At 68.3% G+C, this 55,244-nt stretch carries 57 protein-coding genes and 1 pseudogene (1 of these 58 cut by a window edge); 30 read left to right on the top strand and 28 right to left on the bottom strand.

Annotated elements, in window-relative coordinates; genetic code table 11:
* The 4 genes and pseudogenes from SSPN_RS0139670 to SSPN_RS0139655 form a co-directional block, all read right to left on the bottom strand.
* On the bottom strand, window positions 1–297 hold the 5' portion of the coding sequence (locus SSPN_RS0139670; RefSeq protein WP_029536189.1) for a hypothetical protein. The gene continues 21 nt to the left of window position 1, outside the view; only the first 297 of its 318 coding nucleotides appear in the window; it begins with the start codon at window positions 295–297; its stop codon lies off the left edge, out of view.
* A gap of 252 nt (window positions 298–549) precedes the next feature.
* Window positions 550–849: a MoaD/ThiS family protein gene (locus SSPN_RS0139665; protein WP_010315932.1), complete on the bottom strand. Its 300-nt coding sequence runs from the start codon at window positions 847–849 to the stop codon at window positions 550–552.
* A complete protein-coding gene (locus tag SSPN_RS0139660; RefSeq protein WP_010315930.1) occupies window positions 846–1,961 on the bottom strand; it encodes a WD40/YVTN/BNR-like repeat-containing protein in 1,116 nt (371 codons plus the stop codon). Before SSPN_RS0139660 ends, SSPN_RS0139665 begins: the two co-directional genes overlap by 4 nt.
* A 179-nt stretch (window positions 1,962–2,140) precedes the next feature.
* Window positions 2,141–2,605, bottom strand: a pseudogene (locus SSPN_RS0139655) (adenosine deaminase); the annotation flags it as partial.
* Between SSPN_RS0139655 and SSPN_RS57375 the strand changes: the two are divergent.
* Genes SSPN_RS57375 through SSPN_RS0139640 form a run of 3 tightly spaced genes read left to right on the top strand, consistent with a single transcriptional unit; the run spans window position 2,596 to window position 4,206 of the window.
* Window positions 2,596–2,733: a hypothetical protein gene (locus tag SSPN_RS57375; RefSeq protein ID WP_010315926.1), complete on the top strand. Its 138-nt coding sequence runs from the start codon at window positions 2,596–2,598 to the stop codon at window positions 2,731–2,733. The pseudogene SSPN_RS0139655 and the gene SSPN_RS57375 sit on opposite strands and share 10 nt — an antisense overlap.
* 1 nt (window position 2,734) lies before the next feature.
* Window positions 2,735–3,475, top strand: a complete 741-nt coding sequence (locus SSPN_RS49800; RefSeq protein WP_010315923.1) for a PfkB family carbohydrate kinase — start codon at window positions 2,735–2,737, stop codon at window positions 3,473–3,475.
* 26 nt (window positions 3,476–3,501) lie between these two features.
* Window positions 3,502–4,206 (top strand): HAD family acid phosphatase, encoded by a 705-nt coding sequence (locus tag SSPN_RS0139640; RefSeq protein WP_010315921.1) that lies wholly within the window; start codon window positions 3,502–3,504, stop codon window positions 4,204–4,206.
* A 76-nt stretch (window positions 4,207–4,282) separates the two neighbouring features.
* Here the strand turns inward: SSPN_RS0139640 and SSPN_RS0139635 are convergent, their stop codons facing one another.
* From SSPN_RS0139635 to SSPN_RS0139620, 4 genes are all read right to left on the bottom strand, one after another.
* The gene (locus tag SSPN_RS0139635) at window positions 4,283–4,675 is read right to left on the bottom strand and encodes an ABC transporter (RefSeq protein WP_010315919.1); all 393 of its coding nucleotides are present in this window, start codon (window positions 4,673–4,675) and stop codon (window positions 4,283–4,285) included.
* 376 nt (window positions 4,676–5,051) lie between these two features.
* Entirely contained in the window at window positions 5,052–5,408 is a 357-nt protein-coding gene (locus tag SSPN_RS0139630; protein ID WP_010315918.1) for a hypothetical protein, read from the bottom strand.
* 66 nt (window positions 5,409–5,474) lie between these two features.
* The gene (locus SSPN_RS0139625) at window positions 5,475–5,711 is read right to left on the bottom strand and encodes a DUF397 domain-containing protein (protein ID WP_029536187.1); all 237 of its coding nucleotides are present in this window, start codon (window positions 5,709–5,711) and stop codon (window positions 5,475–5,477) included.
* Between the two features lie 244 nt (window positions 5,712–5,955).
* Entirely contained in the window at window positions 5,956–6,822 is an 867-nt protein-coding gene (locus SSPN_RS0139620; protein WP_010315913.1) for a helix-turn-helix domain-containing protein, read from the bottom strand.
* A gap of 200 nt (window positions 6,823–7,022) precedes the next feature.
* On the opposite strand from SSPN_RS0139620, the gene SSPN_RS0139615 reads away from it, so the two are divergent.
* From SSPN_RS0139615 to SSPN_RS0139605, 3 genes are all read left to right on the top strand, one after another.
* Complete coding sequence (locus SSPN_RS0139615; RefSeq protein ID WP_010315910.1) at window positions 7,023–7,841, top strand: SAM-dependent methyltransferase; 819 nt, start codon at window positions 7,023–7,025, stop codon at window positions 7,839–7,841.
* A 162-nt stretch (window positions 7,842–8,003) separates the two neighbouring features.
* Window positions 8,004–8,252 carry a hypothetical protein gene (locus SSPN_RS0139610; RefSeq protein WP_010315908.1) on the top strand — a complete coding sequence of 83 codons (249 nt, stop codon included), beginning with the start codon at window positions 8,004–8,006 and terminating at the stop codon, window positions 8,250–8,252.
* A gap of 43 nt (window positions 8,253–8,295) precedes the next feature.
* Window positions 8,296–9,090: an exodeoxyribonuclease III gene (locus tag SSPN_RS0139605; protein WP_029536186.1), complete on the top strand. Its 795-nt coding sequence runs from the start codon at window positions 8,296–8,298 to the stop codon at window positions 9,088–9,090.
* A 489-nt stretch (window positions 9,091–9,579) separates the two neighbouring features.
* Here the strand turns inward: SSPN_RS0139605 and SSPN_RS0139600 are convergent, their stop codons facing one another.
* Window positions 9,580–10,155 carry a dihydrofolate reductase family protein gene (locus SSPN_RS0139600; RefSeq protein WP_010315905.1) on the bottom strand — a complete coding sequence of 192 codons (576 nt, stop codon included), beginning with the start codon at window positions 10,153–10,155 and terminating at the stop codon, window positions 9,580–9,582.
* 90 nt (window positions 10,156–10,245) lie between these two features.
* On the opposite strand from SSPN_RS0139600, the gene SSPN_RS0139595 reads away from it, so the two are divergent.
* Both SSPN_RS0139595 and SSPN_RS48135 read left to right on the top strand, forming a co-directional pair.
* The gene (locus SSPN_RS0139595) at window positions 10,246–10,815 is read left to right on the top strand and encodes a TetR/AcrR family transcriptional regulator (protein WP_010315903.1); all 570 of its coding nucleotides are present in this window, start codon (window positions 10,246–10,248) and stop codon (window positions 10,813–10,815) included.
* A 422-nt stretch (window positions 10,816–11,237) separates the two neighbouring features.
* On the top strand, window positions 11,238–12,272 hold the full coding sequence (locus tag SSPN_RS48135; RefSeq protein WP_187764727.1) for a methyltransferase domain-containing protein: 1,035 nt from the start codon (window positions 11,238–11,240) through the stop codon (window positions 12,270–12,272).
* A 427-nt stretch (window positions 12,273–12,699) separates the two neighbouring features.
* On the opposite strand, the gene SSPN_RS0139580 is transcribed toward SSPN_RS48135, so the two are convergent.
* Window positions 12,700–13,935, bottom strand: a complete 1,236-nt coding sequence (locus SSPN_RS0139580) for an NAD(P)/FAD-dependent oxidoreductase (protein ID WP_010315896.1) — start codon at window positions 13,933–13,935, stop codon at window positions 12,700–12,702.
* Window positions 13,936–14,231: 296 nt separating this feature from the next.
* On the opposite strand from SSPN_RS0139580, the gene SSPN_RS57370 reads away from it, so the two are divergent.
* A complete protein-coding gene (locus tag SSPN_RS57370) occupies window positions 14,232–14,405 on the top strand; it encodes a hypothetical protein (RefSeq protein WP_158309721.1) in 174 nt (57 codons plus the stop codon).
* A 349-nt stretch (window positions 14,406–14,754) separates the two neighbouring features.
* On the opposite strand, the gene SSPN_RS53275 is transcribed toward SSPN_RS57370, so the two are convergent.
* Window positions 14,755–15,267: a GNAT family N-acetyltransferase gene (locus SSPN_RS53275; RefSeq protein WP_010315892.1), complete on the bottom strand. Its 513-nt coding sequence runs from the start codon at window positions 15,265–15,267 to the stop codon at window positions 14,755–14,757.
* A 1,230-nt stretch (window positions 15,268–16,497) separates the two neighbouring features.
* Between SSPN_RS53275 and SSPN_RS53265 the strand changes: the two genes are divergently transcribed.
* Both SSPN_RS53265 and SSPN_RS53260 read left to right on the top strand, forming a co-directional pair.
* Window positions 16,498–17,352: a helix-turn-helix domain-containing protein gene (locus tag SSPN_RS53265; RefSeq protein WP_010315888.1), complete on the top strand. Its 855-nt coding sequence runs from the start codon at window positions 16,498–16,500 to the stop codon at window positions 17,350–17,352.
* Window positions 17,349–17,522: a DUF397 domain-containing protein gene (locus tag SSPN_RS53260; protein WP_010315886.1), complete on the top strand. Its 174-nt coding sequence runs from the start codon at window positions 17,349–17,351 to the stop codon at window positions 17,520–17,522. The genes SSPN_RS53265 and SSPN_RS53260 overlap by 4 nt, the downstream gene beginning before the upstream one ends.
* A gap of 332 nt (window positions 17,523–17,854) precedes the next feature.
* On the opposite strand, the gene SSPN_RS0139565 is transcribed toward SSPN_RS53260, so the two are convergent.
* On the bottom strand, window positions 17,855–19,345 hold the full coding sequence (locus SSPN_RS0139565) for a S8 family peptidase (protein ID WP_044577200.1): 1,491 nt from the start codon (window positions 19,343–19,345) through the stop codon (window positions 17,855–17,857).
* Between the two features lie 173 nt (window positions 19,346–19,518).
* On the opposite strand from SSPN_RS0139565, the gene SSPN_RS0139560 reads away from it, so the two are divergent.
* The 4 genes from SSPN_RS0139560 to yhjD all read left to right on the top strand — a co-directional run bounded on the left by SSPN_RS0139560 (window position 19,519) and on the right by yhjD (window position 24,790).
* Window positions 19,519–22,104, top strand: coding sequence for a bifunctional FO biosynthesis protein CofGH (locus SSPN_RS0139560; protein WP_010315883.1), 2,586 nt, complete (start codon window positions 19,519–19,521; stop codon window positions 22,102–22,104).
* Window positions 22,105–22,358: 254 nt separating this feature from the next.
* Window positions 22,359–22,601 (top strand): hypothetical protein, encoded by a 243-nt coding sequence (locus SSPN_RS0139555; RefSeq protein ID WP_237710962.1) that lies wholly within the window; start codon window positions 22,359–22,361, stop codon window positions 22,599–22,601.
* 60 nt (window positions 22,602–22,661) lie between these two features.
* On the top strand, window positions 22,662–23,705 hold the full coding sequence (trpS, locus tag SSPN_RS0139550) for a tryptophan--tRNA ligase (protein ID WP_010315878.1): 1,044 nt from the start codon (window positions 22,662–22,664) through the stop codon (window positions 23,703–23,705).
* 62 nt (window positions 23,706–23,767) lie between these two features.
* Window positions 23,768–24,790 (top strand): inner membrane protein YhjD, encoded by a 1,023-nt coding sequence (gene yhjD, locus SSPN_RS0139545; protein WP_010315876.1) that lies wholly within the window; start codon window positions 23,768–23,770, stop codon window positions 24,788–24,790.
* A 361-nt stretch (window positions 24,791–25,151) separates the two neighbouring features.
* Here yhjD and SSPN_RS0139535 read toward each other — a convergent pair whose 3' ends face one another.
* The gene (locus SSPN_RS0139535; protein ID WP_010315873.1) at window positions 25,152–26,258 is read right to left on the bottom strand and encodes a D-alanyl-D-alanine carboxypeptidase family protein; all 1,107 of its coding nucleotides are present in this window, start codon (window positions 26,256–26,258) and stop codon (window positions 25,152–25,154) included.
* Between the two features lie 240 nt (window positions 26,259–26,498).
* Between SSPN_RS0139535 and SSPN_RS0139530 the strand changes: the two genes are divergently transcribed.
* Window positions 26,499–26,726: an SCO4848 family membrane protein gene (locus SSPN_RS0139530; RefSeq protein ID WP_029536182.1), complete on the top strand. Its 228-nt coding sequence runs from the start codon at window positions 26,499–26,501 to the stop codon at window positions 26,724–26,726.
* Between the two features lie 65 nt (window positions 26,727–26,791).
* Here the strand turns inward: SSPN_RS0139530 and SSPN_RS0139525 are convergent, their stop codons facing one another.
* The 4 genes from SSPN_RS0139525 to sdhC form a co-directional block, all read right to left on the bottom strand.
* Window positions 26,792–27,592: a succinate dehydrogenase iron-sulfur subunit gene (locus SSPN_RS0139525; RefSeq protein WP_010315869.1), complete on the bottom strand. Its 801-nt coding sequence runs from the start codon at window positions 27,590–27,592 to the stop codon at window positions 26,792–26,794.
* Window positions 27,592–29,382, bottom strand: a complete 1,791-nt coding sequence (sdhA, locus tag SSPN_RS0139520; protein ID WP_010315867.1) for a succinate dehydrogenase flavoprotein subunit — start codon at window positions 29,380–29,382, stop codon at window positions 27,592–27,594. Before sdhA ends, SSPN_RS0139525 begins: the two co-directional genes overlap by 1 nt.
* 73 nt (window positions 29,383–29,455) lie before the next feature.
* Entirely contained in the window at window positions 29,456–29,875 is a 420-nt protein-coding gene (locus SSPN_RS0139515) for a succinate dehydrogenase hydrophobic membrane anchor subunit (RefSeq protein ID WP_010315865.1), read from the bottom strand.
* Window positions 29,876–29,879: 4 nt separating this feature from the next.
* Window positions 29,880–30,314 (bottom strand): succinate dehydrogenase, cytochrome b556 subunit, encoded by a 435-nt coding sequence (gene sdhC, locus SSPN_RS0139510; RefSeq protein WP_010315863.1) that lies wholly within the window; start codon window positions 30,312–30,314, stop codon window positions 29,880–29,882.
* Window positions 30,315–30,757: 443 nt separating this feature from the next.
* On the opposite strand from sdhC, the gene SSPN_RS0139505 reads away from it, so the two are divergent.
* From SSPN_RS0139505 to SSPN_RS0139475, 6 genes are all read left to right on the top strand, one after another.
* On the top strand, window positions 30,758–31,927 hold the full coding sequence (locus tag SSPN_RS0139505) for a BMP family lipoprotein (protein ID WP_158309720.1): 1,170 nt from the start codon (window positions 30,758–30,760) through the stop codon (window positions 31,925–31,927).
* A gap of 169 nt (window positions 31,928–32,096) precedes the next feature.
* A complete protein-coding gene (locus tag SSPN_RS0139500) occupies window positions 32,097–33,647 on the top strand; it encodes an ABC transporter ATP-binding protein (protein WP_010315860.1) in 1,551 nt (516 codons plus the stop codon).
* Window positions 33,644–34,738, top strand: coding sequence for an ABC transporter permease (locus SSPN_RS0139495; RefSeq protein WP_010315858.1), 1,095 nt, complete (start codon window positions 33,644–33,646; stop codon window positions 34,736–34,738). Before SSPN_RS0139500 ends, SSPN_RS0139495 begins: the two co-directional genes overlap by 4 nt.
* Window positions 34,735–35,997, top strand: coding sequence for an ABC transporter permease (locus tag SSPN_RS0139490; RefSeq protein ID WP_010315856.1), 1,263 nt, complete (start codon window positions 34,735–34,737; stop codon window positions 35,995–35,997). Before SSPN_RS0139495 ends, SSPN_RS0139490 begins: the two co-directional genes overlap by 4 nt.
* Window positions 35,997–36,374, top strand: coding sequence for a cytidine deaminase (locus SSPN_RS0139485; protein ID WP_010315855.1), 378 nt, complete (start codon window positions 35,997–35,999; stop codon window positions 36,372–36,374). Before SSPN_RS0139490 ends, SSPN_RS0139485 begins: the two co-directional genes overlap by 1 nt.
* 572 nt (window positions 36,375–36,946) lie before the next feature.
* Window positions 36,947–38,248, top strand: coding sequence for a thymidine phosphorylase (locus SSPN_RS0139475; protein ID WP_044577295.1), 1,302 nt, complete (start codon window positions 36,947–36,949; stop codon window positions 38,246–38,248).
* Window positions 38,249–38,274: 26 nt separating this feature from the next.
* Here SSPN_RS0139475 and SSPN_RS0139470 read toward each other — a convergent pair whose 3' ends face one another.
* Window positions 38,275–39,465, bottom strand: a complete 1,191-nt coding sequence (locus SSPN_RS0139470; RefSeq protein WP_010315848.1) for a hypothetical protein — start codon at window positions 39,463–39,465, stop codon at window positions 38,275–38,277.
* Between the two features lie 322 nt (window positions 39,466–39,787).
* Here SSPN_RS0139470 and SSPN_RS0139465 point away from each other — a divergent pair, with 322 nt between their 5' ends.
* The 3 genes from SSPN_RS0139465 to SSPN_RS0139455 all read left to right on the top strand — a co-directional run bounded on the left by SSPN_RS0139465 (window position 39,788) and on the right by SSPN_RS0139455 (window position 42,548).
* The gene (locus SSPN_RS0139465; protein WP_010315847.1) at window positions 39,788–40,876 is read left to right on the top strand and encodes an adenosine deaminase; all 1,089 of its coding nucleotides are present in this window, start codon (window positions 39,788–39,790) and stop codon (window positions 40,874–40,876) included.
* A 119-nt stretch (window positions 40,877–40,995) separates the two neighbouring features.
* A complete protein-coding gene (locus SSPN_RS0139460; protein ID WP_202799011.1) occupies window positions 40,996–41,760 on the top strand; it encodes an IclR family transcriptional regulator in 765 nt (254 codons plus the stop codon).
* Between the two features lie 179 nt (window positions 41,761–41,939).
* Entirely contained in the window at window positions 41,940–42,548 is a 609-nt protein-coding gene (locus tag SSPN_RS0139455) for an RNA polymerase sigma factor (RefSeq protein ID WP_010315843.1), read from the top strand.
* 82 nt (window positions 42,549–42,630) lie between these two features.
* Here the strand turns inward: SSPN_RS0139455 and SSPN_RS0139450 are convergent, their stop codons facing one another.
* Entirely contained in the window at window positions 42,631–43,851 is a 1,221-nt protein-coding gene (locus tag SSPN_RS0139450; RefSeq protein ID WP_010315841.1) for a hypothetical protein, read from the bottom strand.
* 251 nt (window positions 43,852–44,102) lie between these two features.
* Between SSPN_RS0139450 and SSPN_RS0139445 the strand changes: the two genes are divergently transcribed.
* The 3 genes from SSPN_RS0139445 (at window position 44,103) to SSPN_RS48130 (ending at window position 45,499) form a co-directional block, all read left to right on the top strand.
* On the top strand, window positions 44,103–44,690 hold the full coding sequence (locus tag SSPN_RS0139445) for an SMI1/KNR4 family protein (protein ID WP_044577290.1): 588 nt from the start codon (window positions 44,103–44,105) through the stop codon (window positions 44,688–44,690).
* Between the two features lie 252 nt (window positions 44,691–44,942).
* On the top strand, window positions 44,943–45,245 hold the full coding sequence (locus SSPN_RS0139440) for a hypothetical protein (RefSeq protein WP_010315838.1): 303 nt from the start codon (window positions 44,943–44,945) through the stop codon (window positions 45,243–45,245).
* Entirely contained in the window at window positions 45,239–45,499 is a 261-nt protein-coding gene (locus SSPN_RS48130; protein ID WP_044577192.1) for a hypothetical protein, read from the top strand. Before SSPN_RS0139440 ends, SSPN_RS48130 begins: the two co-directional genes overlap by 7 nt.
* Here the strand turns inward: SSPN_RS48130 and SSPN_RS0139430 are convergent.
* From SSPN_RS0139430 to SSPN_RS0139415, 4 genes are all read right to left on the bottom strand, one after another.
* On the bottom strand, window positions 45,468–46,346 hold the full coding sequence (locus SSPN_RS0139430) for an aldehyde dehydrogenase family protein (protein WP_010315836.1): 879 nt from the start codon (window positions 46,344–46,346) through the stop codon (window positions 45,468–45,470). The genes SSPN_RS48130 and SSPN_RS0139430 overlap by 32 nt on opposite strands.
* Complete coding sequence (locus SSPN_RS0139425) at window positions 46,339–47,778, bottom strand: aldehyde dehydrogenase family protein (protein WP_010315835.1); 1,440 nt, start codon at window positions 47,776–47,778, stop codon at window positions 46,339–46,341. The genes SSPN_RS0139430 and SSPN_RS0139425 overlap by 8 nt, the downstream gene beginning before the upstream one ends.
* The gene (gene deoC / locus SSPN_RS0139420; RefSeq protein WP_010315834.1) at window positions 47,778–48,746 is read right to left on the bottom strand and encodes a deoxyribose-phosphate aldolase; all 969 of its coding nucleotides are present in this window, start codon (window positions 48,744–48,746) and stop codon (window positions 47,778–47,780) included. The genes SSPN_RS0139425 and deoC overlap by 1 nt, the downstream gene beginning before the upstream one ends.
* 87 nt (window positions 48,747–48,833) lie before the next feature.
* The gene (locus SSPN_RS0139415; RefSeq protein WP_029536176.1) at window positions 48,834–49,295 is read right to left on the bottom strand and encodes a MarR family winged helix-turn-helix transcriptional regulator; all 462 of its coding nucleotides are present in this window, start codon (window positions 49,293–49,295) and stop codon (window positions 48,834–48,836) included.
* A gap of 147 nt (window positions 49,296–49,442) precedes the next feature.
* On the opposite strand from SSPN_RS0139415, the gene SSPN_RS0139410 reads away from it, so the two are divergent.
* Window positions 49,443–49,712, top strand: a complete 270-nt coding sequence (locus tag SSPN_RS0139410; protein WP_143539418.1) for a cytochrome P450 family protein — start codon at window positions 49,443–49,445, stop codon at window positions 49,710–49,712.
* 26 nt (window positions 49,713–49,738) lie between these two features.
* Here the strand turns inward: SSPN_RS0139410 and SSPN_RS49795 are convergent, their stop codons facing one another.
* Window positions 49,739–49,984 carry a hypothetical protein gene (locus SSPN_RS49795; protein ID WP_010315831.1) on the bottom strand — a complete coding sequence of 82 codons (246 nt, stop codon included), beginning with the start codon at window positions 49,982–49,984 and terminating at the stop codon, window positions 49,739–49,741.
* 80 nt (window positions 49,985–50,064) lie between these two features.
* Between SSPN_RS49795 and SSPN_RS49790 the strand changes: the two genes are divergently transcribed.
* The gene (locus SSPN_RS49790) at window positions 50,065–50,460 is read left to right on the top strand and encodes a cytochrome P450 (RefSeq protein ID WP_010315828.1); all 396 of its coding nucleotides are present in this window, start codon (window positions 50,065–50,067) and stop codon (window positions 50,458–50,460) included.
* Window positions 50,461–50,690: 230 nt separating this feature from the next.
* On the opposite strand, the gene SSPN_RS0139395 is transcribed toward SSPN_RS49790, so the two are convergent.
* The 4 genes from SSPN_RS0139395 to SSPN_RS0139380 are packed head-to-tail and all read right to left on the bottom strand — an operon-like array spanning window position 50,691 to window position 55,149.
* Window positions 50,691–51,884 (bottom strand): hypothetical protein, encoded by a 1,194-nt coding sequence (locus SSPN_RS0139395; protein ID WP_237710960.1) that lies wholly within the window; start codon window positions 51,882–51,884, stop codon window positions 50,691–50,693.
* A 27-nt stretch (window positions 51,885–51,911) separates the two neighbouring features.
* Window positions 51,912–53,348 carry a hypothetical protein gene (locus SSPN_RS0139390; RefSeq protein WP_010315825.1) on the bottom strand — a complete coding sequence of 479 codons (1,437 nt, stop codon included), beginning with the start codon at window positions 53,346–53,348 and terminating at the stop codon, window positions 51,912–51,914.
* Window positions 53,345–53,821 carry a hypothetical protein gene (locus tag SSPN_RS0139385; RefSeq protein WP_010315822.1) on the bottom strand — a complete coding sequence of 159 codons (477 nt, stop codon included), beginning with the start codon at window positions 53,819–53,821 and terminating at the stop codon, window positions 53,345–53,347. The genes SSPN_RS0139390 and SSPN_RS0139385 overlap by 4 nt, the downstream gene beginning before the upstream one ends.
* On the bottom strand, window positions 53,818–55,149 hold the full coding sequence (locus SSPN_RS0139380; RefSeq protein WP_010315821.1) for a hypothetical protein: 1,332 nt from the start codon (window positions 55,147–55,149) through the stop codon (window positions 53,818–53,820). Before SSPN_RS0139380 ends, SSPN_RS0139385 begins: the two co-directional genes overlap by 4 nt.
* Window positions 55,150–55,244 lie beyond the last annotated feature (95 nt).

Genomic DNA, 55,244 nt, shown 5'->3' with positions numbered 1-55,244 from the left:
GTCCCGACTGTCGTCTTCCGCATAGGCTTCCGCGTCGCCGCCGTTGGCGTTGCCGCCCTTGCCTGCGGAGCAGTTGGCCTCGGCCTTCGCGAAGATGCTGATCGCCGGGCAGATGTTCAGGCCAAACCCGCCGTTGCCGCCGTTCCCGCCGTTGCCGCCCTGGGCTGCGGCCGTGACGACGGAGTCGTCGTCCGACTCCTTGGCCTTGCCCTTCGCGGCGAGGGCCGGGGACGCACCCATCGCGAGCAGGCCCACGGCGGCGACTCCGGCGAGAAGGGCACGTGCTGAACTGCGCATGTCAGACTCCGATCTGGTTGATTTCCGATGGCGTGCTCGGATTCCGGGGAGCCGGGCCCGGTCGCACGAATGACGCGGCAAACCTTCCACCGTGGCCGAAAATCGACACGCCAACACGCCGAAGCGCCCGCCCTACCACCCATTAGTTGAACGGGCACGTCGAGCACCACGATCTGGTCCAATATGGACAGCTGGTCACATCCATCACTTGCGGATGGGACAACCAGTTCGGTTCGAGCGGGTGGGGCTCGGTCAGCCACCCGCCATAGCGCCGACGATCAGGTACGGCTCCTCGCCCGCTGCCACCTCTTCCGGGAGCGGGGCGTCCGGCGACTCGTGGGAGAGGTCCCGCTCGCAGGCGAAGAAGCGGATGAACGCTCGGCGCAGCTGGGTTTCCTGGTCACGGATGGTGCCGCGCAGCATCGGATAGTGGGCTTCGAGCGCGTCGAGCACCGCGCGCTGCGTGGGCGGGCCGTCAACGTCCAGCTCGATCTCGCGGTCCGCGATCTTGGCGAGCGTCCGCAGGTGGGCGGGGAGCGCGATCCTGATCATGGCAGCGTCTGCACCTCGACGGACAGCACCGCCGGCAGGTCCCGGACGATCGGCCGCCAGCTGTCCCCGGCGTCGGGCGACACGTACACCTGGCCGCCGGTGGTGCCGAAGTAGATGCCGCACTTCTCCAGCGAGTCCACCGCCATCGCGTCCCGCAGCACGTTGACGTAGCAGTGGTTCTGCGGCAGGCCCTTGGTCAGCGGCTCCCACTCGCCGCCGCCGGTCCGGCTGCGGTAGACGCGCAGCCTGCCCTCGGGCGGGTAGTGCTGCTCGTCGCTCTTGATCGGTACGACGTACACCGTGTCCGGTTCGTGGGCGTGCACGTCGATCGGGAAGCCGAAGTCGGTCGGCAGGTCGCCGCTGATCTCGTACCAGGAATCGCCGGCGTCGTCGCTGCGCATCACGTCCCAGTGCTTCTGCATGAACAGCACGTTCGGACGTTCGCGGTGCAGGGCGATGCGGTGCACGCAGTGGCCGACCTCCGCGTCCGGGTCGGGAATGCCCTCGGAGTGGAGGCCGTGGTTGATCGGTTGCCAGCTCTTGCCGCCGTCGTCGGTCCGGAAGGCGCCCGCCGCCGAGATCGCGGTGAAGAGCCGGTTCGGGTTGTCCGGCGCGTGGATGATCGTGTGCAGGCACATCCCGCCTGCGCCCGGCTGCCAGCCGGAGGCGGAGTCGTGTTCGCGCAGCGCGCGCAGTTCCTGCCAGGTCTGGCCGCCGTCGGTGGTGCGGAACAGCGCGGCGTCCTCGACCCCGGCATGCACGGTGTCCGGGTCGGTCGGCGACGGCTCGAGGTGCCAGACCCGCTCGAACTCCCAGGGGTGCGGCGTGCCGTCGTACCACTGGTGCGTGCCGGGGGTGCCGTCGTAGGAGAATTGGTTGCCGACTGGTTCCCAGGTCAGGCCGCCGTCGTCGGAGCGCTGGATTAACTGGCCGAACCAGTCGAGCGACGGCGATGCGTACAGCCGGTCGGGGTTGGCTGGCGAGGCCTTGAGGTGGTACAGCTGCCAGCCACCGAAGAGCGGGCCGCTGATGTCCCACTGCTCGCGGGCGCCGTCCGCGGTGAGGATGAACGCGCCCTTGCGGGTGCCGACGAGAACTCGGACACGACTCATGAGGAACACCTGCTCAACACCGGAATGCTTGTTCGATGTCGGCCACCGTAGGACCATGAGCCGTTCGTGTCTTCTCGATCTTGTGACTCGGCGTCCCGGCGAAGCGTCCCGGCGAAGCGTCCCGGCGAAGCGCTGCTGTCCCGGGTGGGCGTTCGGCGAGCTGAGCGCCCGTGAGTTTCCTAAGTCAACCCCTGGTTTGTGTTGATCGTGGTGGCTTGGTGGGTGGCGGGGCCGAACAGCGACTCCGAGCGCAGGGCCGCGTGGCCGGGCTTGAGCACCTCGTTGATCAGCGCGAGGCGCTGGTCGAACGGGATGAAGACCGACTTCATCCCGTTCACCGTGAACCACTGCGGGTCGTCGAGCGCGAAGTGGAAGTGGTCGACGAGCTCGGTGAACTCGCTGGTCATCGAGGTCTGGCTCATCAGCCGGTTGTCGGTTTTGACCGTGACCCGGAAGTTCAGCCGCCGCAGCAGCGCGATCGGGTGCGCGGCGACCGAGGGAACGGTTCCGGTGTGCACGTTCGACCGCGGGCACCTCTCCAGCGGGATGCGCCGGTCCCGCACGAACGACGCCAGCCGGCCGAGCTTGGCGGTGCCGTCGTCGGCGACCTCGATGTCATCCACGATGCGCCCGTGTGGCCACCTCGATCACCGCGTTCGCGGCGAAGATCCTGGACCAGTACTTCGGCTTCTACGAGCAGAACGTGTTCGGCGACCGCAGCGCGGCCTGCCACGACGTCATCCCGGCGCTGGCTCCGGTACGTCTCGGTTGACGTGGACACCGGCGACGGGCTGGGCCGCCGCGCGACCGTCGCCGACGTCCGCGGGCAGTATCGGGACTTCCTCGCCCAGGACGGCGTGCACCTGCGCGTGGTGCTGGAAACCGGCGGCAACTTCGCCGACCTGCTCGCCGACCGGTTGTGCGCCGACCCGGCGCCGTCCCGCCGCGTCGTGACGATCACCGAGGAAGGAAGTGCGATGTCGCGCACCCATGACGTCGTCGTGGTCGGCTCGCTGAACATCGATCTGACCGCGCGCGTGCACCGCCGCCCGCTGCCGGGCGAAACGGTGCAGCCCGCCGCGTTTCGGAGACCGGAGAGAACAGCATCATCGTTCGTGTCCGCAGCGGCCAACGCGCGGCTCTCGCACGAAGGCCGGGAAATCCTCCGGTGCAATGGTTTTCAGGCGCCGACCGAGAACGTCGTGCACGCGGCGGAGCTGCGCCGGGTCGGTGCGCGTTCGGTGGTGGTCACCTTCGGGGCGGATGGTGCGGCCGTCGCGGATGCCGCCGACGCCGAGGAAATCCCAGGAGTCCCGGTCGACGCGGTGGACACCACCGGAGCGGGTGATGCTTTCGCCGCAACCGTGGCTTGGCTCCGCAGCCTGGTCGATCTGCGTCCCTCTGCCGTGCATTGGGCGACCCGCGTGGGAGCTTGCAGCGTGCAACACTGCGGTGCGCAAGCGTCCTATCCCGTGCTCGACCGCGTGCTGAGCGGACCCGGGCTGCCGGATTAGTCCCCGCCGCTAGGAGGTTCCTCATCGTGTCCGATCGAAAGTCCGCCGCACTCCCCAGGATCGCCTCGTCCTTCGCCCTGCTCGGAGTGCTCGTCACCGGCTGCGCCGCTGCCCAGGGTGCCGAAGGCGCGAAGGCTGGCGAACCCCCGAACCTGACGGACCTCAAGGAGTCCATCGTGGACTACCGCGATTCGGGGCGGTGGGACGCCGACATCGCCGAGGCCGACCGGCGCGGCCAGGACTATCTGGCCAAGCGCCTGGAGCAGGGCGTGTCGAAACCGGCGATCGTGCTGGACATCGACGACACCAGCGTGTCCACCTACGGGTACGAGAAGGACATCAACTTCGGCTTCGACCAGGAGTCGTCCGACGAGTACGTGCTCGCGCGCGGGCCCGTCGGGATCGCCGCGACAAGGGACCTGGTGCGATTCGCGGACTCCCACGGCGTCGCGATCTTCTTCGTCACCGGCCGTCGGGAGAGCCCGCAGATGCGCGAGGCCAGCCTGCTGGACCTCGAGGAGGAGGGCTACCCCGAGCCCGACGGCCTGTACCTGCGGCCGACGGACGACCACCGGCCGTCGGTGGTGCCGTACAAGAGTGGTACCCGCGCCGAAATCGAGCGGCAGGGCTACCAGATCATCCTCAGCGTCGGCGACCAGGAGTCCGACCTGGCCGGCGGCCACGCCGAACGCGGCGTGAAGCTACCCAACCCCATGTACAAACTCCCCTGACCTGCGCTCGGCGCCGACCCATGCACGGGTCGGCGCCGAGTCCTGTGTGGAGCGGCCGGCGAAGAACTCCAGCGCCTCAGACGGTCATCTCGAGCACATCGCCAATCGACCTGCCGTCCAGCCGGTGGGCGAGGACGTCCACGGTGAGCCGGCGGCCCTGGCAGGATTCGCGGGTCGAGGCGATGCCGTCCACGAACGACAGGTCCGTGTAGATGACGCCCGTGCCCTCCCCGGTTTCGCACGCGCCCGCAGAGTTCGCGCTGAACAGCGCCGGGCTCACGCCATCGGCCCGGGCGAACGCTTTGCGGATCGGGTCCAGCGCGCCGCTGTAGGTCGCGGTGGTGGAGCGACGGTTCGCGGTCGGAGCCAACTGGTCGATGACGATCCGCGGCGGGTTGCTGGGTGCTGAAGACGCCGTGCACCAGGCTGAACTTGCCGGAGCTGGCGACGCGCTGATCGCGGTGACCACCCCGGGATCTCCAGGCTGAGGCCGCGCAGGTTGTGCAGGTCCCCGCCGGACACAGCCACCGTCCCGGTCGGCCGGCGTACCTCGTCCTTTAGCTCGGTCCGCGCCGCCAGGTGCTGCCCGGTCAGCGTTCCGGCCGCCGCCGGGCGCGAGCCATGCTCGAAGTCGCGCCAGCCTCCTGCACCATTACCTCGGTCCTGACGGCTTTTCGCCTTGCGCGGCGGGAAATTTTCCGATCGAGCTCCCGCGCCGGGGCACCGTCACGCGGGAACTCGATCGGTTCGGGAACCCGGTTCCGGGGGCGCGGTCCACAGAGGACTCCGGCACCGGGTCTGGGCGAGGTCTGGGGCGGCGGACCTGGGCGGTCCACCCCAGTGGGTCAGGCGGAGGCGGCCAGCCAGGCTGAGCGGCCCGCGTGGGTCGGCAGCCAGTAGCCCTTGGGCTGGGCGCTGAGCTCCGGGGCCGGCTCGGACAGCGCGAGCAGTTCGGCGATCACCTCGCGCGCCGGGCCGGTGGTGCGCCACAGGACCTTGCTCGGGAAGAGCACATCAGGCTCGTCACCGGGGATCCGCGCCGCGTCGGCGTCGTGCTCGCCGAAGAGCTGCAGGATGTCGAAAACCCCGTGATGGATGCGGATTCCCACCACGGCGACCAGACCGCCGTTGGTGTCGCGAGGGTGCGCGAACTGGAAGTCGCGGGCTACCAGGGCTTGCAGGCCGTTGGTAATCTCGTTCATGGCGCCACCGAGTTTCGTCGTCAAGGGCTTCAACCGTGGCTCCGCGCGGAGCGTCGGCGCGGCTCGTCAGACGATCAAGTCGTCGAACTCGCCGTCCTTGGCACCGTGCAGGAATGCGGCGATCTCATCCCGGCTGTAGACCAGAGCTGGACCCTCGGGGTAACGCGAGTTTCTGACGGCGATCCCGCCGTCGACCAACGGTGCCAATTCGACGCAGTTGCCCACCGCTCCACTGTGGCGGCTCTTTCGCCACACCACGTTGGGAAGCTGCTGTGCGGGCATACCGTTCTGGATGTTCGTCATCCGAACCCACCCTTCCCCGACTAATGCTGCACGATCATATGCACGTGCAGATGATCGTGCAGCCAAGTTAGCAGGTGCAGATGCACGGTTGAATGCACGTGCATCTCAATGAGACCTCGATCACTCTTTTGGGTCAGTTTCGTAACCTTGACGGTAATGCGTCGTTAGCGCGCGGACACCCTGAGCCGATATTCGGGGCACAAAAAGCCACGGCTGGAGGATGTCCGGCGGTGGTGGCTGGACGTCAGCTGTGCTTCAGGGCCTGCAGCAGCGTCTTGCGGGTCTCCTCCGGGGTCTCCGCGTCGACCGCGAGCCGGTGGCTGACCTTGCTGTACACCTCGACCTCGTCCGGCCTGTCCAGGTACAGCGCGCCGCAGAGGTGTTCCAGATAGACGATGTCCGGCAGCTCCGGCTCGGCGAAGCGCAGTATCGTGAACGCGCCCTCCGCGCCGGACCTGCCGAGCTCGAACGGCAGGATCTGCAGCGTCACCGCGGACATCGCCGTCGCATCGAGCAGGAACTGGATCTGCTCGCGCAGCACTTCCCGGCCGCCGATCGGCCGGTGCAGTACCGACTCGTCTATCACCGCCCACAACCGCGGCGCCTTCGGTTGGGTGAACAGCTTCTGGCGCTGCATGCGTAGCCGGACGCGCCGGTCCAGCTCGTCCGCCGGGAACTCGGGGCGGCCCTGGATAGCGACCGCGCGGGCGTATTTCTCGGTCTGCAGCAACCCCGGCACGAACTGGATCTCGTAGGTCTGGATGCGGGCAGCCGATTCCTCCAGGCCGACGTAGTCCTGGAACCATGACGGCATCAGGTCGTTGAAGCGGTGCCACCAGCCGGGTTCGTTCGACCGGCGCACCAGGTCCAAAAAGGACTCGTGCTCCGACTCGTCGGTCACGCCGTAGAGGTTGAGGAGGTCGGCGACGTCGCGCTCCTTGAAACCGACCCGGCCCAGTTCGAGGCGGCTGATCTTCGATCCTGAGCCGCGGATGGAGTATCCGGCGTCCTCTCGGGAGATGCCGCTCGCCTCGCGCAATCGGCGCAGCTGGCTGCCCAGCACGAGACGGCGGGCGGTGGGGCCGCTTCCCGTGGCACTGTCCAAGGCCACGCGAAACCTCCTGTGGAATGGGCTCTACGACCCACTGTCGCGATCCAGTGGTTGAACGTTACGCGGAGGGATAGTAGTGGAATCCAGCCGCAGGTCGAGTGCCTTACCCGGATTGGCGGTATCTGCCCACCTGCAACGTTATCGTTGTTTGATCACCTAACCTGGTCAGCGTCGGGGAGGCAATGGGGTTGGTGAGTGGCATGACACAAACCGGAGATGGGTGCGCGGGTGGTATCGACCCCACGCGGCCGAGCATCGCGCGCGTCTACGACGCGATCCTCGGTGGCAAGGACAACTACGCGGCGGACCGGGTGCTGCGCGACGAGTTGGCCGAGGTCGCCCCGACGCCCGGCGCTTTGGCCAAGGACAACCGTGCTTTCCTGCAGCGGGTCACCCGGTACCTGGCCGGGACGGTCGGGATCGAGCAGTTCCTGGACTGCGGTTCGGGGTTGCCGACGTTGGAGAACACGCACGAGGTGGCGCAGCGGGTCAACGCCGACGCGATCGTCGTCTACGTCGACAACGATCCGACCGCGATCGTGCACGGGCGCGCCCTGCTCGTGGAGAACGACAGGACGCACTTCGTCGCGGCGGACATCACGGATCCGGAGCGGCTGCTCAGAGACCGGGCTGTTGCCAGGGGGCTGGACTGGTCCCAGCCCATCGGGCTTTTCCTGTTCAGCACGCTGCACCACATCTCCGACCAGCACCGGCCGCGAGAACTCATGGCGCGCTACATCGACGCGCTGCCGTCCGGTTCGTACGTGGCGCTCAGTCACTTCTGCCGGCCCGAGGACGCCGAGGCGTTCGAGCTGGCCGGTGAGATCGAGCGGGCTTACTTGGGGGCGATGGGCACCGGCTGGTTCCGGTCCCGCGAGGAGATCGGTGGCTACTTCGGCGGGCTCGACGTTCTCGAGCCGGGCCTGGTGCCGGTGGCGAAGTGGTGGCCGGACGGGCCCGGCGAGCCGCTGAACGCCTTCCGCCGCCTGCTGGTCGGCGGAGTCGCCCGCAAGTCCTGACCGGCTCCGGTCAGTACTCGTTGGTTTCGGCCGTCGTGGGGTGGTCGTGCCAAGTCGCGATCACCGACGAACCGTGTTGGCCCGCGGAGCCCCGCTACGTCCACACCGTGCGGGGCGTCGGCGTGAAACTCGTGGCACCGGACGAGGCGCACGATCGTCCTAGTGGCGCTGGCGGTGACCTCGATGGTCGCGCTGGCGTTCCTGATAGCGCTTGGCCTGAGGATCAAGGAGATGGCTGGCGACCAGGCGATGTCCGACGCCGAGCGGCAGGCCGTCGCGCTGGCGCCGGTGCTGGCCACCACGACCGATCCGGCACTGGCGGGGAAGGCTGTCGCCAGCACCCGCGCCGGGCAGGCCGGGCGGCTCGCCGTCCCGCACGTCGAAGAAGGTCGCTCCAGCGGGGCGGGGTGACCGGTGGGGTTGATCGCCGGTGCCGGTGGTTACCCTCGGTGGCGTGCTGACTGTGTCGACCGTGAACGTCAACGGCCTGCGCGCCGCCGCCAAGAAGGGCTTCGTGGAGTGGCTCGCCGCCACGCGAGCCGACGTGATCTGCATGCAGGAGACCCGCGCGGAGGCCGACCAGCTCACGTCCGAGGTCCGGGAACCCGCCGGTTGGCACACCGTGCTGGCCCCGAGCTCGGCGAAGGGCCGTGCCGGGGTGGCGATCTACAGCCGCGCGGAGCCGGCGGCGGTGCGCATCGGCTTCGGCTCGGCGGAGTTCGACGAGAGCGGCCGGTACGCGGAGATCGACCTGCCGGGCGTCGTGGTGGCCAGCCTCTACCTACCCAGCGGCGACGTCGGCACCCCGCGCCAGGACGAGAAGGAACGCTTCATGAAGGAGTTCCGCGCGTACCTGGGCGACCTGCGGGAACGCGCCGCGGCGGAGGGCCGCGAGGTGCTGGTGTGCGGCGACTGGAACATCGCCCACCAGCAGATCGACCTGAAGAACTGGAAGTCCAACCAGAAGGAAGCGGGCTTCCTGCCGGAGGAGCGGGCCTGGCTGACTGAGGTCTTCGACAGCGGCTACGCGGACGTGCTCCGCCGCCTCCACCCGGAAGGCCCGGGCCCTTACTCCTGGTGGTCCTACCGGGGAAAGGCCTTCGACAACGACTCCGGCTGGCGCATCGACTACATCGTCAGTTCGCCCGGCCTGGCAAGTCGCTGCACGGATGCGTACGTGGAGAAGGCTGCGAGCTATGACCAGCGCTGGTCGGACCACGCACCGGTGACGGCGGCCTTTGACTTCTGACCCGTCTCGTTCCCGATGACGGGTACCAGCTCGACGACACCGGACGCGGAAAGGTGTAGGGCTCTCCGCTGAAAGCGGCGGCAATGAGAAAACGCCCGGCGGCAATGGCAGCTGTCCCGCCTGCGCGTCTGCCCCCGTTGCAGCCCCAGCTGCGGCAGCCCCTTGCTGGTCGGCTGCTCGGTCGAGGTGTGTGACGGCAAGGCAACTGGGGACGCCGACATCTTGAAGGCTGGCGGAACGCGCGACGTCGGCAGCGCTGGCGCGGACCGAAAACACAGTACCGGTCGGATCATGGCTGGTGACGGTCGTCTTCGACGTCTGAGTGTGCCTCCGACGCCCGTGAAGCGCGGGTGAACCCGAATTCGCCGATTTCGTATCCAGTGTGGACAAATTTGCCGAAGCTTGCCGTGCTGACCTGGTTCGACCGGATCGCGGTGCCGGCCGGCTCGTGGACCTCCTCCAGTACCTGTCCTGACCCGCTTCGGCCGGTCAGGACTTGGTGTACGTCAGGTGCATCACTCCGCTGTTGAAGACGTGGGTGTCGGCGAGGTCGTACTGCTCGGGCGCGAAATCGCCGCCGAAGAGCGGGATTCCGGCGCCGGCGACCACCGGGTGCAGCTTGATGATCAGTTCGTCGATCTCCGGTCGCAGCGCCGCCGCGAGCTTTCCGCCGCCGCAGAGCCAGATTCCCATGCCTTCTTCCCGTTTCAGCTCCCGCACCCGTTCGACCGGGTCGGTGGCGACGAATTCCACCGTGGGGTCCGGGCTTTCGGTGATGCTGCGGGAGAACACGATGCTGCGCAGGTGCTGGTAGGTGTTCGTCATCCCTTCCCGCGCACCGATTTCCCAGCTGCCGCGCCCTTGCAGGACCGTGTCGAAGTGCTTGTTCGGCGCGTCGGTGAGGCCGATCAGCGGGCGGATGTGCGTTGGCATGATTTCCGGGTACTCCTCGCGGAGAAAGGTGCCGTGGTCGCCTTCGTGCAAGAAGAAGTCCGGGTTGTCGTTGGCCGGGCTGGTGATGTAGCCGTCGATGGTCGATGCGACCAGGTAGGTGAGCTTTCGCATGGATGCCTCCCACAAGAACCACTTCGTATGTAGTGCTTCAAATGTAGTACTATGCACGTAGTGGTCGCAAGTGGGTTTCTTGGAGGAGCGATGGTGCAGAACCCGGCACGGCGAACGGCCCTGGTCGACGCGGCCATCGAGGTGCTGGCGCGCGACGGTGCGCGCGGCCTGACTTTCCGCGCCGTCGACGCGGAAGCCGGGGTGCCGAAGGGCACGGCGTCGAACTACTTCGCCAGCCGCGATGACCTGCTCAACCAGGTAGGCGCGCACATCCACCAACGACTGACAATCGACCCGGCGCAGCACGGTTCGGCCGACCAGGCGCCGTCGGTGGAACTGCTGACCGAGCTGATGCGCGCGCTGTTCCACCACATCTCGGACGACCGCACCGGCTGGCTCGCGCTGCTGGAACTGCGCCTGGAAGCGACCCGGCGTCCCGAGCTCCAAGCGGCGTTGACGGAAACCCTGCGAGCCAACCTGCACGCGAATATCGAGGGTCGCCGCGAATCGGGAATCCCCGGCGACGACATGACGACGGTGCTGCTCTACTACGCGATGACGGGCCTGATCGTGGAACACCTGACGGTGCCCGAAGTCCTGGCGCCGTTCAACGCGGATGACCTGATCGCCACCTTCGTCAACCGCTCCCTGGCACCCTGACGGCCTTCGGGGTTCACGCGGTTGTGCTACTCCGGTGAGCCGTTTTGCCTAGTACTGCTGCCAAAATGTGCCTCGAAAGCGTGATCCTGTTGCATTTTCAGGAAAATCCTCCCCACCGACGTGCTCTCATTGACGGCGCCGTAACGCTCGGTGAATTGGCCCGTGCTGTGCGACGACGGGCCTGATCGATTGGGAGGTCGGAATGGGCAAGCGGGACGCGGACCGCGACGGCCAGGGCGAAGCCCAACCGGAGAAGTGGGAGAACTGGGGGAACAAGGACGACGGCAACAAGCACGAAGGCGACGACGAGTAGGCGGCACGACGAAGTGACCGCTTGGCGCGATCGGCTCGGTGTACCGCGCGATCGGTTCATCCCGCCCGAGGTGTGGGTCGATGACCCCGTCACGGGCGGGTTCGTCTCGGTGTCCAGGAAGATCGACCAGGCGCGGTGGCGAGAACTGGTCGAGGCCGACGAGCCGATCATCACGCAGGTCGACGACGGCAAGACCCGGCCCGGAGCCGTCGGGTTTCAGCCGACCAGCTCGTGCAGCAAGCCGTCGCTCGTGGCCGACATGCTCGACGCCCTCCAGGTGGAGGACGGCCATCGGGTGCTGGAGATCGGCACGGGAACCGGCTGGAACGCGGCGAACCTCCGCGAGCGCGTGGGCGACGACGGGCAGGTGACCTCGCTCGAGGTGGACCTCGAGCTCGCCGAGCAGGCGGTCCGAGCGCTGACCGGCGCGGGGAGCGCGGTCTTGGTGGTGACCGCGGACGGGACCAAGGGCTACCCGGATCGCGCGCCGTACGACCGGCTGATCGCCACCGCTTCCGTGCGCCGAGTTCCCCGGGCTTGGATCGAGCAGGCAGTTCCCGGCGCCGTGATCGTGACGCCGTGGGGCACCGACTACTGCAACGGCACGCTTCTCCGGCTCACCGTGCCGGGGGACGGTTCGGCGTGGGGGAGATGCGGCAAGAACCTCCGGTTCATGCGGGTTCGCGATCAGCGCCGCGAATTCCTCGACCCGTCCGGCGCGGAAATATCCGGCGCCGACAAGGGGACAACACTGCGAAGCGCACGGGAACTCTTCGAGATGACGGAGTTCTCGCGCGCAGCGTTCACCATCGGGCTTCGCGTCCCGAGCTGCTACCTCACCATCGAGGACATCGACGCCGATCACCGGCACATCGAACTGCACGACGTCCGCACGGCGTCGTGGGCGCGCGTGGTCATGGCACGCGGGGCCGACTTCGAGATCTACCAGCTCGGTCCGCGCCGGCTTTGGGACGAGGCCGACGCCGCGTACGCCTGGTGGCTCGAATCGGGTCTCCCGTCGCCTGACCGGTACGGGCTCACAGTCACGGTGAACGGTACCCACGAGGTGTGGTTGGACGAACCGACCAGCGAGCACCGGTGGACAGTGCAGGGTCTAAAACCTGGTGGCGGATGTTCACCTTGAATGGCGGATTACTGGCGGATCCGCCACCGCAGTGAGACGCGATACACCGTAGGAAGCGATTGCCACACGATCGTGCTGATGGTGGCACTGAGGATGATCAGCAGTGGAGCGATGCTCCTGCTGACATGCTGGAATCGGCGAGACTGCGGCGTCGCTTCCGCTGGCAGGTTCCCTTGCGCCGACCTTCCGCATGCTTCGTGCGAGCGCTCGCTGGTGCTCAACGGCGCGAGCCCACTTGATCCAAGCCGACCGCATCTCCACCAGATCAGGCTCGCCGGGCGATGCCACAAGCCGCGAGACCCTGCGGCAGTCGAGCTCTGACACCCGCTCCGGCGCTCGACCGGGTGACGGGGCCTGTTCCGGTAATTCCCCACGGCGCCAGCAACCTCCAACCGCGGGGCCGCAACGCTCGTTCGGAGGTAGCGGGTCAGCGGGCGATCAGTTCGTTCAGGGGGGTTTCCGGGTCGGCGAGGAGGCTCGTGTCGACCGTTGTGGCCGAGGTGATCAGGGTTTTGATCTGGTCTTGCACGTCCCAGATGTTGACGTTCATGCCCGCCAGGACTCGCCCTTCGGCCAGCCAGAAGGCGATGAACTCGCGGGCTTGGACATCCCCGCGGAACACCACCTGGTCGTAGCCGTCCGGATCGACGTAGCCGAGGTATTCCATGCCCAGGTCGTACTGGTCAGTGAAGAAGTAAGGCAGCTCCGAGTACTTGCCGTCGCGCCCCAGCATCGACGCCGCCGCGGTGGCCGGCTGGTTGAGCGCGTTCGCCCAGTGCTCCACCCGGATCTGCTTGCCCAGCAACGGGTTGAACGCGTTGGCCACGTCGCCGGCCGCGACGATGTTCGGGTCGCCGGTGCGCAGCGAGGCGTCGACGAGGATGCCGTTCTCCACCCGCAGCCCGGCGTCCCGGGCCAGCGCGACGTCCGGTTCCACGCCGACCGCGACCAGCACCGCCTGAGCCGGAACCTCGGTGCCGTCATTCAACCGCACCCCGGTCGCCCGGCCGCTCTCGACCAGGATTTCGCTCACGGCGGTGCCGAAGCGGAAGTCCACGCCGTGGTCCCGGTGCAGTGCCGCGAAGACCTCGGCCACTTCGGGACCGAGCACCCGCAACAGCGGTAGCTCGGTCGTCTCGACGACGGTCACGGCCACGCCGGCTTCGCGCGCGGCGGCAGTGACTTCGAGCCCGATCCAGCCCGCGCCGACCACCACGAGCTGTTCGATGTCGTTCAGGGTCTGCTTGATCAGGTCGGAATCCTCGACCCGGCGCAGGTACAGGACGCCGTCGGCGTCAATCCCGGGCACCGGCAGCGAACGGGGATGCGCACCGGTCGCGATCAGCAGCTTGTCGAAGTCGATCCGGCTGTTGTCGGAGAGCTCCACCTGGCGCAGTGCCCGGTCGATCCGCCGCACCGACACCTCGAGCTGCAGGTCCACCCGGTTGTCGGCGTACCAGGATTCGTCGTGCACGTAAGCGCTGGCGAAGTCGGCGTTGCCCATCAGGTACGCCTTGGACAGCGGCGGACGCTCGTACGGGCGGTGCGGTTCGTCGCCGAGCAGTGCGATGCGCCCGTCGAATCCCAGATCGCGCAGCGCCTGCGCCCCCTTGGCACCGGCCATGCCAGCACCGACGATCACGAAGGTCTCCGAATCAGCCACGACAGCGCCTCACTCCCACCCGACAACCCTCCGGATGGTCAGCGTCCTGCCGTCAACTCGCCCAAGCAACCCCAGATCGTGCGAATTGGACGGTGTGCAGGGAACCTCCGACCGGCAAAGTCGGTCGAAGATGCCCTTTATATCGGGGGCCTGGCGGGACGTGGGCAGATGCTCGGGAATGTGCTCTGACCAGCATGAACAGTGCTGAGGAGTACCGACGTGTTTGGACAGTTTCCGACCCCGGGACGGCCTGGGGACGGCCTGGGGACGGCCTGGTGTGGCCTGGTGGTGAACCGGTGGCCACCTTGCAGGATGCTGATTTCCTGCCCGGTGATCATGCCGTGGTCGCTGCGAGTGGTGCGATCGTGGCCGAGGCAGTGTCCCAGATTTGGATGTTCCGGATGGTCACCGGGCGCTGGGACGTGTTCGGCAATCCTGCGTGGAGCTGGCACGACTGGAAGCGGCTCTAGAGCTCCTGGAAACCGCAGTGAGCGAAGCGCGCCGCACTGTTGAGCCGGTTGCTATGGGCGCTCGGTAACGGGCGCGCACTGGCGGAGACGACGCGAACTAGCTCGGCGGACGGGGTAGATCGTGGTTGGTCTGCCCCGCCCACTTCGTTGGCGGGTGGTCTCAACCTGCAAGGGAGGGGCTGGCTCCTCTTCCCGTCGACCTGACGCTGCCTGATAGCCCTTGTGGAGGTCGACGGGAAGAGGACCATCCCGAACGGACCGCAGCGCGACGGCTCCACCGCTTCCCGGAGACCTGCCGGGGGTCTGGGGCGGCGAGCGCCCCAGGTACGTCTCTCTGGACGAGTGGCCTTCACTCGCCAACGGACCGTCCAACAAAGACGACGTCTTGAACCACACCATCGAGGTCAGCCACGCGTGGGAGTCGGCCCCACACTTCGAACCCGTGGGAGAGGAAGAGTCGGATGCTGGGCTCGTTGCTGGCGAAGATCGTTGTAGCCAGGTTTCGGATTCCCAGCTTCGGGGCGTGGGTGATTGCCTCGCGTAGTAGGTACGCACCCTGCCCTTGGCCACGATGATCAGGGTGTAGGTACACGGCCAAGTCGGCTGTTACGTCGTATCCCCGGCGTCCGTTTAGAAACGGTTCAACGGACAGGTATCCGGTCACTGTGTGCGGGGTGTCCGCTTCGTAGCCAACCCATACGGGCCGCCGTTCGGGGTCCGAGGTTTCAAGCCATTCCTTCCGGGCGGCGACAGTGACCGGTTCGAGATCGCAGGTTGCCGCCCTGCTTGGGATCGCCGAGTTGTAAATTTCGACGATCGAGGGCAGGTCTTCCGGTGTGGCTAGGCGGTGGCTGTACGCCAAGATCTAACTCCTGTCGTTCTGGTGAGGCTACGCATCTTGGTGCCGATACACTTTTAAGCGGTTAGCCTGCCACAGCATCTGGAGTGTGATCATCCGATCAATTGGCATCCATACGTACTCTGCCCCTGGGCGTCCGCCTGAGCGGCGCCCCTTGATCTTTTGTAGAGAAAAATTCGGCAGCACATCGCCTTTGCCGCCTCGCGGTACCTGATGGTGCCTCAGCATTGCGTGCGTTTGTAGGCACTGGCGTGGGTAGTGGCCTTGCAGTAATGGCGTCTCTGGGTTCTATGCGGTGATTTCGTGGTGTGTTCGCGGTTTGGGGAAGCGGCCGGACGGTGCGTCGGGGGGCTTCCACTCCGCCCGGCCGCACGACTCGATGCCGCCGCGAGTGGGGGAATCGCGGCATCGAGCCGGGTCTTTAGATCTCGCGAAGGCGCTGGATGATTCGGTCTCTGAGCTGCTGGTCGATCGGGGGGCAGGTGGTCGGCTCGTTGAACCATTTGGCGCGGTTATCGGTTGCCGGGGCGTAGTCGGGCTCGTGTATGACAGGTGTGCCGTCTGGCCAGTGCATGGGTGAGGTCATGTGGGCTAGCCCTTTATTTCTTTGAGCAGTGTGTTGCAGTCTTGGCATGTATCCAGTCCATTTCGGATGGTTGAGCTAGGGAGAAGGTGTTGCCGCAGAACGCTTTGCCGGCCGTGCCTGAGTCCAGGCGGGTACCGGCGAAGGCGTGGCGTGTAAGGCCGTAGTCGCTGGACTCGTCGGGTACTGGCAGCCAGAAGTAGCGCTGTGAATTTCCTGTCTCAAACATAAGAGTTCCTGTCATCCCTCGCTGCTATCAGGACGCCCGGGGGGTGGGGCCGGTCTTCGGGGGAGGAACGAACCGGCCCCACCATGCCGCCGCGCGCCACGTCGAATACCAAAGGCGTGTCGCGTCGGGCGGAGGTAACTCGATGCCGTTGGTCGCGGCCCGCAAGAGGGCGTCAGTGGTGGCGCCAGGCGTGCGACTCCCGTTCAAGCTCGCGGACCGGAAGGTGTCCGTACCGGGGTCATACGCCTGGGTGTGCGCTGGTACTGCGATGATCACGTGATCACTATCCGACACGGCACGCTCTAGTTGTAAACGTTATCTAGTGCGTAGGATGTCCGACATGTGCCTGTAAACGGAACAGTAACACCCATCGTCATATCGGGTGATCTACATGAGTACGAGCAACGTTAGGATGTGTGCCATGTCTGTTAACGCAGGTAGGCCTTGCGCAAGGGCTCTTTGCGCCGCCCTGCGTGCTGCGCGCGAGGCAAGCAACCTGGGGGTTCGCGAGCTGGCGAGAGCGGTTGACCTGTCACCGGTGCAGATATCGCAATATGAACGCGGTGAGCGTATTCCCGGCGAAGCGCGCACCGGAGTAATCCTTGGTGCACTAAAGGTTTCATCGAGCGAGCAAAATCGGATTCTCACATTGGTGCGCGCCGCGAAAGAGCCGAACTGGCTCACTGTTGGCGTTAATGGCGTTCCGCAACAGTTGGATATGCTGACGGAACACGAGCGGGCGGCATCCGGGATCACTCACTGGGAACCGTTGGTTATCCCCGGACTGCTGCAAACCCCCGATTACACGCGCTCAATTAAGGAAGCGGGCGGTTTGCGACATGAGGAAATCGGCGTCCGTTTGGTGGTCAACGCTGGCAGGCGCGATGTAGTCACAACGGTGTCCAAGCCTGCCAACTATGAGGCTATCATCGGTGAAGCGGCGCTGCTGTCTCCAATCGCATGTAACGCAGTCATGGCAGACCAGCTTCGGCACATCATCGACGACGCAAAGCGGTCTAACGTTGCTGTTCGGGTCATGCCCGAAAAAACATCATGGCATCCCGGCTTGTCAGGTCCGTTTGTTTTCTTCACGTATCCCGATGCGCCCCCGCTTGTATATCTCGAACACCACAGTTCAGGTGCATGGGTTAGCCAGGACTACGACATCGAAGAATACGGCAAGGCTATCGAATGGATGCGTAGGACCACGCTCGATCCAGAAAAGTCACTTGAGCGTATCGAAAAATTGGCGGAAGTATGGGAGGTTTCACCTTGATCGAGTATCATTGGCGGAAATCTAGCTACTCGCATCAAAATGGCGCATGTGTTGAATTAACGAGCACGTTAGACCGCGTCCGAGATTCCAAAGACCCAAATGGTCCGATGTTGAACGTTGATGTGGCGACTTTCGTTCGCGCGGTAAAGGACGGGCGTTTCGATCGCTGAAACGACACGGTGATGCCCCGGTAGCCGGTACCGGGGCATCACCGTGTCGGCTTCGTCTTCGGGGTCACCATCCGGGAGCTAGCCGATTACCTGGGCCACAAAGATCCGGGCTTCACCCTCCGCGTCTGCACCCATATGCTGCCCTCGTCGTGCAACCGCGCACGTGCCGCGATCGACCACTTCACGGACTTACTCACGGCCAACGATCAGCTCGCAGCCTGACACGGCCACCACACGGCCGGACAAGATCCGCAAACTATAAAATCACTGGTCAGAGCACATACGCTCCCAGAAGGTGCCCTTCGGTCGTCACCCGCTAGTGGGTTTCGAGGTCACTTAACGGCGTCGAGGGCGTCGATGAGGCCCGCGCCGTAGAAGCCGGCGCCGCTCTTGCCGCCGGAGCAGACCGCGTCCGGCTTGCCGTCGCCGTCCAGGTCGTAGTTCTTCGGGCACGCCAGGGCGTCAGCCTGGTTGGTCAGCGCGCCGACCACCTGCTGTGCGTTCCAGTCCTGGTGCCTGCTGCGCAGCAGCGCGACCACGCCCGCGGCGTGCGGCCCGGCCATCGAGGTGCCCTGCATCCAGCCCCAGCCGCCGCCGGGCACCGTGGACAGCACCCGACCGTTCTGCGACGGCGTCTGCGGGATCTGGTTCTTGTCACCACCGGGCGCGGTCACCGTGATCGAACCCAGGCCGTAGTTGGAGTAGTACGACTTCACCGTGTCCGAGCCCACCGCCGACACCGCGACCACACCCGGCAGCTCACCCGGCAGGACGTGGCACTCGTGCCCGGTCTTGCGGTCCTGGGTCGGTCCGCCGTTGTTCGGGCTGTTGGTGTCGCGGATCGGCTTGGACAGGTCCCAGTTGCTGTTGCCCGCCGACACCACGTTCACGACGTCCTTGCCCTGCGCGTACGCGACTGCGCGGCGCACCGCCTCGGCACCGGCCCGCTGGTCCGGGTCGCTGTCGCACCACAGGTACCAGGGGTCGACGAAGTAGGAGTTGTTGGTGACGTCGAAGCCGTGCTCGGCCGCCCAGATGAACCCGCAGACCGCGTACTCGGGGTAGATGAAGCCGCCGTCGTCGATGACCCGCACCGAGGCCAGCGTGACGTTCGGCGCGACACCGGAGATGCCGACGCCGTTGCGCGCGGCGGCGATGGTGCCCGCGGTGTGGGTGCCGTGGGCCTGCGTCGGGTCCTGCGGCTGCCAGGCCTCCTGCCGGGTGTCCGGCACGCCCTCGTTCACGCAGCTCACTGACTTGGAGACGGCCAGGTTCGGCTTCAGATCCGGGTGCGTCGGGTCGATGCCGTAGTCCAGCACGCCGACCGTGATGTCCTTGCTGCCCCGGGAGATCGCGCTCGCCTGGTCGGCCTTGATCTGCCGCATGTCCCACTGCTCGGGCTCCAGCGGCTCCGCATTCGCGTTGGCCGAGAACGCGGCGGGCCAGGCCTTGCCCTCCAGCGCCTCCAGTCGCAGCGACTGTGCGGGCGGCAGCTGCTCGGCGAGGTTGCGGCTGGCCCCGGCCTGCTCGACGGCGGGCTGGGTGCGCACCGCGGCGGCGAATCCGGGATCCGTCGAGGTCGCGACGATCACGCCGATCTGCGGCCAGCTCTGCACGACGGTTCCGCCGACCGCGCGCACCGATTCCTCGGTCTGCTGCAGGCCGTCGCCGGTCGGGCCGAGCACGACGAAGTGCACCGGTGCGGCGGTGGCCGCGGGCGCTGGATCGGCCGCGCTGACGATGCCTGCGGGTACCAGCAGCGCCAACGCGAGCGCCGAGCCAGCTATGCGCGCGACTCGACCATTCCTTCTAGAGCGTGACACGTGTCCCTCCTATGGAGACAAAGTGCGATTCACCCAGTGGTATTCGTCGGATTTTGCGCCTGATTCGGTGATCGTGGGTAGGACAGAACGGAGTAATTCAATAGCCGATAGTGAGGCGTCCGGCACGTCTATGGGGGTTGGGTGGCAGGCGCTCGGCGACTTAGAGTCGGCAGGTGTCGGTTGCAGATCTGGAAGTTTCCCCGCCGGAACCCACCCCGAGCGAATCGGCGATGCGCCGCGCGCTCCGCCGCGCCACCGATGGTGTTTCGCTAGACGCCGCCGAAGCCGGGGTCCTGCTGCACGCCCGCGGCGAAGACCTGGAAAGACTGCTGGTCGCGGCCGGTCGCGCGCGGGACGCGCACCTGGTCGCCGAGGGCCACGAAAGTGTGGTCACCTACAGCCGGAACGTGTTCATCCCCTTGACCCGGCTGTGCCGGGATCGCTGCCACTACTGCACTTTCGCCACCGTGCCGCACCGGGTGGAATCCGCCTACCTGGAACGCGACGAGGTGCTGGAGATCGCCCGGCGGGGTGCGGACGCAGGCTGCAAGGAAGCCCTGTTCACCCTCGGCGACCGGCCCGAAGAGCGCTGGCCCGCAGCCCGGGAGTGGCTGGAGGCGCGGGGCTATTCCTCCACAGTGGACTACGTGCGGTCCTGCGCCATCGCGGTGCTGGAGGAAACCGGCCTGCTGCCGCACCTGAACCCCGGCGTGCTCAGCTGGTCGGAGCTGACCAGGCTCAAGCCGGTCGCGGCGAGCATGGGCATGATGCTGGAGACCACCGCCGAGCGGCTTTGGCGGGAGAAGGGCGGGCCGCACTTCGGCAGCCCGGACAAGGAACCCGCCGTCCGGCTGCGGGTGCTGGCCGACGCCGGACGCGTCGCGGTGCCGTTCACCAGCGGAATCCTCATCGGAATCGGCGAAACCCGCGCCGAGCGCGCCGAGTCGCTGCTCGCGCTGCGCAGCGCCGCCCGCCAGTACGGGCACATCCAGGAAATCATCGTGCAGAACTTCCGGGCGAAACCGGACACCGCGATGCGCGGCATGCCCGACGCCGACCTGCACGACCTGGCTGCCACGATCGCGGTCGCGCGGCTGCTGATGCCCTCCGGGGTGAGTGTGCAGGCGCCGCCGAACCTCATCGGCGACGAGCAGCTGCTGATGCTGCGCGCCGGGATCGACGACTGGGGCGGGGTTTCCCCGGTGACCCCGGACCACGTCAACCCGGAACGGCCGTGGCCGCACATCGACGAGCTCGCCGCGAAGACCCGCGAAGGCGGCTTCGAGCTGCGGGAACGCCTGACCGCCTACCCGCGCTACGTGCGCGCCGGGCTGGCCGGGGACAGCGCCCAGTGGCTGGACCTGCGGGTGGCCGGCCACGTCGCGGCACTGTCCGGTTCGGACGGTTTCGCCGACGCCGACGCCGTACCGGTCGGGCGCGAGTGGCAGGAGCCGGACGGCGGGTTCGAGTCCATCGGCCGCACCGATCTGCACCGCAGCATCGACACGACGGGCCGCACGGGGGATCGCCGTGGGGACTTCGACACGGTCTACGGCGACTGGGACGAGCTGCGCCGCCAGCTGCCCGTCGACGCGGCCCCGCAGCGGCTCGATGCCGATGTGCGGGAGGGGCTGCGGCTGGCCGAGACCGACCCGGCCGCGCTGCTCGGCGAGAGCCGCACCGCCGCCGTCATGGCCTTGATGAACTGCGACGGAGCCGCGATGGACGCGCTCGCCGGGATCGCCGACGGCCTGCGCCGGGACGTGGTGGGTGACGACATCACCTACGTGGTCAACCGCAACATCAACTTCTCCAACATCTGCTACGTGGGGTGCCGCTTCTGCGCCTTCGCGCAGCGGGAGCGCGACGCCGACGCCTACCGGCTTTCGCCGGAGGAGGTCGCCGATCGCGCCGACGAGGCGTGGCGGGCCGGGGCCACCGAGATCTGCATGCAGGGCGGCATCGACCCGCGGCTGCCGGTGTCCGGCTACGCCGACCTCGTGCGCGCGATCAAGCAGCGGGTGCCCGAGATGCACGTCCACGCGTTCAGCCCGATGGAGATCGTCAGCGCCGCGGCCAAGGCCGGGGCGAGCATCGCCGACTGGCTGGCCGAGCTCAAGGGGGCCGGCCTGGGCAGCATTCCCGGCACCGCGGCGGAGATCCTCGACGACGAGGTGCGCTGGGTGCTGACCAAGGGCAAGCTCCCCGCCGCCGAGTGGATCGAGGTCGTCAGCACCGCGCACCGGCTCGGCATCCCGTCCTCGTCGACCATGATGTACGGCCACGTCGACACCCCGGAGCACTGGCTCGGCCACTTCCGCACCCTGGCCGGTGTGCAGGACGCCGCGGCCGAGCACGGCGCCGCCGGGTTCACCGAGTTCGTCCCGCTGCCGTTCGTGCACCGCAACGCGCCGATCTACCTCGCCGGGCTCGCGCGCCCGGGCCCGACCCAACGGGACAACCGCGCGGTGCACGCGATGGCGCGCATCTTGTTGCACGGCCGGATCGACAACGTCCAGTGCTCGTGGGTGAAGCTCGGCGACGAGGGCACCTCGGAGGTGCTCAACGGCGGCGCCAACGACGTCGGCGGGACGTTGATGGAGGAGACCATCAGCCGGATGGCCGGCTCTGAGCACGGCTCGGAGCGGACCGTCGAGGAGCTGCACGAGCTGGCCGCTCGGGCGGGTCGTTCCGCCCGGCAGCGCAGTACCACTTACGAGCGAATTGGCCGGGTGCATCTGGGGATCAGCCCGACCTAACCCGACTTGATGTGATGTGGATCACTTGGTTGGCCACGGTCGGGATCGGTTTTCGGGCGATTCTGGCCGCTGGCCTGCTCATTTATTGGCCTGGAGGCCCGGCGAAAGTCGTTCAGGATTGGAAAATATGATCACTGCGTCGTGGTCGGCTTACGCAAAGCGACCACGCCGGTAACCGGTGGTGTACGTTCCGCCACCGACCTCGGACGATTAGATGACCCTGAACGGGTCAACTTTCGTAGGGAGAAACGCCCGTGCGTAGCCGAATATCCCGCGTGGTCACGCGGGTGTCCGTGCTTGGCCCCGCGTTCGCCGCGGTGCTCCTGGCGACTGCCGGCGTTGCCGCTGCCGCCGACTCGACCGTCCTCGCGGGCAGCCCCCTGGAATCGCTGAGCGCTCCGGTCGGACTCACGGCGGTCGCTCTCGGAGTGGCCGGCATGGTCGCGGGCATGTTCCGGAAGAAGAAGATCCAGCCGGAGAACCAGCGCAAGACCTGACCCAGCGACAACCTGAGAGGTCGATCCCACAGCTCCGGCAGGACTTGCGAGAATCACCACGTGAGCAGCGACAGCCCCGCACCCCAGACCAGCGACCAGCCCGCGGCGCGGCCGCGCGTGCTGTCCGGCATCCAGCCCACCGCCGACTCGTTCCACCTCGGCAACTACCTGGGCGCCCTGCGGGAATGGGTCACCATGCAGGACTCCCACGACGCCTTCTACTGCGTCGTCGACCTGCACGCCATCACCGTCGCGCAGGACCCGGAGCTGCTGCGCCAGCGTACCCGGCTCTCCGCCGCCCAACTGCTCGCCATCGGCATCGACCCCGACCGCTCGACGCTGTTCGTGCAGAGCCACGTCCCGGAACATGCCCAGCTCAGCTGGGTCCTGGAATGCCTGACCGGGTTCGGCGAGGCCGGCCGGATGACCCAGTTCAAGGACAAGTCCGCCCGCCAGGAACTCGACCACGTCAGCGTCGGGCTGTTCACCTACCCGGTGCTGCAGGCCGCAGACATCCTGCTCTACCAGGCCGACGCGGTCCCGGTCGGCGAGGACCAGCGCCAGCACCTGGAGCTCACCCGCAACCTGGCGCAGCGGTTCAACTCCCGCTACGGCCACACCTTCACGGTGCCCGCAGCGCACATCCCCAAGGAAACCGCCAAGATCTACGACTTGCAGGACCCGGCGTCGAAGATGAGCAAGTCGGTGCCCGCCGGGGTCGTCGAGCTGCTGGAGGCGCCGAAGCGCTCGGCCAAGAAGATCCGCTCAGCGGTCACCGACCTGGAGCGGGAGATCCGCTATGACGTGGCGAACAAGCCGGGTATCAGCAACCTGCTGGTGATCTACTCGGCGCTGACCGGCCGCAGCATCGCGGACTTGGAGGCCGCCTACGAGGGCAAGGGCTACGGCGACCTGAAGAAGGAGCTCGGCGAGGTCGTGGTCGAGTTCGTCACGCCGTTCCAGGAGAAGGTCCGCAGCTACCTCGACGACCCGGCCGAACTGGACAAGGTCCTGCACCAGGGCGCGGAGCGGGCGCGGGCGGTCTCGGCCGAAACATTGCGGACCGTCTTCGATCGGGTGGGATTCCTTCCGCCGATGGGCTGAACTGATCAACTGCGGGTAGCCTGCCACCGTTCGGGGGATGCCGTTGCGGCGGGAGGTGCACCGTGGCCGGTCAGGAGCAGGACGCGAAGCCGGGCCGATTGGCGCTGCTGCGCCGCCGCCACCCGTGGCTGGACCGGCTCATCCGGGCCTTCGAGCGCTACCAGGGCCAGTACGGCGACTACTACGCCGCCGCGATCACCTACTTCAGCGTGCTCGCGTTGGTGCCGCTGCTGATGATCGCCTTCGCCGTGGCCGGTTTCGTGCTGAGCGGGAACCCGGATCTGCTGGGGCGGCTACAGATGTCGATCACGTCCGCGGTGCCCAGCCCGGCGATGAGCGACATGCTCAACCGCGTCGTCCAGCAGGCGATCAGCCAGGCCGGGACGGTCGGTGTGATCGGCCTGCTCGCCGCGCTGTACTCGGGGCTCGGTTGGATGACGAACCTGCGGGAGGCGCTGACCGCGCAGTGGACGCAGGAGCCCGCGACGCAGTCGATGGTCCGGCGAATGGCCGCCGACCTGGGGTCGCTGATCGGGCTCGGCGCGGCGGTGGCCGTCTCGCTCGGCATCAGTGCGCTCGGCGGCGGGTTCGGGAGGAGGCTGTTCGAGCTGGTCGGGATCGAGGACAGTCCGGCCGCGGCGCTCGTGCTGCGGGTGCTGTTGATACTGCTGTCGCTGCTGGCGAGCTGGCTGGTGTTCCTGTGGGTGCTGGCGCGGCTGCCACGCAAGGCGGTCACGTTCCACAGCGCGGTGTGGGGCGCGCTGTTCGCCGCGATCGGGTTCGAGGTCCTCAAGCAGGTCGGGGTGGTCTACCTGAACAGCGTCACCAGCTCGCCGGCGGGCCTGGCGTTCGGCCCGATTCTCGGTCTGCTGGTGTTCGCAAACCTGACCTCGCGGTTCATCCTGTTCGTCACGGCCTGGACGGCGTCGGCCCGGGAGAACTTGGAGGACGCGCCTCCGCAGCCGCCGGGCCCGGCGATCATCCGGCCGGTGGTCCAGGTGCGGGACCGGGTGGGCGTGCGGGCCACAACGGGCCTGGTGGGACTCGGCGCCATCGCGGGCTGGGCCTGGCGCCGCAAGCGCTGACCGCAATTTCGATGAGCGTTTTCCAATCTCTTGCGTTGCGGTGCGGGTAGCGGAACGGCAGCGGTCTTATCGGCTGTCGGACATCCGATTTCCAGGAAATTGGGGCTGGTCATCCGGCGATTCCGCAGAGTATTGCCGCGAGTCGGCCGGGCGGGAGAACATCGGCCAGTGCCCGGTCGGCAGGTGGTGCACCGCACAGAAGCCGGGACCAGCACGATCGGCCTGGCCGCCGAACGGGCTGTGGATGTGCGCGGCGTCGCCGACGCGTACCTCGACACCGTGCTCCCGGAGTCCGCAGGCCAGTGCCAGCCCGCCCGGTCCGGCGCCCGCCACCAGTGCGGCGCGCCGGTAGTGGGTTCTGTCAGGGGTGGTCGCCGTTCTGCCTGCGGCGCGCGGCGGCGGCCAGACGAGCGCGGCGATGCCGGAGCGCCAGGACACCCGCAACCGCGACGGCGGCGATCGCGATCAGCGTCAACGGCCAGCCGACCGTGCCGAACATCGACGAGCTCTGCGCCTGGCCGGTCTCCGGCGAATCCGCCGCCGCGTTCTTCACCGGAGACGGGCGGGGTGACGTGGTCACCAGCTCGCCGACCGGGGCACTGGCGTCGAGCCCGAACCCGTAGTCCAGCAGGTGCATGGTCTGCTGGGACTGCCGGATCGGTTGGTTCTCGCCGCGCATCAGCACCGCCACCAGCCGGTGTCCGCCGCGCTCGGCGGCGCCGATGAACGTGTGCCGCGCATCGTCGGTGAACCCGGTCTTGCCGCCGATGCTGCCGGGGTAGTTGAGCAGCACCTGATTGTCGGACCAGACCTCCAGTGGCGGGCCGCCCGGCTTGCCCGGCAGCAGCGTGTTGTGGACGCCGACGATCGGGGCGAACGCCGGCTCGTGCATCGCCGCCCGGAAGATGGCCGCCAGGTCGTAGGCCGAGGTGCTCATGCCCGGACCGTCCAGCCCGGACGGCGTCGCGACCCGGGTGTCCAGCGCGCCGAGCTCGCGGGCCAGCGCGTTGACCTTGCCGAGCGTGGCGTCGACCCCGCCCATCTTCATGGCGAGTGCGTGCGCGGCGTCGTTGCCGGACCGCATGATCAACCCGTACAGCACCTGCTGCACGGTGTAGGTGACGCCGGGGCTGAGCCCGACCCGGCTGCCCTCCTGATTCGCGTCCTCCTGGGTGACGACGATCGTGTCGTCCAGCCGCAGCTCGCGGATCGCGGTGAGCGCGGTGAGCACCTTGATCGTCGATGCCGGGCGGTGCCTGGCGTGCGGGTCTCTCGCCGCCAGCACGGCCCCGCTGTCCAGGTCTGCCAGTACCCAGCTCTCGGCGGTGACCTCGGGGGGCGGCTCCGGCAGGCCCGGCGCGAGGATCACGCCGCACTCCGCCATCCGGTCCCCGCCGACCGGTGTCTCCGGGACTGGCACCGGCTCGGGGACCGGCGAGCCCGGCGCGGGCACCTCGGAGGTGTCCACCGGAGGCGGCGGAACGGCGTGGGGGCACGCTGCCGGCGGTTGGGCCGCGGCCGTGCCGCCGGTTGCCAGCGCTAGCGAAGCGGCGAGAGTGCAAATGGCCGCGCTTAGCGCGGATTTCGTGCGGAGCTGACCGCGGGCACTCAGAGGCACACGCAGCAGGCTAGCCAATCGCCGTGAGCGACGAGACGCAGACCGCCCCCAGACAGGTGGGTGAAGTAGGTTACAGCGGATACTGGGGCCGTGACAATTTCCCGCCGCGTTGCGTTGTTCCTGCTGGCCTTCGGCGTCTGGTCGTACCTGCTGTGGCCGAACTTCGTGCGCAACATCTGGAACAGCGACCGCTCCTGGGCGGGCGGTTCGCCGACGTCCTACCTGATCGTCCACCTGGTGATCGCGGTGGTCTCGCTGGTCCTGGGCACGATCATCGGGGTTCTCGGCTGGCGGGCCTACCGGGCCGCCCGCCGCTGACCCGCCCCCGGGAGCGAAAACGGCGCCCACCTCCGGGGAGGCGGGCGCCGTCGGTGTTCACCGGGTCAGCGGCGGCGGAACATGAGGGCTCGCTTGACCTCTTGGATCGCCTTCGTGACCTGGATGCCTCGCGGGCAGGCATCCGTGCAGTTGAAGGTCGTGCGGCAGCGCCACACGCCGTCGACGTCGTTGAGGATGTCGAGCCGCTCCTCGGCGCCCTCGTCACGACTGTCGAAGATGAACCGGTGCGCGTTGACGATCGCCGCCGGGCCGAAGTAGTTGCCGTCCGACCAGTACACCGGGCACGACGTGGTGCACGCCGCGCACAGGATGCACTTGGTGGTGTCGTCGAACCGGGCCCGCTCGGCGACCGACTGGATGCGCTCCCGGGTCGGCTCGTTGCCGGTGGTCATCAGGTACGGCTTGACCGACCGGTAGGCCTCGAAGAACGGCTCCATGTCGACCAGCAGGTCCTTCTCGACCGGCAGGCCCTTGATCGGCTCGATGGTCAGCGTGGTCTCGCCGCCCTTGACCAGCAGGTCTTTCATCAGCACCTTGCAGGCCAGCCGGTTGACCCCGTTGATGCGCATCGCGTCGGAACCGCACACGCCGTGCGCGCAGGACCGGCGGAAGGTCAGCGTGCCGTCGATGTACCACTTGATGTAGTGCAGCAGGTTCAGCACGCGGTCCGACGGCAGCGCCGGGACCCGGTAGGACTCCCAGTGCAGGTCCTCGTCGACCTCCGGGTTGTACCGCAGGATCTTGACGGTGACCATCGTGGCGCCGTCCGGGATCGGCGGGGCGTCACCCGGAAGATCAGACGCAGCGAGGTCGTCCTTGTTGTTTTTCGTGGTAGCGGCGGTCATCAGTACTTACGCTCCATCGGCTGGTACCGGGTGACGACGACGGGCTTGTAGTCCAGGCGGATGTCGGCCTGGAAGCCGGTCAACCCGAGCGGCGCGTTCGGGTCCTCCTTGTCGGGCAACACCTTGTACTGCATGCTGTGCCGCATGAAGTTGACGTCGTCCCGGGCGGTGTAGTCCTCGCGGGCGTGGCCGCCGCGGGACTCCTTGCGGGCCAGCGCGGCGTTGACCAGCGCCTCGGCCAGGTCGAGCAGGAAGCCCAGCTCGATGGCCTCCAGCAGGTCGGAGTTGTACCGCTTGCCCTTGTCGTGCACGGAGATCCGGCCGTAGCGCTCCTTGAGCGCCTGCACGTCCGACAGCGCAGTCTTGAGGGTCTCCTCGGTGCGGTAGACCGAGGCGTTGGCGTCCATCGTCTGCTGCAGTTCGGTGCGGATCGTGGCGACCCGCTCGCCGCCGTGCGCGGTGCGCAGGTGGTCGACCATGCCCTGCACGAGCTTGGTCGGGTTCTCCGGCAGCTCCACGTGTTCGTGGTTGAGCGCGTACTCGGCGGCGGCGATGCCCGACCGGCGGCCGAACACGTTGATGTCCAGCAGCGAGTTGGTGCCCAGCCGGTTCGAACCGTGCACCGAGACGCAGGCGCACTCGCCGGCCGCGTAGAGGCCGGGGATCGTGTTGTCGTTGTCCCGCAGCACCTCGCCGACGATGTTGGTCGGGATGCCGCCCATCGCGTAGTGCGCGGTCGGGTAGACCGGCACCGGCTCCTTGGTGGGTTCCACGCCCAGGTAGGTGCGGGAGAACTCCATGATGTCCGGGAGCTTCGCTTCGAGCAGGTCCTCGCCGAGGTGCGTCACGTCCAGCAGCACGTAGTCCTTGTTCGGACCCGCGCCGCGACCTTCCAGCACCTCCAGGGCCATCGACCGGGCGACGATGTCGCGCGGCGCCAGGTCCTTGATCGTCGGGGCGTAGCGCTCCATGAACCGCTCGCCGTCTGCGTTGCGCAGGATGCCGCCCTCGCCGCGAACGCCCTCGGTGATCAGGATGCCCAGCCCGGCCAGGCCGGTCGGGTGGAACTGGTAGAACTCCATGTCCTCCAGCGGCAGGCCCTTGCGGTAGATGATGCCCATGCCATCACCGGTGAGGGTGTGCGCGTTCGAGGTGGTCTTGAAGACCTTGCCGAAGCCGCCGGTGGCGAAGATGACCGACTTGGCCTTGAAGACGTGGATCTCGCCGGTGGCCAGCTCGTAAGCGATCGCACCGGAGCAGACCTGCTGGCCGTCCGGGCCGTCGCTGAGCATGATGTCCAGGACGTAGAACTCGTTGTAGAACTCCACGCCATGCTTGACGCAGTTCTGGTAGAGCGTCTGCAGGATCATGTGGCCGGTGCGGTCCGCGGCGTAGCACGCGCGGCGGACCGGGGCCTTGCCGTGGTCGCGGGTGTGGCCGCCGAACCGGCGCTGGTCGATCTTGCCTTCCGGGGTCCGGTTGAACGGCAGCCCCATCTTCTCCAGGTCCAGGACCGTGTCGATGGCCTCCTTCGCCATGATCTCGGCGGCGTCCTGGTCGACCAGGTAGTCACCGCCCTTGATGGTGTCGAAGGTGTGCCACTCCCAGTTGTCCTCTTCGACGTTGGCCAACGCCGCGCACATGCCGCCCTGGGCGGCGCCGGTGTGCGAACGGGTGGGGTAGAGCTTGGTCAGCACGGCGGTGCGGGCACGCTGCCCGGATTCGATCGCGGCGCGCATCCCGGCGCCGCCGGCGCCGACGATGACCACGTCGTACTTGTGGAATTGCATGGTCGCCTCCTCGGGCTGTGGCGGGACCCGCGGGTGGGGCGTCGATCTCGCCACGCTGTGGTCGTCTGCGGCGCTAGCCGATGTTCGGGTCGAAGGTGAAGATCACGAAGGTGCCCAGACCCACGGTCAGCAAGACCGAGACGTACAGCAGCATCTTCAGCCAGAAGCGTGTGCCGTCTTTTCGGGAGTAGTCGTTGATGACGGTGCGGAGTCCGTTACCGCCGTGCAGACCCGCCAGCCACAGCATGGTGAGGTCCCAGAACTGCCAGAACGGGGAGGCCCAGCGGCCCGCGACGAACGCGAAGTTGATCTTGTGGACGCCGCCGTCCAGGAACAGCATGATCAGCAGGTGTCCGAGCACCAGGAACAGCAGCACCACACCGGACAGCCGCATGAACAACCAGCTGTAGAGCTCGAAGTTGTTGCGGCGCGCGGCGGGGCGCGACGAGGTGCGAGGCTTCTCCACGGAAAGCGGTGCGTCGGTGACGCTCATTTGCTCAACCCCCGAAAACTTCCGTGACTGCGCGGCTGATCAGACTGATCGCGGCCGGAATGACCAACACCAGCCAGAGCCCCACGACCGTCCACAGCATCGGCTTCTGGTACTTCGTGCCCTTGGCCCAGAAGTCGACGAGCATGACCCGGATGCCGTTGAAGGCGTGGAACAGCACAGCTGCCAGCAGCCCCAGCTCGAACAGGATCATCACCGGGTGCTTGTAGGTTTCGATGACCGTGTCGTAGGCGTTCGGCGAAACCCGGACCAAGGCGGTGTCCAGGACGTGTACGAACAAGAAGAAGAAGGTGAGTACGCCCGTGATTCGGTGGGCGACCCACGACCACATGCCCAGATCGCCGCGGTAGAGGCGCCCCTTGGCGCGCGGTGCGGTGGCGCGCTGCGGTGCCTCGGCCGCGGAGGCGGTGGTGCTGGCCATGTTGGAAGGCCTCCAACCTCGCTGGTGGACTGACGGCCCCGTTCGGGAACAAGGGGCGACCGGCCCCGAGTTGCAGTTGGTCCCAATTGGTATTGGGTGCACGCCCGTCACCGGCCACGAACTGGGGCCTTGACGCAAGGGATGCTAGACCCGACTAAACGCCCGGGCCTACTCGCCTGCGCTCTCTGTGATCGACCAGACAAGAGTCCCGCCTCGGTTGATCGATGTAGAAATCATTTCGTGACGCGTGAGCAATGCCCAAGCGGCAACGTCAAGACTTAATTTCGAGAGCCACGTCACCGAATGGCGTGCGCCGCGCCCGGGAAGAACAATTCACCAGGAGGCAACACCTTCGTGTGGAGTTCGTCCGAGCCGCGGGCCTCCGGCAACCCGGAACCGCGGGCGAATGGGTCGCGGCGGGACCAACAGGAAAGGGGAACGGCATGCGGCGAACGCCGATTTGGGGAAGGCGCTCGGGTGCCGGAGAACCGCGCCGCAACGGCGCGGCAGTGGTGGCAGTGTTGCTCACCGGCGCGTTGGCGCTGGCGGGATGTGCGAAGGACAGCGGGAGTGGGGGAAATAACAACGCCCAGGGCAAGGGGTGCCAGCTGAGCGCGCCTCCAGCCGGGGCCGCACCGACCACTTCGGCCGCCGAGCAGCAGCCCGCGCCGCAGGCGCCCGCGATGCGGGTTGGGCTGGCCTTCGACATCGGTGGGCGCGGCGATGCCTCGTTCAACGACGCCTCGGTCGCCGGGCTGGACCGGGCGAAGTCGCAGATGGGCTTCACCGACGTCAAGGCGCTCGACGCCGGGGCCGGTGAGCCGGAGGACGCCAAGCAGACCCGGCTGCGGCAGCTGGCGCGCGAGGGCTACAACCCGGTGATCGCGGTCGGCTACGCCTACGCGGACGCGCTCAAGCTCGTCGCCCCGGAGTTCCCGGGCACCAAGTTCGCGATCATCGACGAGGACGTGCAGGGGATCCCGAACGTCACGTCGCTGGTGTTCGCCGAGGAGCAGGGCTCGTTCCTGGTCGGCGTGATCGCGGCGCACAAGTCGCAGAACTGCCACATCGGCTTCGTCGGCGGGGTCAACACCCCGCTGATCCAGAAGTTCGAGGCCGGGTACGTGGCGGGCGCCAAGGCCGCCGCGCCGGACATCAAGATCGAGCGCAAGTACCTGACGCCGGCCGGTGACTTCAGCGGCTTCCAGGACCCCAACAAGGGCTCCGAGGTCGCGACCGGCCAGCTGGAGGCGGGCGCCGACGTGCTCTACCACGCGGCGGGCGCCTCCGGTAAGGGCGTGTTCTCGTCGGTGAAGTCCGCGAACGCGCTGGCGATCGGGGTCGACTCCGACCAGTACAACCAGCCGACGGTCGCGGAGTACAAGGACGTGATCATCAGCTCCATGCTCAAGCGGGTGGACCTCGCGGTGTACGACTACATCGCGGCGGTCGCGCGCAACGACCTGGGCTCGATGCCGAAGAAGTTCGACCTGTCCATCGATGGCGTGGGCTACTCCACGTCCGGCGGCAAGGTCGCCGACCTGGTGCCCGCGGTGGACGCCTACAAGACGGCCATCGCACTCGGCGAGATCAAGGTTTCCGACAAGCCGTGACCCGCCAGGTGAGGGGCATCTCCGGCCGAGCCGGTCGGCTGGAGGTGCCCCTCCCGCTCAACTCGACCGATTGGCGGGTTCGCGCCAAGATCGTCACGGTTGTACCGAAACCGTCCATCGTTGAGCGTCCATCTGGTTCGCTGCCCGTGCCGACGTCCCACGGAGCCCCATGAACACCTCCACTGAGCCGGATCCCGGCGCCGGACCCGGTGAAACCGGGTCCCCGGCCGTCGAGCTGACCGGCATCACCAAGATCTTCCCCGGCGTGGTCGCCAACTCCGACGTGAACCTCTCGGTGCGAACCGGCGAGGTGCACGCGTTGTGCGGCGAGAACGGGGCCGGCAAGTCCACCCTGATGAAGATCCTCTACGGGATGCAGGCCCCGGACTCCGGCACGATTCGCTTGCACGGCGAGGAAGTCCGCTTCCGCACGCCAGCCGAGGCGATCCGCGCCGGTATCGGCATGGTGCACCAGCACTTCATGCTCGCCGACAACCTCACCGTGCTCGAGAACATCGTCCTCGGCGCCGAAGATGAGCACGGCATCGGCACGAAGGCCCGCCGTCGGGTGCTCGAGCTCGCTGCGCAGGCCGGGTTCGAGATGCGCCCGGACGTGCTGGTCGAGCGGCTGGGCGTGGCCGACCGGCAGCGGGTGGAGATCCTCAAAGTCCTGTACCGGGGTGCCCGCATCATCATCCTCGACGAGCCGACCGCGGTGCTGGTCCCGCAGGAGGTGGACGAGCTGTTCGCCACCCTGCGCACCATGCGTGAACAGGGTTTCACGTTCCTGTTCATCTCGCACAAGCTCGACGAGGTGCGGGCCATCGCCGACACAATCACGGTCCTGCGGCGCGGCACCACGGTCGGCACCATCCCGGCCGCGGAGATCACCAGCCGCCGGCTCGCCGAGATGATGGTGGGCAGCGAGCTGCCGGTGCCCGAGCACGGCGAGTCCACTGTGCTCGATCGCGACGTGCTCGTCGTCACCGGACTGTCCGCATCGGAGCAGGACCGGACGCTGCTCGCCGACATCGACCTGACGGTGCGGGCTGGCGAGGTCGTCGGCATCGCCGGTGTCGAGGGCAACGGCCAGACCGAGCTCGTCGAGGCGATCATGGGCATGCGTCCGGTCACCACCGGCCGGGTCTCGCTCGGCGACCGCGACCTGACCGGGCTGTCGACGCTGGCGCGCCGGGAAGCGGGCATCGGCTACGTGCCGGAGGACCGGCACCGACAGGGCCTGCTGCTAGACGAATCGTTGTGGATCAACAGGATCCTCGGCCACCAGACCCGCCGGCCGACGGCCCGCGGGATCTGGCTCGACCGGGCGGGCGCGAAGGCCGACACCCAGCGGATCATCGAGGAGTTCGACGTCCGCACCCCCGGCATCGACGTGGACGCGGCCGCGCTGTCCGGCGGCAACCAGCAGAAGCTCGTGGTCGGCCGGGAGCTCTCCGGCGACCCGGCGCTGCTCATCGCCGCGCATCCGACACGCGGCGTGGACGTCGGCGCGCAGGCGGGCATCTGGGGCCAGCTGCGCGCCGCCCGGTCGGCGGGCCTCGCGGTCCTGCTGATCTCGGCTGACCTCGACGAGCTGATCGGCCTTTCCGACACCATCCGGGTGATGTTCCGGGGGCAGTTGGTCGCGACGGCAGACCCGCGCTCGGTGACCCCGGAGGAACTCGGCGCGGCGATGACCGGTGCAGGGGAGGCGGCATGAACACCTGGCGGGCGCGGCTGCTGCCGCCGACGCTGGCGATCGTCTTCTCGGCGGTGCTGTGCAGCGTGGTGCTGCTGGTCTCCGGCGCGGACCCGCTGTCGACGCTGGCGGAGATGATCGCGCAAGTCGGCCGCGGCACGACCGCCGTGGACATCGTCAACACGGCGGGGGCGTACTACCTGGTGGCGATCGCGGCCGCGATCGGATTCCAGATGAACCTGCTGAACATCGGCATCGAGGGCCAGTGCCGGCTGGCCGCCTGCGTCGCGGCGATCGTCGGCGGCGCGGCGAGCCTGCCGGTCGGGCTGCATGCGGCGCTGGTCGTGGTGGTCGGCGCGGTCACCGGCGCGCTGTGGTGCGGGATCGCGGCGGTGCTCAAGGTCTACCGCGGCGTGTCCGAGGTGATCTCCACGATCATGCTCAACACCCTGTCCATCGGCGTGATCGCCTTCCTGGTGCGGACGTTCGGCGAGATGCGCGGTAACACCCAGGGCACGGAGATCATCCCAGCCAGCGGCCTGGTGCCCGGGATTCCGCTGGGCGGCGCGGGCACGGTGTTCGGCCTGGTGCTGCTGGCGGTGCTGGTCGGAATCGGGTACGCGGTGCTCATCGACCGCACCCGCTACGGCTTCGAACTGCGCGCCTCCGGCCTGTCGCCGACCGCAGCCGTGGTCGGCGGGGTGAACTCCAAGCGCATGATCATGTCCGCGATGCTGCTCTCCGGTGCCATCGCGGGTCTGGCCGGGCTGCCGGAGATCCTCGGCCGGGACCACACCTTCATGATCAACTTTCCGACTGGCTACGGCTTCGCGGGGCTGGCCATCGCCTTGCTGGGCCGCAACCACCCGATCGGCGTCGCCTTCGGTGCGCTGCTGTGGTCCTTCCTGGACAAGAGTTCGCTAACGCTGGACAACATCGGCGTGCCCAAGGAGATCGTGACGATCCTGCAGGGCGCGATCGTGCTGTCGGTCGTCGTCGCGTACGAGTTGGTGCGCCGCCGCGAACTCGCCGCCGAGCAGCGGCGGGTCGGGCGCGCGCTGGGCACCGCGGCCACCCCGGCCGCCGCCGGAACCGGAGGTGAGCGGGCATGACCGCGGTCGTGACCAAATCGGCACCGGCGGACCGGAATACCGGCCTCGGCCGCCGGATGCCCGGCTGGGCCCGCGTCCTGCTGTGGGTGGCGGTCGGTTTCCTGGCGGTGTCGATCACCTCGTACCAGACCGGCGTACCCCAGCTGACCTCGTCCGGCACCGTGCAGGCGGCGGTGCGGCTGGGCATCCCGATCCTGCTGGCCGCCCTAGGCGGGTTGTGGGCGGAGCGCTCCGGGGTCATCAACATCGGCCTGGAAGGCATGATGATCCTGGGCACCTGGGGCGGTGCCTGGGCCGGCTACCAGTGGGGGCCGCTGGCCGGGCTCGTCGCCGCGGCGGTGTTCGGCGCCCTCGGCGGCCTGGTGCACGCGGTGGCGACGGTGACCTTCGGGGTGAACCACATCGTGTCCGGCGTGGCGATCAACCTGCTCGGCGCGGGAACCGCGAAGTACCTGTCGACGCTGCTGTTCGAGCCGATCTCGCGGAACCCGCGGGAGTCGCCGCCGGTGCCGAAGTTCGACACCTACTCGATGCAGCCGGTGGCCGGCTGGCTGCAGCAGCTGGAGGACCTGCAGCGGGTCGGCGTCTCCGACGCGGCGGGCATCCTCGGCGGCCTAGTCTCCGGAGTCTCGCCGCTGACCATGCTCGCCTACCTGCTGGTTCCGGTGAGCTACCTGGTGCTGTGGCGCTCGCCGTTCGGGTTGCGGCTGCGGTCCTGCGGCGAGAACCCGGTCGCGGCGGAGTCGCTGGGCGTGAACGTCTACCGCTACAAGTACATCGCGGTGATCATCTCCGGTGCGCTGGCCGGGCTTGGCGGCGCAGCGCTGATCCTCAACCCGGGGCAGGCGGGCTACCTCGAGGGCCAGACCAACAACCGGGGCTACATCGGCCTGGCGGCGATGATCTTCGGCAACTGGCGGCCGGGCGGGCTGCTCGGCGGCGCGGCGCTGTTCGGCTACTCCGACGGCCTGCAGCTGCGCAGCGGCGAGACCAGCGTGCACGCGCTGTTCTACGGTGCGACGCTGCTGCTGGTGGTGGTCACGGCCGTGCAGGTGTGGCGGCGCAGCTGGTTCGCAGCCGGTATCTCACTGGTCGCCGCCGCGGTGATGTACGCGGTGTACTGGTACACCGACTCGCTGCCCGAGGAACTCACCGCCTACACCCCGCACCTGGTGACGCTGGTGGTACTGGGCGTGGCGTCGCAGCGGTTGCGGCCGCCCGCGGCCAACGGCCTGCAGTACCGGAGGGGAACGGGCTAGTGGCGGAAGTGGACTGGGAGGCGCTGCGCGCCGCGGCGGTGGAGGCCGCGGCGCTGGCTTACTGCCCGTACTCGGGTCTGCCGGTCGGCGCGGCGGCGCTGTGCGACGACGGCCGCGTGGTGACCGGCTGCAACGTCGAGAACGGCTCCTACGGCGTCACGCTGTGCGCGGAGTGCGTGATGGCCGGTCAGCTGCGGCTGACCGGCGGCGGTCGGTTCGTCGCGGTGGCCTGCCGCAGCGGAACGGGTGACCTGCTGATGCCCTGCGGCCGCTGCCGCCAACTCCTCCAGGAGTTGGGTGGCCTGGACTGCCTGGTCGACACCCCCAAAGGAATCCGCCCGATGGCAGAAGTCCTTCCAGACGCCTTCGAGCTTTAGGCGGGCGCGTTGCGCAAGCCTTGTATCATGTGCATGAGAGCTCGGCATCGTGGGTGTCGGGCGAATCGCAAGGTCAGGTGCTTCCCGGGGCAGACCGGGACCCTGACCTTACGCATGTCCGGAGGCAGTTAGCACTCGATCGCCAAGTCGATCTGGTAGAGACGGGCGTCCAGGAGCTCACGGCAGCTGTCCGATCCTCTGAACCGGACTGCACCAGCGTGCAGCTTGTATGTGTCGCGGCCACCACGTAGTTCGTGCATCGCAGATCTCGCCGGATCGTGGCTGCCAGTCTCGAAAACCACCGCAGCGAGGATGTAGTACCCGCCAACTTCGGCTTCCCGAAATGACTCGTCGGCGAAGGCTTGGTTGCCTGCCTCGGTACCCGGCGAGCCTAGCGTCTCGGGAATGTGCTCCGACTGGACCTAGAAATCCACATTGCGCACGGGAAAATTGCGCGATCCTGGTCGTGCGCACCAATTTTCGTGAAGATCACTCGATTGGGGTGTATCTGTTGGTGGAGTTCGGTTCTCTATATAGGCGGAGGATTCCTGCGGGCTGTGGAGGTGGCGAAGGTGCATTCCGCGATTGATGTGATCCGCGCGAAGCGCGACGGGCAGCGGCTCAGCGACGAGCAGATCGACTGGGTGATCGACGCGTACACCCGGGGCGAGGTCGCGGACGAGCAGATGGCGGCGTTGGCGATGGCGGTGCTGCTGCGCGGTATGACCCCGGCGGAGACTGCGCGCTGGACGGCGGCGATGGTCGCCTCCGGCGAGACGCTGGTGCTGGATGGGGTTCGAAGGCCCACTGTGGACAAGCACTCCACCGGCGGCGTCGGCGACAAGATCACGTTGCCGCTGACTCCGCTGGTCGCCGCCTGCGGCGCGGCGGTGCCGCAACTTTCCGGGCGCGGGCTCGGCCATACCGGCGGCACCCTGGACAAGCTGGAGTCGATACCGGGTTGGCGGGCCCAATTGTCGGCCGACGAGATCCGGGACCGCCTCGACGACGAGGGCGCGGTGGTGTGCGCGGCGACGGAGGGACTGGCTCCGGCCGATCGCAAGCTCTACGCGCTGCGCGATGTGACGGGCACGGTCGAGTCGGTTCCGCTGATTGCCAGCTCGATCATGAGCAAGAAGATCGCCGAGGGCGTGCAGTCGCTGGTGCTGGACGTCAAGTGCGGTTCGGGTGCGTTCATGAAGGACCTGGACGAGGCGCGGGAGCTGGCCGCGGCACTGGTGGACATCGGCACGGCCAACGGTCTGCGCACGAGCGTGCTGATCACCGACATGTCGGTTCCGCTGGGCCGCGCGGTCGGCAATGCGCTGGAAGTGGCCGAGGCCGTGGAGGTGCTGCGCGGCGGTGGGCCGGCCGACGTGGTGGAGCTGACGCTGGCCCTGGCCCGCGAAATGCTCGACCACGCGGGATTGTCCGATGTGGACCCGGCCGAGGCGTTGGCCGACGGGCGGGCGTACGGCACGTGGTGTCGGATGATCAAGGCCCAGGACGGCGACCCCGACGCGGCGTTGCCGCGAGCCGAGCACGTCGAGGTCGTGACCGCACCGGAGACCGGGACGCTGGCGAAGCTCGACGCGTATGCGGTCGGGGTTGCGGCCTGGCGCCTCGGGGCGGGGCGAGCCCGCAAGGAGGACGAGGTCCAGCACGCCGCAGGCGTGCTGTGCCTGGCGAAGCCGGGTGATCGGGTGACGGCGGGCCAGCCGCTGCTGGAATTGCACACCGACCGGCCGGAAACCATTGCCGGGGCCCAAGCCGCGTTGGTGGGCGCATACGAGATCAGCGGCGCCGACGAGGTGTCGACGCCGCTGATCCTGGATCGGGTGGCCGCAGGCCACGCATCGAAGGAGCCACCCTGATCGGGCGGCCCGGTCGCGCGGGCTTCTCAGGCGCTTTCGGCGGTGAAGTCGTCTTCGCCGTCTGCGGTGAGGGCCTTGTCGTCGCGCTTCGCGCTCTTGGACCGGCCTCGGCGCTGCTGACGGGGCAGGGTGGTGGGCGGCGGCGGGGCGGACGGCGCGCTGCCGCCGAGGATCAGCTCCGCGAACGTCGCCATCGCTTCGTCGAGCTGACCGGCGTGCCGCCGCTCGCTCTCCTCGTTGGCCTCGCGGACCAGGGCGCCCAGCGCGTCGCTGTCGGGACGGGAGGACAGCGTGCCGGACAGCTGCGACAGGTTCTTCGACAGCGTGCCACCGAGGTCGCCGAGGCCGTTCTTGACGCCCTCTTCGACGTTGTCCAGGCGGCTGGTGAAGCCCTGCTCGACGGTGTCGATCCGGGTGTTGACGTTGTCCTCGACCTGGGTGAGGCGACCGGAGACCTGGTCCAGCCGGTTGGTGAGCTGCTCCAGCCGCTCGGCCAGCTTGTCCAGCCGGTCGGTCGGGTCCACGGCGGGACGCGCGGCGAGCTGGTCGAGCTTGGCGTCCAGCTGGTCGCGGGTGCCGGAGACCGCGTCGGCGAGCGTGTTCTGGGCGTTGGCGGTGGAGTCGGTGACCGCGCGCTGCAGCGCCTCGCGGGTGCCGTCGAGGTGCTCGTGCACGCCTTCGTCGATCTCGGCGAAGCGGCCGCGCAGGCTGGTCTCCAGCGAGTCGATGCGCTCGCGCACCGGGCCGTGCACCGCCGACGGCAGTGCCTCCAGCCGGCCGTCCTGCTTGTCGAGGTGCAGGCCGAGATCGTCGAGGCGCTTGTGGATGTGGCCGAGCTTGTCCTCCAAGCCGTCCATGCGGCCGGAGACGCCGTCCATCCGGCCCGCCACGCCGTCCAGTCGCCCGTCCAGCTGCGCGAACGGCTTGGCGAGCTTGTCCACCAGGCCGTCGACGGCGCTCTTCAGGTCGACGAGCGCGCCGTCGTGCCCTTCCAGCTTGGCCAGGGCCTCGTCGAGTCGTTCGGCGAGCACGCTGACCTCGGTGCGGTCGGGCAGCTCGGACAGGCGTTTCCGCACGGAGCCAAGGGACTCCAGCGGCGACAGCCGGGCGTGGATTTCGTCCAGGGCGTCGAAAATCTGCTGCTGCTCGCTCTCGCGGATCTCAGCCGCACGCGTGAGCATGTTGCGCATGCGGTCGAACGACATGTTCTCGGTCACGGCTAGGGGCGTCCTTCGTCGAGGGGGGTGAGGACTCCAGGAGCCTAGCTAGTCGGTTCCCGCGTTCCCAGGCACCCCCCGATACATTGCGTGACCGCCAAGACATTCTTGACTCCGATCGGTCTTGTTTCGTTAGGCTAAAAAGTCCAATACAGGTGCCGCCGAATGACGCAAGAGTCGTGGTTGCGTCCATCTGGGTGAGTTTTGAGGTACAGCCGTCCGGTTGAACGTGGCCGGAAAGCCGGGTGTATCCGGAGTTGCTTCCGCCTGTCCGTTAGTAGCTGTGCGTGAGGTCTTCGTCGGCGCGCTGTAACGTGGCTGCATGTCGACTCCGGTGAACTTGGACACGATCCGGCTGGTGCCGAAGGTGCTGCTGCACGACCACCTCGACGGTGGCCTGCGGCCGCAGACCGTCATCGATCTCGCACGGGCGGCGGGATACGCCGGCCTGCCCCACGAGGACGCCGATGAATTGGGAAGATGGTTCGCCGCGGCGGCTGATTCGGGGTCGCTGGAACGCTATCTGGAGACCTTCTCGCACACCGTCGCCGTGATGCAGACGGCGGAGGCGCTGGCCCGGGTCGCCGCCGAGTGCGTCGAAGATCTGGCCGCGGACGGAGTGGTGTACGCGGAGATCCGCTACGCCCCGGAACTGTTCCAGGAACAGGGGCTGACGCTCGACCGGATCGTCGCGGCGGTTCAGGACGGTTTCCGGGATGGCGAACGCCGCGCCGCAGCCGAAGGAAAACGTATCCGAATCGGTACCTTGTTGTGCGCGATGCGGCAGAATGCGCGGTCGGCGGAAATCGCGAACCTCGCGGTTCGGTATCGCGACTCCGAGGTGGTCGGCTTCGACATCGCGGGTCCGGAAGCGGGATTTCCGCCCACCCGGAACCTGGACGCCTTCGAATATCTCCGACAGCAAAACGCGCATTTCACCATTCACGCCGGTGAGGCGTTCGGCCTGCCTTCGATCTGGGAGGCGATCCAGCATTGCGGCGCGGAACGCCTCGGGCACGGCGTGCGCATCGTTGACGACATCAAGGTCGACGAGGACGGCTCGGTGCACCTGGGCCGGCTGGCGTCCTACATCCGGGACCGGCGGATCCCGCTGGAGATGTGCCCGTCGTCGAACCTGCAGACCGGGGCCGCCAAGTCGATCGCCGAGCACCCGATCGGTCTGCTGGCGAAGCTGCGCTTCCGGGTCACGGTGAACACGGACAACCGGCTGATGAGCCACTGCTCGATGTCCAGCGAGTTCGCCGCCCTGCACGAGGCGTTCGGCTACGGGTGGGCGGACATGCAGTGGTTCGCGGTGAACGCGATGAAGTCGGCGTTCATCGGCTTCGACGAGCGGCTGGAGATCATCGATGATGTGATCAAGCCGGGCTACGCAGCGTTGCTGGAATGACGTGCGACCGCCGCCGAGCCGGGTGCACGCGCGGCGGCGGCGGCCGTGGATACTGCCAAGCCTGAATGCGATTCACGATCCGCGCGAGCGCGGCCGCGATGCACAGTCAGGAGGGACAGGTGGCACGGGGCGGGGAACCCACGCTGATCACTTCGGTGCAGCGCGCACTCCGGCTGCTAGAAGCCGTGGGTGAGCACGGGAGCGGCGCAACCGCGAAAACCCTCGCCAGACGTACCCGTATCGCGTTGCCGACCACCTACCACCTGCTGCGCACCCTGGTGCACGAGGGCTATCTGGAGAAGCTCGACGACGGAGCCTTCATCATCGGCGAGCAGGTGGCCGGGCTGCACGACGCCGCCCGGGTCCAAGGCCTGCGCAGCCGGGTCCGCGTCGCTATGGAGAGCCTGCGCGACGACCTGAACGCGGCCATCTACCTCGCCCGCTACCACGAGGGCGAGGTAGAGGTCGCCGAGATCGTCGACAGTCCGCGCACGCCGCGGGTGGACACCTGGGCCGACTTCCGGCAGGCCGCGCACGCGACGGCGATCGGCAAATGCTTGCTCTCCGGGTTGAGCAAGGAACAACGCGCCGACCACTTCGGCCGGTATCCGCCCGCCGACCTGACCCCGCGCACGATCACCCGGATCCGCGATCTGGTCAACGGGCCGGTTCGGCCGGTGGTCACGGATTCCGAGGAGTACTCGCTGGGCACCGCTTGCCTCGCCGCGCCGGTGATCGGCGTCGGGGGACCGGCGACGCTGGCGATCTCGTTCCCGGTGCACAAGCTCGGCGACACCAAGTCCTACGTGGAGCCGTTGCGTGCGGCGGCCGGGGAGATTTCCCGGACGCTCGCAGTGGCTGGCGAATTTCCCGCTACCGGGTGATCTCCGGGCTGCTCTCCGTCGCTCGACCAGGGGCGATCACTATCTGAAAAGATCCGCCTTGTTCGTCGCTCCGGCCCCGGCGAGCATCGTTCGCAGCGGGGGCGTACTTCGGTGAGGGGCCGTCACCGCCTTCGCATGGCGACAGGCCCCTCCCAGATGCAGCGGCATTTAGGGGAAAGATGTTCGCGGGCGACGATCGGACGCTGCTCGACTCGGTCCGGGCCGGATCGGCCGAAGCATTCGGCGAGCTGTACGCGCGGCACCGCACGGCGGCGCACGCAATGGCCAAGCAAGTTGTCGGAAGCCCTGCCGACGTCGAAGACCTCGTTGCGGAAGCGTTCGCGAAGATCCTGGACGTCCTGCGCCGCGGTGGCGGCCCGCGCTCCGCGTTCCGCGCCTACCTGCTCACCACGGTGCGGAACCTGGCGATGGCGTTGAACAACCGGGGCCGCCGGGTTCAACTGGCCGCCGAGCTCGACGGTTTCTTCGGGCCCGAGAACCACGTGCAGTTCGTCGATCCCGCGGTGCTGGAGCTGGAGCGCGAGCTCGTGGGGAAGGCGTTTGCCCGGCTGCCGCACCGCTGGCGGCGCGTCCTGTGGTGCATGGAGGTCGAGCGGCTGACGACGGCAGACGTCAGCAGAAAGCTCGGCATCAGCCGCAACAGCGCCGCCGCGCTCGCCTACCGAGCGCGGAAAGGCTTGCGGGAGGCCTATTCCCAGGTGTGCGTGGGCGAACCCACCCGCCGCCGGCTGGCGGCTCCGGGCGTGCTGCTCGCCGAGGTGGCGTGAGAGCCCGCCGGACCGACGCCGTGGCCGGGAGAGTGGCGATTTCGAGAGAAATCGCCACCCAACGCATCGAATCCGGTGCGGCTCAGTGCGTGCGGAACCGCTCCTCCAAGGCCTCGACGAGCTTGCGCCACGTCGCGACCTCGGCGTCGAACGGGGCGCTCGGCGGCAGCCGGTTCGGGCTCGGGCGCAGCACGAAGGAGACCAGCCAGCCAAGCCGCTCCGAAGGCTGCAACGCCTGCTCGACGCTGTCGTCGCCAGCCCACGTCGCCGCGTCCATCAGCAGTTCCTCGGCGAGGTCCAGCTGGGTCGGGTCCACGTCGGATGGTCCGGCGCCGAGGTCGGCGTCCAGACCGGTCAGCACGTAGGTGTTCTCAGGGTCGATCTGGATCTGCAGCTCGCCGGCGGTGGCCTTCTCCTGGACCTGCGACCAGGTCGCGACCCGGGCCAGGTCGGTGTCCTCGACGGCGGCGTCGTCGGCCAGGAACCGGGCCAGCGCGCGCGGCGAGGGGAACACGTCGATCTTGCCGCCGGTGCCGAGGAAGATCGGGTCGTCGTCGAGATAGCAGCGCAGCGAGTAGAGCTCGCCGGTGCCGGTGATGATCCGGATCGGGTCGATGCCGACCTCGCCCCAGAAGCCGACCTCGACCTCTTCGATGTCGTCGACCTCGGGTGCTTCGGCGGCTTCTTCCTCGGAGTCGGCCTCCAACGCCTCCGCGAGCTCGGTTTCCGCCGTGGCGACCGCGTCGGCCGGCACGTCCGGAGTGGTTACGACGGCGTCGATGGCGTCCAGCAACTCGTCCCAGCGCTCGACGACGACCTCGCACAGGTCGGTCCAGCGGCGCTGCCCGTCCTTGCCGGAGAACGCGAAGGTGCCCTGGTCGAGCATGGCGAAACCGTCGGCCGCGTCGAGCACGTCGTGCACCGCGTCCAGCTCGCAGACGTCGGCCAGCGAGCGGGCGATCTCGACGATGTCAGCCAGCTCGTTGATGGTCCAGGTGTCCATCGGCTCGGCGACCAGTTCGGGCACGCCGACCAGGTCGTACTGGTGGTCCTCGTCCGGGCTCAGCTCGACCGCGGACAGGGCGGGCACCACGTGCCAGGCCGGGTGGTCGTCGAGGTCGTGCTCCTCGGCGGTGCGCACGAACGCCGCCAGGCGTGCGGCATCGGGGAACGCGTAGAGGTCGTCCTCGTGTCCGAGGAATGCCTCCCATTCCTCGCCGTCCTCGCGCCATCGCGGTGCCCACAGTGTGACGACGTCGCCCTGCGGGAGCCCGAGCTCGATGGGGACGATGTCCTGCGCCATCTCTCTACCTCCGGTCACCGAACCAGACCTCGCGGAAGCCTACGGGCTCCGCGTTCACAACGTGTTCCCCGGTCCGGCTGTCACCGTATCGAGCCCCTCGAAAGCAACGTTCGACGGAACAGTTCGTAACGATCGCCACTCTGGTGTGCAGCTGTGGCCCAAGTCGAGTTGGGCCCTTCGGCCTAGTGTCGGTCCGCATCCGGCGGTGGGGTCACGGTTGGCGGTACCGGTCTGGCGAGTTCCCGACGATCATGGTCGGAATGGATGTCACGGAGCTGTGGACGAAGATCGTGCTCTGGCTGGCGGAGCACGCCCCGGTCACCGCAGCCGCCCTGCGTCCCCCCGAACCGCCTGACCTTGCCGAGCTGGAGGCGGAGTTCGCCGTCGCGCTGCCCGTCGAACTGCGCGAGCTGTGGACGTGCTGCGGTGGCACCGGCACCGATGTGCTGGCCGACGTCCTGCCACCCTTCTACACGCCCTACAGCGCGGCGCAGGCGCTCCAGTCCTGGCGCGATCACCGCGAGAACTGGACGGCGCAGTGGGAGCGGCCGGCCTGCGACTACTACGCGGGCTCGCCGGGCTCCAGCTTCCACCCGTCGTGGATCCCGATCGCTGGTGATGGTTTCGCGGACGAGCTCGTGGTGGACCTGCGGCCGGGACCGCTGGAGGGCTGCGTGCTGGAGTGGGAGCAGGAGGCTGCCCAGGTGCTGAGGCCGGAGTGGAAGGGCGTCACGTCGATGCTCGCCGACGTCCACCGGGCCCTGGTCGAGGGAGTCCCGGCGGGCCACAGCTACCCGACGGTGACCGAGGACGGCCGCCTCGACTGGCAGATCCGCTGATTCGACTCGACCCGGCGACAGGGCGGACGATCGTCCGCCTCGCGGATCCGATCGCGGGTGCGCGGGCCGGCGAAGGAGGGCCGGGGCGCAAGTACTTCGCGCTGACCGACGAGGGGCGTGCCGCGCTCGCCGAACTGGGGCCGAAGTGGATCGAGTTCGCGAAGAACTCGATCCACCTGGTGCAACGAGGGGTGCAGGGATGATGACGCTGGACACAAGAAGCACCGGGACGAGCTGCTGATAGCGCTGCGGATGCACGAGATCTCCGGCGAGCGGGTCGGCGAGGTGCTAGCCGAGGTCGAGGCGCACGTGACCGAGACCGGCGAGGACCCGGTAGAGGCCTTCGGCCGGCCGCGCGAGTACGCCGCGCAGGTCGCGGAGCAGCTCGACCGCAACACCGGCAAGCGGTCCGGGATGGCGGTCATGGCCAGCGCGACGGTGACGGCGGTGACCATGTTCGGTTCGGATTACCTGCTGGACGGGCTGTTCGCGGATACCGCGCGATCCCGTACACGCTCAAGGGCAGGGTGGCGCTGTCAACGCTGCTGGTGCTGATCCTGGCCGGGACCATGCCGTTCTTCCGGGCGATCACCGCGAGGGCCCGCTATGGGGTCTACGCCGGGATGGCCTTCGGCGCCTTCGCGCTGGCCATCGTGTCGCAGATCGTGATCGGTTCGATCTTCGACGACGTGACGCCGCTGTACCACGCAAGACGTTGGAAGACGCGCATTGGAATTGAAGGTCTGATTTCCATTGAAGTTGCGGACCCCGCGAGGGTCAGGTGCCCACCGGGTGCCAGACCGTTTTGACCTCGGTGAAGGCGCGCAGGCGCTGGAGGTCCGGCTCCCGGGTCCAGTCCGGTTCGCCGCGCACCGGCAGCACGCGCTTGACCGTGTCCGCTGCCGTCTTGGCGAGCTCGGTGCGCAGCTCTTCCGGCGCGCCAGTCGGGTCCAGGGCGTTGACGTCGGCGTGAGCGGCTAGCCAGGGGGCGAGTTCGGCGGCCTGGCCGGTCAGGACGTTTACCACGCCACCGGGCACATCGGAGGTCGCCAGCACCTCGGCGAAGGTCACGGCGGGCAGCGGCCGGTCCGCGCTGGCGACCACGACGCAGGTGTTTCCGGCCGCGATCACCGGGGCCACCACGCTGATCAGGCCGAGCAGCGAGGAGTCCGGGGGAGCGAGCACTCCCACCACGCCGGTCGGTTCCGGGACGCTGAACGAGAAGTACGGCCCCGCAACGGGATTCGCGGCGCCGAGCACCATCGAGATCTTGTCGGTCCAGCCCGCGTACCAGACCATCCGGTCCACGGCATCATCCACAGTGGACCGCGCCTGCTTGCGGGACAGGTCCTCCGCGGCCGAGATCTCGGCGGCGAATTGCTCGCGCCGGCCTTCCATCACCTCGGCGATCCGGAACAGCACCTGGCCGCGGTTGTAGGCCGTCGCGCCGGACCAGCCGCCGAACGCCTTGCGCGCGGCGGCGACCGCGTCGCGGACGTCCTTGCGGGACGCGTGCGCGGCGTTGGCCAGGAACGTGCCCTGCCGGTCGTGCACCGGGTACACCCGGCCCGACTCGGAGCGCGGGAACGAACCACCGATGTAGAGCTTGTAGGTCTTGGCCACGGCTAGCCGCTCCGGGGTGCGGTTGTCAGACATCGAGGTATGCCTCCAAACCGGCGCGTCCGCCTTCGCGGCCGAAGCCGGATTCCTGGTAGCCGCCGAACGGGGCGGTCGGGTCGAACCGGTTGAAGGTGTTCGCCCACACCACCCCGGCCCGCAGCCGCTGCGCCGCCCACAGGATCCGGGACCCCTTCTCGGTCCAGATTCCGGCCGACAGGCCGTAGGGGGTGTTGTTGGCCTTGGCGATGGCCTCCGCCGGGGTGCGGAAGGTCAGCACCGAGAGCACCGGCCCGAAGATCTCCTCGCGGGCGATCCGCATCGACTGCTGGACGTCGGAGAACACCGTGGGGGAGAAGAAAAACCCCTTCTCCGGCAGCGGGCATGGGCTGGTCCAGCGCTGGGCGCCCTCGGCGTCGCCGCTGGCGGCCAGCTCGGTGATCCTGGCCAGCTGCTCGGCGGAGTTGATCGCGCCGACGTCGGTGTTCTTGTCCAGCGGGTCGCCGACCCGCAGCGTCTGGACCCGGACCCGCAGCTTCTCGAGCAGCTCGTCGGCGATCGACTCCTGCACCAGCAGCCGCGAGCCTGCGCAGCAGACGTGGCCCTGGTTGAAGAAGATCCCGTTCACGATGCCCTCGACGGCCTGGTCGAGCGGGGCGTCGTCGAAGACGATGTTCGCGGCCTTGCCGCCGAGCTCCAGCGTCAGTTTTTTGCCGGAACCCGCGACGCCGCGCTGGATCTGCTTGCCGACCTCGGTGGAGCCGGTGAACGCGACCTTGTCGACGCCGGGGTGCGCGACCAGCGCGGCGCCGATGTCACCGGCGCCGGGCAGGATGTTCACCACGCCCGGCGGCAGCCCGGCCTGCTGGCAGATCTCCGCGAACACCAGCGCGGTCAGCGGCGTCGTCTCGGCGGGCTTGAGCACCACGGTGTTGCCGCAGGCCAGCGCCGGGGCGATCTTCCAGGCCAGCATGAGCAGCGGGAAGTTCCACGGGATGACCTGCCCGGCGACGCCGAGCGGCCGCGGGTCGGGCCCGTAGCCGGCGTAGCCGAGCTTGTCGGCCCAGCCGGCGTGGTGGAAGAAGTGCGCGGCGGCGGTCGGGATGTCGGCGTCCCGCGACTCCCTGATCGGCTTGCCGTTGTCCAGCGACTCCAGCACCGCGAGCTCGCGGCCGCGTTCCTGGATCAGCCGGGCGATGCGGAACAGGTACTTCGCGCGTTCCTTGCCCGGCATCGTCGACCAGGTGTCGTCGAAGGCCCGCCGCGCCGCCCGGACTGCCTCGTCCACATCGGACTCCGAAGCGCTGGAGACCTCGGCCAGCGGTTCCTCGGTGGCCGGGTTGATGCTCTTCAGCGGCTCGCCGCCGCCGTCGACGAACTTGCCGTCGACGAACATCCGGTAGCTGGACTTGAGGTTTGCGATATCCCGCGACTCCGGCGCCGGTGCGTACTCCCACGGGCTATCGATCATCAGTCCACCGCCACGTAGTCGGGGCCGCTGTAGTGGCCGTCGAGTTGGGTGCGCCGCTGCATCAACAGGTCGTTGAGCAGGCTGGACGCGCCGAATCGGAACAGTTTCGGGGTCAGCCACTCCGGACCGGCGATCTCGTGCACGGCCACCAGGTAGCGGATCGCGTCCTTGGTGTTGCGGATCCCGCCCGCGGGCTTGACGCCGCGCAGCTGCCGGGTGGAATCCCGCCAGTCGCGGACCGCCTGGAGCATCAGGTGCGTCACCGGTAGGGTCGCGGCAGGGGAGACCTTGCCGGTGGAGGTCTTGATGAAGTCCCCGCCCGCGAGCAGCGCGAGCCAGGATGCGCGGCGCACGTTGTCGTAGGTGGCGAGCTCGCCGGTCTCCAGGATGACCTTCAGGTGCGCGTCGCCGCAAGCGGACTTGACGGCCTGGATCTCCTCGAAGACCTGCCCGTACCGGCCGGCCAGGAACGCGCCGCGGTCGATCACCATGTCGATCTCGTCGGCGCCCGCGGCCACGGCGTACTCCACGTCGGCGAGCTTCACCGCCAGCGCCGAGCGGCCGGACGGGAACGCGGTCGCGACCGAGGCGACCTGGATGTCGGTGCCGTCGAGGGCCCGGACCGCGGTGGCGGCCATGTCGGAGTAGACGCAGACGGCCGCGACCTGCGGGGTGTCCGGCCGCTCCGGGTCGGGGTGCCGGGCTTTGGCACACAGCGTGCGGACCTTGGCCTCGGTGTCGGCGCCTTCCAGCGTCGTCAGGTCGATCATCGAGATCGCGGTGTCGATCGCCCAGCGCTTCGCGGTCTTCTTGATGCTCCGCGTCGCGAGGCCGGCGGCCCGCTGCTCCAACCCGACCTGGTCGACGCCGGGTAGGCCGTGCAGGAACCGGCGCAACGACCGGTCGTCCCGGATGGCATCCGCGAGCTCGGACACGGTGAGCTTGGACAGGGGCGGCGACTGTGCCATGCCCGGAGTCTAAGCGCCAACCCCGCACCGCCGCTTCGACTGGAGTGATCACGCCAACCTGTTGTGAAGGCGGCGCCGAACTTCGGATCAGGTGCCGTCGCCCGTCGTTTCCGCTTGAGCGCGAAGGCGGTCTCCTATGTGGTCGAGCAGGCGGTGGAAGGTTGCTAGCTCCGTTGCGGGAACGTCGCCGAAGAGGTCCACGGCGGCCTGGTCTGCCCTGTGGTGCATCTTCGTCAGCGCCGCGCGCCCTTCCTCGGTGAGATCGACCAGCATCGCGCGCCGATCTGTCGGGTGCGCTCGGCGGGCGACGTAGCCGCCGTCTTCCAGTGCGTCGAGAAGGCCAGTGACATTGCGCGGAGTCACTCCGAGTGCGCGGCTGATCTCGCGCTGGGTCGACGGACCTCGCTGATAGAGCTGCCAGAGCAAGTTCGCCCGCGCTCGGCTGAGGCCGCGCTCGGTGAGGCCGCGCTCGACGTCGTCGGCCAGCAGCAGCGCCACGTCCCACAGCTTGCCGAGCAGCGCGAACGGCACAACCGGTTCGTCAGACATATTGTGTACCCAGTTCACTATGTAGTAGGTTTACGATTTTTGTCACAGTACCCGCCGTGGGTTTGGGCCGGGCAGGCGAAATGGGGTCTGTGCATGCCGACGAAGCAACACCCCGCATACCCGTTCGCACGCAGGAGGGCGTTCGCGGTGCCTAGTGAGTACGCCTGGCTGCGGGAGAACTCACCCGTTGCTCGCGTGGACGTACCGGAGATCGGACTGGTCTGGCTGGTCACCCGCTACGACGACGTGCGGAAGGTGCTGTCGGATCCCCGATTCGGAGTCGAACCCCCTGGGCGGGCGGGTTCGAACGACTCGTTGTTCCAGGATCCTCCTGGGCACACCCGGCTGCGGAGTTTGGTGTCGAAAGCGTTCAGCTCGCGCTACGCGGCAGCCTTGCGGTGTGAGGGGCACCCTTGAGCGGTTCAACCGCTCAAGGGTGCCCCTCACACCGCGCCCGGGTGGACGCGGTGGTCGCCCTGGACCTGATGACCCCGGCAGGCGGAGCAGAGTGGGCGAAGCTGCAGGACTACGTGCTCGGTCTGGTCGCTGCGAAGCAGGCGGACCCCGGCGCTGACCTGCTCAGCACCCTGATTGGGATCCGTGCGGACGATGGCGATCGGCTCGGCGAGCTTGAGCTCGCGATCATGGTCATCGCGCTCCTGCTCGCCGGATACGCCACCACGTCGCACGCGATCAGCATCGGCACCGTGCTGCTGCTCACGAGCGGTCAGTACGACGCACTTTGCTGCGAGCCAGGGAGCCAGGTCTGGTGGCACCGGCGGTTGACGAGGTCCTGCGGCGCCAGACCGGTCGGAACGCCGAGATCATGCCGCGCTTCGCGCACGTGGACGTGCGGCTCGGCGATGTGGAGGTCCGAGCGGGCGAACCCGTGCTGGCGTCGCTGGAAGCGGCCAACCACGATCCTGCCCGCTTCTCCGAGCCGCACCGGTTCGACATCACCCGGCGACCCAATCCGCGCCTGAGCTTCGGGTATGGACCGCACCACTGCCTCGGTGCCGCCCTCGCGCGCATCGAGCTCCAGGTGGTCTTCGCCGGGCTCACCGCGCAATTTCCCGGCCTCCGGCTGACCGCGTCGCCGGATCAGCTGCCGTGGCGGACGGTTTTCGCCGACTCCGGCCCGCAGCACGTGCCCGTCGCTTGGTAGCCGCGAGAACCACCGGGAAGATTCTGTCGTGAGCGGGAAACCCGGCTTTCGTGCGCAACAACAGACTGCGGACGCCGGAACCCTAATCCGCACAACCCCGGAACCGCCCCTGGTGGGCACGTAGTCCACAGTAGACGTTCTGGTCCAGGCGGCTGCCCGTGAGCGCTTCCGTTGCTGTGGAAACAAAAGCGCTCACGGGTCTTGAGCTGGCGGAACGTGGGATCCGGCGGTCACCTGTGGTGGCCGTTGACGCGAGCTCGGCGGGCCAGGGCCGGTTGGCGGCTGCGGGCCGGTGCCGGGCGGTCGCCCCGGGACGGCGTCGCGACGCCTGCCGGCTGTTGGCGGTCCCACGGGAGCAGCTGCTTGGAGCCCGTGCGGTCCGCCAGACGCAGGGACTGCGCCGAGGTGATCCACTCCTCCGCGGGTTCCGCGATCTCCAGGAGCAGCGCCTCGAACTCCGAGCGCGTCGTCTCCAGGATGTGCGGCGCCGCCAACCAGCGCAGGACGTTGCGGCCGGTCACCGCCATCCGCTGCCGCGGCGAGGTGACCAGCTTCTCGTCGAAGTAGCGGATCAGGACCTCGTCCACCACATCCCACGCGTTCGCGGCGCCGAACAGGTCCTTGACGTCCTCGGCGTCGAGGATCCGGAAGCACTCCTCCAGCAGTTGCATGACCTCCACCCGCAGCACGTTCAGGTGGCCATAGGAGGTGAACTTCAGGTTGTTGCGCAGGTCCAGGCCGCTGCGCCGCACCACGGCCATGCTGCCGAAGGCCATGTCGTGCGCCCGTTCGCGGATGACGTCGGAGATCCGCTTGTCCCGCCAGAACAGCGCGACCTGGTTGTTGAACTGGACGAACAACCGGTGGAAGTCGGTGTTCGGCCGCGAGTTCGCCGAGCCCAGCCCGCGTCCGTAGCCGAGCACCCGCCGGTAGGCGCTGATCCGGTCGCGCTTGGTGTAGCGCAGCACGTCACGCCGGTCGAACCGGTACAGCCCGAACGCGCCCGGCCCGTCGGAGAGCCGGATCGTGCCGCGCTGGAACAGCTCCTGCATCTTCTGCACGACGCGGAAGAACCCGATCCTCTCGTGCTGGTACAGGTAGTAGAGGTCGCCGACGGCGAGGATGCGTTCGGACGCGATCGTTTCATCGTAGGTCTCGATGCCGTGCGGCATGCGCGTTGCGCCGAGGTCCCCGGCCGACTCGCCGCCGAGGCCGACCAGCTGCGCGAGGCCGCCGTCGGCGGGGCGTGGCTCGTTCTGGGCTTCGGTTTCGACGGCGAAGAGCATGTCGTCGATCTGCTTCAGGATCGCCTCGCCGACCTGGGGATTGCTGCCCAGCTCGTTCGACAGGTTGCCGGCGACCTGTCTGCGCAGCGCGGCGACCCGGTCGAACAGTTCCCGGTACTGCTTTTCGGTGGCCATCATTCCTCCGTGCGGGGCGCGGGCGGACCGCTATTCCGGCCGCGGGGCGGGCTTGGGCTCGGGACGCTTGCGCTGGCCGCGCTGCTTGGCCGCGGGGTCGGTCGTTGAGATCGGGGCAGCCGTCGTGGTGGTTGACGGCGCGGGCGCCACGGCCGGTGCGCTCGGTACCACCGGCGGCGGATCGGCGGGCGCGGGTCCGGGCGGCGGCTGATCCGGTGGTTTCGGCCCGGAATCCGGCGGCGGTGCAGGCGGTCCAGGTGGGTCGGCGGGCCTCGCGCCGTGGCGGATCGGCCGGGCCACCCGCACGATCTCCTGCAAGTGGTCGTGCAGCTCGTCGACCGCGCGCTGAACCCGGGAGCTGAAGAACCCCGGCGGCAACGTCGCCCGGTAGTTGCCCGGCACGTCCTGCTTGTCGCCGTCGCAGCGCCGGGGCAGGTTGCCGACGAGCCGCTCCAACCGCTCGGCGACCTGCAGGAACGCGCTGTCCACGCCGTCCTTCCCCGCGACCTCGATCAGCTTGCGGCCTTCGAAGCAGGCAAAGTCGTGCGTCCAGCGCAGCAATCCGCCGAGCGACATCGAGCCGCCGTCCGGATCGGGGATGCGCAGCACCTCGCGGTCGCCGCGGTGGATGCTCACCGAGCTCAACGCCGCGACGAGCTCTTCGGTCTGCACTGCGGCAGCCGAAAGCAGCTGGGACAGCGCCACGACAGCGGGGCCGAAGAACGGCGCCTGCCCGGTTTCGGGCTGCGCGAACGGGTCGATCCGGCCACGCGCGTCCAGCCAGCCGCGGTACAGCGACAGCACCCAGTCGACGAGCGTGATGAACGAGGTCTGGACCCGCTCCTCTTCGATGGTGTTGACCAGGCCGCCGATCAGCCCGAACTCGTTGCGCAGCTCCCCGAGGTGCCCGCGCACCAGGTCCGGGTCCACCGCAGATCCCGGTTTGCCGAGCAGCAGCACGAAGAGCTGATCCACGCGCGGTACCCGCAGCAGTGGGCTCTCCAGCTCCTTGCGGATCTCCTCCAGCTCGTGGCGCACCAGGCTGCGGAATCCTTCGCCGTTCTCCGGATCCGAGCCCGCTCGCAGCGGCTTCAGTGAGTCGAGCAGCGCGGTCGCGTCCTTGATGGCGCTGCGCGCCCGTGCGGCCAGCGACGCCTGCCCGCCGGTGACCGCACCCAGGTCGGCCTGGATCGCGTAGCCGCGTGGCGTCCACTTGGCCTCGGTGTGCCCCTCGACGCGCTTTAGCTCGAAGCTCCCGGTCAGCGCGGCGGTGAAGCCCTTGGTGTCGCCGTCGCGCCACTTCCAGCCCAGCACGTCGCCGATCGCCTTGTTCGCGATGTCGCCGGGGCGCTCGCAGCACGGCGGGTCGTGCCGGGTGACCAGCGGATACGCGCTGTCGATGTCCTGGGCCGGCGGCAGCGCGGCGCCCCGGTCTTCGTTGACACGGCCGTCGTTGGTGATGCTCATCGCCTGCCCTCGCAGTTCCCCTTGATGCCGAACCGCACCGCGAATTCGGCTGCCTCGCGCCAACACCGCAGCATGGTGTCCTCCGTGCTGCGCAACGAATCCACACAACCGTCCACACCGGACCGGATGCTGCGCGCCCAACCGAGCCATTCCGGCCCGCGCCCCTGCACCGATCGCGCGAGGTCGGTTGCCGCGTGGTGGCAGCGGAATTCGTCGTCCAGCCTCCGCTGCATGCGCAGCAGCGCCAGCGCCGTGGTGTGGAGGACATCGGCGTCGACCCGGCCTCGAACCGCGCGCAGCGCCGGATGCAGGTCGGCGGTGCCGTCGGTGACGACCTCGGCGAGCCGGTCCGACACCGCCGGGCTCTCGCCGGTCGGGCGGTCCTCGACCACGGTGACCTCCAGCGCCCGCCACGCGGCCGCGAACCGCCGGAGTTCCCTCGCCAGCACGGGGAATTCGCCGCGCAAGGTCATCGCGCTCGCCTCCCCAGCTCTTCCATGAAGAACCGCACCAACCGCGTCGGCGGTGCCATCCGCTGTTCGAGCGCGTGCCGGACGGCGCCGATCAGGAACCGCTCCGGCACCACACCGGGTGACACGCCGTCGGCTAATCGCCCGGCGGCCTCCTCGATCATCCGCTGTTCCTTCGGCTCGAACCGCAGAACCCGCGACAGGCTGCGGTTTCCCAGCGACGGGAAGGAGGTGAAGCACATCGCGTCCACCACCGCCGGGATCGCCCGGTCCGCCGTCGCCAGCAGCGCCCGCGGCGCGCCGGGCAGCTCTGCCCGCGGGTACATCGCGCGCCAGGCCCCCGCGTGCTGCCCGGCGCGCTCCGCGAAGCCCATCCGGGCGAGCAGCTCGATAGACAGCTTCCCGCGCAGGTAGGGAACCGGGTGCACCGCCGCGCGCCGGAACTTCATCGTCTGCCGCCGATCCCGCGCGATGACGTCGAACAGCGAGCCCACGACCAGCGGCCCGCCGAGCAGCAGGCCGGACAGGTCCGCGAACGTCTCCCGGTTCCAGCGCACCCAGATCGACACCACCGCGGGCGGCAGCCCGAGCTCGGTCAACCTGGCCGCGACCTGCATCGGGATCGCCCTGGCCAGCCCGAGATCGTTCTGCAGGTTGTGGCTGACCTCGTGCAGCACCGCGCCGAGCGTCCACGGGTTGACCAGCCGGTGGAAGGGCAGCTGGATCAGCGGGAACGGGTTCAGCCGGTTGCTCAGCCGTTGCAGCGGGATGCCGCGCCGCGACGTCGCGGGGCCGTGGCTGGGTTCCAGATAGCAGAACGGCGGCGGCGTCGGGATCGAGCGCCAGCGCCCGATCCCCAGGTAGGCGTACTGGTAGCAGTCCAGGGCGATGCGGTCGGCCGCCACCAGCCACGGGGCGAACGTGCTCTGCCGCTGGTTGAACAGCTCCAGGTAGAAGTCCCACAGCCGCTCGGTGTCACGCACCCAGCGCTGCGACCGGGACTTCGCGTCCAGCAGGGCCCGCAACCGGCGCGGATTCGGATGCGCGGCAGCGGCTTCCGCCGCGCGGCGTACCGCGCGGGTGGCTTCGTGGAGCGGTTCTCGCAGGGTGGACATGGTTTCGTTGACGGCCACCAGGTGCGCCCGGCTGGGCCCGGTGGCCGGGTCGCCGAACTCCGCCCAGCTGAACGGCCGCAGCGCGCCGAGGTGCCGTTCGACGTTGGTGGCCTGGGTGCGCACCCAGTCGGCCAGCAGCCGTTCTGTTCCGCGATCGAGTCGCCGGGTCGGCCGGGCGCGCGCCGGGGCCGACCGCAGCTCAGCGACGGCGGCCACGGCCCTTCCCCCGACTACGCGCCTTGCCGGCGCTGCGGGCGCGGGCCGTCCTCGAGCGGGCGGCCTGCGCCCGGCGGACCTGGGGCGCCCGGTTC

The organism is Saccharopolyspora spinosa NRRL 18395, assembly GCF_000194155.1.
Classification (GTDB): Bacteria; Actinomycetota; Actinomycetes; order Mycobacteriales; family Pseudonocardiaceae; genus Saccharopolyspora; species Saccharopolyspora spinosa.
This window is presented reverse-complemented; position numbering and strand designations above follow the sequence as displayed.

What these genes read in the sequence shown, in the direction of transcription:
- SSPN_RS0139455 (WP_010315843.1), top strand. Translation starts at nt 41,940, where the DNA reads ATGTTCGCGGGCGACGATCGGACGCTGCTCGACTCGGTCCGGGCCGGA.
- SSPN_RS0139425 (WP_010315835.1), bottom strand. Translation starts at nt 47,778, where the DNA reads ATGATCGATAGCCCGTGGGAGTACGCACCGGCGCCGGAGTCGCGGGAT.
- SSPN_RS0139630 (WP_010315918.1), bottom strand. Translation starts at nt 5,408, where the DNA reads ATGAACGAGATTACCAACGGCCTGCAAGCCCTGGTAGCCCGCGACTTC.
- SSPN_RS0139525 (WP_010315869.1), bottom strand. Translation starts at nt 27,592, where the DNA reads ATGACCGCCGCTACCACGAAAAACAACAAGGACGACCTCGCTGCGTCT.
- SSPN_RS0139665 (WP_010315932.1), bottom strand. Translation starts at nt 849, where the DNA reads ATGATCAGGATCGCGCTCCCCGCCCACCTGCGGACGCTCGCCAAGATC.
- SSPN_RS0139615 (WP_010315910.1), top strand. Translation starts at nt 7,023, where the DNA reads ATGACACAAACCGGAGATGGGTGCGCGGGTGGTATCGACCCCACGCGG.
- SSPN_RS0139625 (WP_029536187.1), bottom strand. Translation starts at nt 5,711, where the DNA reads ATGACGAACATCCAGAACGGTATGCCCGCACAGCAGCTTCCCAACGTG.
- SSPN_RS0139515 (WP_010315865.1), bottom strand. Translation starts at nt 29,875, where the DNA reads ATGAGCGTCACCGACGCACCGCTTTCCGTGGAGAAGCCTCGCACCTCG.
- sdhA (WP_010315867.1), bottom strand. Translation starts at nt 29,382, where the DNA reads ATGCAATTCCACAAGTACGACGTGGTCATCGTCGGCGCCGGCGGCGCC.
- SSPN_RS0139440 (WP_010315838.1), top strand. Translation starts at nt 44,943, where the DNA reads ATGCACGAGATCTCCGGCGAGCGGGTCGGCGAGGTGCTAGCCGAGGTC.
- SSPN_RS53265 (WP_010315888.1), top strand. Translation starts at nt 16,498, where the DNA reads ATGTCTGTTAACGCAGGTAGGCCTTGCGCAAGGGCTCTTTGCGCCGCC.
- SSPN_RS0139390 (WP_010315825.1), bottom strand. Translation starts at nt 53,348, where the DNA reads ATGAGCATCACCAACGACGGCCGTGTCAACGAAGACCGGGGCGCCGCG.
- SSPN_RS0139450 (WP_010315841.1), bottom strand. Translation starts at nt 43,851, where the DNA reads ATGGCGCAGGACATCGTCCCCATCGAGCTCGGGCTCCCGCAGGGCGAC.
- SSPN_RS0139600 (WP_010315905.1), bottom strand. Translation starts at nt 10,155, where the DNA reads ATGCGAAAGCTCACCTACCTGGTCGCATCGACCATCGACGGCTACATC.
- SSPN_RS0139385 (WP_010315822.1), bottom strand. Translation starts at nt 53,821, where the DNA reads ATGACCTTGCGCGGCGAATTCCCCGTGCTGGCGAGGGAACTCCGGCGG.
- SSPN_RS0139500 (WP_010315860.1), top strand. Translation starts at nt 32,097, where the DNA reads ATGAACACCTCCACTGAGCCGGATCCCGGCGCCGGACCCGGTGAAACC.
- SSPN_RS0139490 (WP_010315856.1), top strand. Translation starts at nt 34,735, where the DNA reads ATGACCGCGGTCGTGACCAAATCGGCACCGGCGGACCGGAATACCGGC.
- SSPN_RS0139445 (WP_044577290.1), top strand. Translation starts at nt 44,103, where the DNA reads ATGGTCGGAATGGATGTCACGGAGCTGTGGACGAAGATCGTGCTCTGG.
- SSPN_RS0139430 (WP_010315836.1), bottom strand. Translation starts at nt 46,346, where the DNA reads ATGTCTGACAACCGCACCCCGGAGCGGCTAGCCGTGGCCAAGACCTAC.
- SSPN_RS0139595 (WP_010315903.1), top strand. Translation starts at nt 10,246, where the DNA reads ATGGTGCAGAACCCGGCACGGCGAACGGCCCTGGTCGACGCGGCCATC.
- SSPN_RS0139395 (WP_237710960.1), bottom strand. Translation starts at nt 51,884, where the DNA reads ATGATGGCCACCGAAAAGCAGTACCGGGAACTGTTCGACCGGGTCGCC.
- SSPN_RS0139495 (WP_010315858.1), top strand. Translation starts at nt 33,644, where the DNA reads ATGAACACCTGGCGGGCGCGGCTGCTGCCGCCGACGCTGGCGATCGTC.
- SSPN_RS0139660 (WP_010315930.1), bottom strand. Translation starts at nt 1,961, where the DNA reads ATGAGTCGTGTCCGAGTTCTCGTCGGCACCCGCAAGGGCGCGTTCATC.
- SSPN_RS0139465 (WP_010315847.1), top strand. Translation starts at nt 39,788, where the DNA reads ATGTCGACTCCGGTGAACTTGGACACGATCCGGCTGGTGCCGAAGGTG.
- SSPN_RS0139415 (WP_029536176.1), bottom strand. Translation starts at nt 49,295, where the DNA reads ATGTCTGACGAACCGGTTGTGCCGTTCGCGCTGCTCGGCAAGCTGTGG.
- SSPN_RS0139505 (WP_158309720.1), top strand. Translation starts at nt 30,758, where the DNA reads ATGCGGCGAACGCCGATTTGGGGAAGGCGCTCGGGTGCCGGAGAACCG.
- deoC (WP_010315834.1), bottom strand. Translation starts at nt 48,746, where the DNA reads ATGGCACAGTCGCCGCCCCTGTCCAAGCTCACCGTGTCCGAGCTCGCG.
- sdhC (WP_010315863.1), bottom strand. Translation starts at nt 30,314, where the DNA reads ATGGCCAGCACCACCGCCTCCGCGGCCGAGGCACCGCAGCGCGCCACC.